Raw genomic sequence first — 53479 nt, 5'->3', positions numbered from 1 at the left:
TTCATGTTCCCCCTTCTTTTTCTAAAGTACTGCCAGTAACTTAAACCTGACACCCCACAGCTTATCCTAACAGTATCCTTAGAGTTTACGAAAAGAATAAATATTTATAGCAACATATCAAATTATGCATAATGTTAAACTGGAGGGAGTATTAATGGGAGAGTATATCCCTCCCATCGGAGAGGATCTTGGACACGGGCTTGGAAGTGTTGTAGTTGAAGTCGGTGGCCCAGGACCAATATTCACTCAGATTATGCCAGTCCTTTTCGTAGTTATTTGGTCCTTACCGTTAAAAGACAAAACCTCAGGAGGTGAAAGTGCATGAGCTATTTGCCTCCTGTTGGGGGTGATGTTGGTATTACTTCAGGAATTACCAAAGAAATAGCAATAAGCCATGCGTATGTATTAAATGTTGGCGGTACGGTTATGGCGGCTGCGGCAGTATGGGTTATTGCTGCAATGTATGTCGCAGTTGTTTGGGGAGTAGCAGCATGGATAGCAAAGTGGCTTTTACATGGCAATGCTTCCCTAATTAGAGATCCAAAGATACAGCATAGCACCTTGAGTAAAAACTTGACATAAAAGGTGAAGATAATGAGACTGGGTGTTGGCAGTCTATCAAATGAACTTCAAACGTTTTATTATTCTTTTTCGAATATTCTCAGCAGATTTATTCAAATGTCAACTGGTACAAATGTACCTTACAGGGCTGGGGAATTAAAAGAGATCCCAGAGATATTTAGCGAGCTTAGAAGTCTTTATCGTAAGTATCGCATCTGGCCGGAAAATCTAAAGGGCCCTGTTTCTGCAGCAATCGATGTTACATATCGATGTAACTACAATTGTCCCTATTGTTACATTGGTTGTTCTCCAGATGTAATTCGCAGAGAACTCAGCAGAGAGGAGATATTTAATGTCATAGACGAACTGGCGAAATTAAATGTTCTGGTCTTATGTTTATGTGGAGGTGAGCCAACACTTCGTAGGGATTTGTTTGATATTATACAATATGCTAACGAAAGGGGGATCGATGTTAACATGGTAACTAATGGCTCATTAATATCCGACAACTTTGCTTCAAAACTTGCTGAAAGTGGTATTGCCGCTGTCCAAGTATCTTTAGATGGCTCCAGACCTGAGATTATGGAAAAACTAAGACCTAAAGGTTCATACAACAGAGCTATCAACGCAATAAAGAATCTGATCGAATACAATATTCCAACAATTGTAAGTTTCTGTTCAACAAAACTAAATATAGATAACTTTCCAGAAACTGTTGAGTTATGTGACAAACTTGAGGTTTTATCTGTTCGCACAATGTATTTTGTTCCTGAAACCTTCGAACATGTGAAACTAATGCCGACTGATGATCAATACAGGAAATTAATAACGTGGATATTCGAACATAGTTTTGAGTATTCCACTAGAATTGAATTTGGCGATCCAACAGAGCATATCATAATAGGTCCATATGTCTCACTGATTTCCCTTTCAATAAGTGCAGAAGGTTATATTCTTCCCACTCCATATTTGAGTTTGGCTTACGGTCATGTTTCAGATGGAATAGAAAAACTATGGAAAGAAGGTTTGGAATATGCATGGAGAGATAACCCTGTGCTTTTATCAATATCCTCCTATCTAAAAACTGAGAGAGATATCCTCAAGTTGAAATCTCTCTTTATGACAAGGATAGGTTCAGATTACTTGGATATATTACAATTAAATGAAGAAGATTTGTCCATTCTAGCAAGAAATATTAGGGAGGTGTTATCAACATGATAACTAATAGCTTGATAACCAATATTGATAAGCATATTAACGGTTTGCTAACTGAAGTAAGCTCTGATAAATATATGATCAGCTTACTCAAAAATTTAAAATTTAGATTCGAGAGAGATGGGAGAGTTGTGGGATTTAATCCAATTACATGGAAAATCACCGTGATGAATCCAACCATGGGGGAGATCATAAAAATACTCCAGAAAAAAGGGAGTGTAAAATTTTCAGACCTTGTCACGCATCTGTGTCTTATCTATCCAGAAACCCCAAGGAGGATAATAAAAAATGACTTAAAAAACGCCATATTATGGTTATTTACCAACGAATTTATATATCTCCAGAAGCAGAATACCGATATCCACTTCGTAGATATACTGAGGGACATCATGCAAAACAACAACAAAGAGCGTGAGAATAATGGTGGATAATTCTATTTTGTTGTCCTTATTTATTACATTAGGAATAGTTGGGCTAGTCCTTGCACTCATAAAATATGGCTTTTTTGATGCATATGTGCCCCATGCAGTTATTATTCGACATGAGAACAACCAAGTAATTCTTGTAATAAAAACAAAAAGGAGAACAGTTCCAATTAGAGTTAGAGATTTCCAAGTTAAAGATTACCGAGATGTGCTTGTCTGGAGACTTGGGGGGCTAGAATTTGGCCGGTATAGAATTGGCAAATACAAAGGTAAATATGGAGAGGTAGTTTCCTATGCCAGTTCAGATTCTGGCTTGCTCATAGAGGCCACAGACGGGAAAAGATACTACCTAGCTTTTGATAATATTCATGAGGTTATAGATGCTATACTGGACGAAAGCATAAAAGAAAAAGTCATAGAGGTGAGAAAATAATGGGAATTAAGCCAGTACTCATGAAAGAGGTCTGGCAGTACTTTGCAAACAAACAGTTGGCTGGACTATTAGCAAATGCTGTAATTATACTTGTTATTGGAATGTTGTTGATTGTGAGTGGACCAAGGTACTTAACATCCTATTCAAAACAGCTTGCCATGGAGCAAATATCTGAGAGCCCTTTAGTGTTTGGACTTTCTGAAAATGAAGTAGCAAAAATGGGCGAAGATGCAATAACATTTGCCGCCCTGATATCCCAATTATCGGTAGTTGTAATATTAGTATCTGCCTTGAGTTCTTATGCTTCAATTGTCTCCTCTTTTTTCAATGAGAAATTAAATAAAACTATGGAAATCCTTTTTTCATCTCCTCTTTCAGAATCCGAGATACTCCTGGGGAAATTGTTATCGACAGTGTTCTTCAGTTTGCTCTCATGGGGCTTTGCTTTTGCATCTCTTTTCTTCCTCATCCAGTATCTACATCTAAAAGCACTAGGAAGTATATGGCATCCCACACTATACTTCATTATCATCACAGTGTTCGTTCCTTTTTCAATGATGATGTTCTCTATTAGCACAGGACTAGTAGTGAGTGTAAAAATAAAGAGCTCAGAGCTTATAAACCTAATGAGCTTGCCTTTAGTTTTGACGCCAATTATAATATCCTTTGCATCGGCAAAATTAGGGTTAAACAGAACATTCCAGATATATCTGCTCCTGGGGATTTGTTCTTTGGTAGCTTCACTAATAATAGCAATGTTGGGCAAGCGTGTCATCAATCGCTTGGCATTCATTACAAATTAAGGGGTGATTTCATGCTTGAGGTCGAAAATATCAGTGCAGGTTATGGTAACGGCGATGTTATAGAAAATCTAAGCTTTATCGCAATAAAAAAGGAAATTTATGTATTATTGGGAGCCAATGGTGCAGGTAAAACCACAACATTTAGAGCAATCACCGGTATTTTGCCGCTTTCCAGTGGTAGGGTCGTAGTTGATGGAATTGATCTTTGGGTGGAACCCGAAAACGCTAAAAGAAAGATGGGGTATCTGCCGGAGGGAGAGAGAGTTTATCCAGATCTAACGGTCTACAAGAATCTGCGATTTTTCGCCAAGATCTATGATGTTGAAGAAGAACGGATTAATGAACTTCTAAAAGAATTTAGACTTGAAAAATACAAAAATACAAAAGCCGGATATCTAAGTAGAGGCTTTAGAAAGAGGCTCGCTTTAGCGAGAGCATTGCTTCACAATCCAGACATTCTAGTTTTGGATGAACCGTTTAGCAATTTGGACATTCCAACAGCTTTAAGCTTAAGAGACAAAATTTTTGAGATGCTGAAAGAAGGCAAAATCATTCTGTTTTCGACCCACATTCTAAGCGAGCTCCAGAATTTTGAGGGGGTAAAATGCAGGGTTGCAATAATGAAGGAGGGAAAGCTCGTTTTGGAGGAAAGATTGGAGAATTTACTAAGTAAAGTTAGTAGCATTGAAGTGGTGTTTAAAGTTGATAAAAAAATAAGGGCAAAAGAACTCTTAGAGAAGTTTGGGTATAACGTTAACGTGGAAAACACGGGAATTTCTGTGATGGTTTCAAGGTATAATGATGAAGTTCCAGCGATCATGAAGATATTGCTCACCCAAGGGATTAATGTATATGAAGTGAAACCAAAAGAGACTCCTATAGAGAAAATATTCACCGGAATCCTAGAAAAATAGCAGGATTGGAATAGCTAGCAAACAGCCACTTAATAAACCCTAACAAGCTTTGTCTTCAAGAAAGTAGAAAAGAGGTAAAAATGTTTCAATACTTTGATAAGCCATATAAACAGCTGCATCCAACAGACCAAGAAGAAAGAGGGTGGAACTAAATGAAAACTCAAACTTCTCTAATTCTCCTTCTGCTTCAGGTAACGTAAAAGTTATTGCAAAGGTAATAAATCCAAAGAAAGAACACAAAATAAAAACAATCCAAAATCCTGCGAAATATATTAAGCTCCCTGCCAATAACGGAGCAATGGCTCTCCCCACGAGAGTTGCAGAACTTAAAATCCCCATAAAAGTACCTTTCTTTTCAGAATATAAGTCACTGATTAAAGCAAGGGAAACAGGAACAAATATAGCAGTTGCTATCCCATAGTAGGCCCTTACCAAAGCTAACGCTATAGCATTGTTAGCAAAGAAGTAAAGAAGGGGCGCAGAGAAGAATACAAAGCCGCTTATTTTAAGAAGCTTTTTTCGCCCATAGATATCGCTCAAAAGCCCTGAGACAAAGTTCATAAAAATACCCGTTATAGTTGATGCCGCCGCAACAATTCCAATCTCTCCCCTGCTTAACCCCAAACTTTGAGCATAGAGTGGCAAGGTTGGAGATTTACTCATGGTAGAGCCGAGTATTGCAAAAAATCCTGCTATTAGGATTGCGTAAAGTATCTTCTTCATGTTTACCCCACAGAAGTTTGACTCCAAGATATTAAATCGTTCTCATTAGATAAATACTTAAGCTTCAAGCTTCAAAGAGATAATATGCCGGAAATAGACCTTAATGGGAAGAAGATCCAGTACGAAGTCAGCGTGAGAAGGGTAAGATATGTGAGAATCTACGTAAGCCCGGAGGGCATGCTTTACGTTGTTTCTCCAACGAGAAGAGTTGAAAGGTTTCTAAAAGAAAAAGAAGACTGGATACTCTCAAAGTTGAAAAGGATAGAGGAAGCAAAAAAGATTCAAGGGTTTCCATATCTCGGAAAGTTTTATCCATCCAAAGATGGAAAAGTTTTCATTGGCAACGGAGTTCTAGACCTTTCAGACAAAAGAAAGCTTGAGGGAACTCTAAAAGACGAACTTAGGGCATTGATAATGCCTCTTATTGAAGAACGTGCCATAAGTCTGGGTGTTGAACCAAGAAAAGTCTTCATTAGAAAGCAGAAGACGAGATGGGGAAGCTGTTCCCCAAAGGGAAACCTGAGCTTCAATCTGGCAATGCTCACTCTTCCTCCTGAGCTCATTGACTATCTCGTAACACATGAAGTAGCCCACTTAGTTGAGATGAACCACTCCAAAAAGTTTTGGACGTTGGTTGAGGAATCCCATCCAGACTGGAGGAAAAAGAGGAAAGAACTTAAGGATTGGTGGATAATTGTTCATAACAACCCGGTATGGAGGGAAATTTTGGAGGGAGAAAAATGAGGGTTATCCTTCTGGGTTCCGGCTCATATAGCGGGACACCTAAAGCGTTGTGTAACTGCGAGAACTGCACAAGGGCGAGGAAGTTCCCGCAGTACAGAAGAACGAGGTTTTCTATGTACATTCCAAAGATAAGAGCTCTCATAGATCCCTCTCCAGACCTTTATTACCATCTAAAGCACCTAAATGAAAAAATCGAGAGGGTTTTTATAACTCATCCCCACTTTGACCACATTGCCGGGCTTCCCGAGCTACAGGTTTTTAAAGAGGTTATCTTTTACTCCCATGAGAAAACCCTTAGCATTGCGAAGCTCCTGCAGGAAACTTTTTTAGGGCAGAGAGAGTGGAGATACATCCCCTTAGAGTTCAACAAATGGTATGATTTTGGAAACTTCAAGGTAAATCACTTTCCAGTTGTTCACCAGCCCGGAGAAGTTGCCGGTGGATTCATCCTAGAGATAGGGGAGAAAAGGATCGCCATAACTGGAGACACGGGGCCAGAAATTTTGGGAGATGAGAAAACATTGGAAGAAATTCAAGGAGCTGATCTTCTCGTCGCAGAGATGACCCACAAGCATTCAATTCCCAGAACCCATCTCGGGGTGGATGATGCCGTTAAGCTCGCACAAAAAGTCAATGCAGTAAAAACGCTATTTGTGCATATAAGCCATTCAAACTACACCCATGAGGAGCTGGAAGAAAAGGTCGGAGAGGCAGGAATAGTTGGAAGGGACTTTATGCACTTGGGGATTTAAACGAGAAAGAGCTCCTCAAAAGCCCTTCTCCAAGGAAAAATCATTGGAACAGAATCATAAAAATGAGAAACCCAAGCGAGTTTTCACTCTCCCATTACCTGAACAACCACCTTTCTCCTTCTTGGTCTTACGTCAAGCTCCACAAAGAATATCTGCTGCCATATTCCCCTAACGACCTTCCCATCAACAACCGGAAGCACCAGTGAAGGGCCCAAAAGAGTAGCCCTTAGGTGGGAGTGGGCATTGTTGTCTATCAAATCATGCTTGTAGCCGGCACTTTTAGGCACGATCTCTTTCAGAATTCTTTTAAAATCTTCAAGAAGACCAGTTTCGTGTTCTATCGTCACCACAGCCCCAGTTGCTCCGGGAACAAACACAAGAACCTGGCCATTTGTGATTTCACTCCTTTCCACTATCTCCTCAACTTCAGAGGTTATATCTATCAAGTCGATTTCGCCTTTCGTGGAAAATCTAAGTTCTTCCGTTACCACTTTCATTCCACCACCTCCAGATTAAGTAACCCACTCCGAACCCTATTAGATTTGCGGCCATGTCCATAAAAGAAAAAGTTCTTCCCGGAATAAAGAGCTGTAGAGATTCAAAAACGACCGGAAAGACCATATAGGTCTTTTCACCCATCAGGCCAAGAGCGAAGAACTCCAAGAAATGGGCTATTTTGTCTCCTCCTGCTATTCCAGCAGAGGGGACTTTGGGAGAGAGATTAGCACAGGCCAAAAAGATAAGGTATAGATACCTCAAAAGCCTCATAGGAGACTCTCCAGCTTCTTAACCTTTTCAACAACCTCCACGGGGTTTTTACCAAAGATATAAACGCAGGGCTCTATCCCAAATCCACCCTTGTCTATTATAGCATCAAGAACGCCTTTTTTCTTGAATTCATCGAGGATCAGCTTAACTGTTTCCTCCTCACTCCTCTCGCTTTTTTCCACAGTACCGACCTTGAAGCCAGCTTTTCTAAGAGCGTCAGATATTTTCTCATCGTACCTTATGTTCAGAACGCTTCTAATCTCGGGGAAAATTTCAGACAACCCTATTAAAACCTCCGCCATGTGCTCACTTGCCCCAAACTCCGGAGGCAAAGCATAAACTTTTCCTTTTACTACCGTTATCCTTCCTGGAATTGCTGCGACATCATTCTTTTCTTTTGGATTTGGAAGAGAATAGGCAAAGTTGCTCCTAATTTCAGGTATGAGCTCTAAGAACTTCTCATCACGAAGCAGTTCATTTAAAGCCAAGGATAGCTCCTCTAAAATTTGGGTTCTTGAGGGTTCTTCAGTAAATATCTCCCCACATAACGACTCATCCGTACTTCCGACGTATTCTAAATAACCTTTGCAGAGAACGCCACTTTTAAACATTTCAAAGAACTTCCTGTTCAGAAACCTCACCACGTCCTCTTTCCTAGCCCCATACAAAATAAGCCCCGCAACTTCTTCAGAAACTTTTTCAATTTCTCTGCCGAGCTCACCACCCAACTTCTTATACTTCCCGGTTAGGTATTTGCTGACCATTGCCTGGGTAATTCCCAGATGTTCCGCTATTTTCATCTGGGTTAAGCCTTTGGAGTATAAAATCCGAGCAACATTCGCCCTAAGGTTGGGCATAACTTCCTCAGCCCAGAATTCACAGGGCGTCTTCATGACCTTCACCAGTTGTTCATTTTTAAAACTAAGTTATAAACCTTTCCAGAGATGGTAGCTTTGCAGAAAAATAAAAATAGGGCTCATTCAATGATATGCGGCAGAGCCCTAACAACCGGCAGAGAGACGAGAACACTAAGCACAACATCTACAACGCTCTGGATGGCATTTGGGATGCCTATCACCAGCCAGAAGGGAATATGGAACCACTCTTCAATAGTTGGAATTACTTGTTCTCTTGGAATGCCCAGCCACAGCGGTAGGGCATAGTAGTAGTTCATTGCAACCATTGCGGGGATCCTTATCGCAATTCCTATCAGATACGCCACAAGCACAAATATTACAAGGTCTCTCTCCTTCTTGTAGTTCTTGAAGTCAAACCTTGTGATCCTTTTAGCAATTTCAAGACCTATCAGCACCCCCAGGGTTGCAAAGAACTTCATACTGGCCCCCAACCAGGAAGCAGGGGATACCAAACTTAACCCCAAAAACAGCAAGAACAAAGCCGTTATACTGCTCCAGAAGCCCAACAAAATGTAGACAACCACTATAGGTACGGCTACAAAGTCAATACTCATTCCCCATTGAGTGGGAACTTTAAGCGGGGAAACTTCCAGCATCAAAGATAAGCTCAACAACAGCCCAATCAATCCTATCTCCCTAGCCTTCATTTAAACCACCACCCGTGCTTTTGTTCCAATCTTTATAAAATTTTGTTCCATAATCGGAATATTTGGGAGGACAAAAATGAGAAGCAAAGCATTTATATGTTCCATGAAAATAAATTCTACGGTGGTTGGCATGAGAATACCCGAAGATGTTCGGAAAGATATCCCTTTAACGCAGGAGGTCATATATTTTGACAACACCGCAACTTCTCTAACCCCCAAACCAGTTGTTGAGGCCATGGACGAGTATTATTTGAAATACAGGGCAAATGTCCACCGTGGAGTGCACAGGCTCTCTCAAAAGGCAACCCATGAGTATGAAAAGGCAAGGGAGATTACAGCAAAGTTTATCGGAGCTAAGTTTGAGGAGATTGTTTTCACAAAGAACACGAGTGAAAGCTTGAATTTGGCGGCTCTCGGACTGGAAGGAGTTTTCAAGAAAGGAGACAAGATAGTGACAACTCCCTATGAACACCACTCCGACTTGCTGCCCTGGCAGAGGCTGGCTAAAAAACTTGGATTGAAACTTGAGATAATTGAGGGAGACAACGAGGGCAACCTCGACCTAACAGATGCAGAGAAGAAAATCAAAGGTGCAAAGCTTGTAGCCATACAGCATGTTTCCAATGCCCTTGGAGTCATCCACGAAGTAGAAGAAATCGGAAAGATGGCAAAAGAAGAAGGAGCAATATTTGTTGTCGATGCAGCCCAAAGCGTCGGCCACATGGAGGTTAACGTTAACAAACTTCACGCAGACTTCTTGGCATTTTCGGGACACAAAGGGCCAATGGGCCCAACCGGAATAGGAGTTCTCTACATAAGAGAAGAGTTCTTTGATGTGTTCGAGCCTCCTCTGATAGGTGGAGGAACGATTGAAGATGTTGATATTTACGATTACAAGCTCACAAATCCACCAGAAAGATATGAAGCCGGAACACCCAACATAGGCGGAGCGATAGGTCTCGCTGCCGGAATAAAGTACATCGAAAAGATAGGCCTGGACAAAATCGAAAAGCAGGAGCACAAGCTCGTGACGAGGACAACTGAAGGCTTAACGGAGCTTGAAGTTCCGTGGTACGGGCCAAGAGACCTCAAAAAGCATGCGGGAGTTGTAAGCTTCAACGTTCCCCCGCTTCACCCACATGATGTCGCCGCAGTTCTGGATGAGCACAACATTATGGTGAGGAGCGGCCACCACTGTGCACTGCCGGCAATGAAGAAGTTGGGCATAAATGGAACAGTTAGGGCGTCTTTCCATGTGTATAACAGCATTGAAGAAGTTGAAACGTTCCTTGGAGTAATGGAGGAGCTTGTAAGAAGCTTAAAGTGATTTCTTTTTTCAACTTTTTGGGAATCGCCCGGGATTTTCTAAACCCTCTTGAGAGGCAATGTCCCCTGTTAGCACAATAGATTTATGAAGTACAGTTCATAAATTCAAGTTGGTGATTCTATGCTGGTGGCGAAGCCGTGTACAAGTATGAAAGCGATAAACGTTATTCCACAGGCAAAGTTTGATTTAGACCTCGAAGAGGTCTGTGAATGCTTAGCGGAGAAAGGCTACCAGATAAAGCGAGTAACCAAGTTCTTAGCCCTTGTTAGAAAAACCTATGACATAAGCATATTTCCAAGCGGAAAAATTATAGTCAAGGAGACCGACAACAAGGAGGAAGCTTTAAAAATTGCCCAGGAAATCTACGAGTGCATCAAGGCATACAGGGTGGGCTGATGTTTACGGCGGAAGCGATAGCAGAACGGGTCAATAAGATAAGAAAAGAAAACGGTTTTCCTCTGGTGCCGTTTGTGATAGATGAAATTAGGTACGATAGCGAGAACGACAAGCTGTTTATAATAGCACGAGACAGAAGCGACAAAAGCGCAATAATCGGAAACAGCTTTGTAATCGGGAAGCTCAGAGAAGAGCTCGGTGTGAAGCAGGTTACGGTATATTCAAAGCTGGACCTGCTTATAAAGCAGAAAAAGCTCAAGGAGAATCTAGAAAGAATTAAAGGGACTTTTCTGGAGTTCTTAACCCCAATAATCGAGGCAGAGCTCAGTTTTCCTCCTCGAAAGTGGCCCGAGCTAAAAGTAAATGAAAGAGCCCTTGTTTTTCTAAGCTTCAACGCAAAGGCAATGATAGGCTTTGCTGAAAAACTCGGGCTGGACGCTGAGAAAGTTGGCCTCAAGTACACATTTCCAAAAATAAGTTATGAACCAATAGAAGGCTCCCTTAGAGAGCTGTTTTACCCAGATGAGAAAAAGCTGAAGGATATTGCCACCGATAAAGGCATTGAGCTTGTCATCGCAGATTTTCCTTTCGATTTGAAGTTTATTGACGATGTTGTCCTCTTAAACCCCTTAAGATTCCTCCACATCGGATTCTTTGAGGCCAAATACTTTTTCGGCTTTGAGAAGCCCGTTCAGATTGACAAAGAGGCTATGATCAACTTCGTAGTGGATATGGTAGCTGAGGGACTCATGGAATCCACGGATGGGGCAAACTTAATATGGTGGGCATGGAAAAAGTAACCCGGTGGTATAATGATAATAGGAATTGTCGGTAAAATCGCAGCCGGGAAAACCACGGTCGCAAAGTTTTTTGAAGAGAGGGGGTTTTGCAGGGTTTCATGTAGTGACCCGCTAATTGACCTTCTAACCCACAACCTGAGCGAATACTCATGGATCCCAGAAGTCCCAGAAAAAGCCGAACCAACGAGGGATAAGCTCATCGAATACGGCAAATACCTGAAAGAGAAGTATGGAGACGACATCCTGATAAGACTTGCACTGGATAAGAAAAGAAACTGCGAAAATGTCGTCATCGATGGAGTCCGCTCAAGAGGAGAAATAGAAGCAATAAAAAAGCGGGGCGGGGTTATAATTTATGTTGAAGCAAGCCCAGAGAAAAGGTACGAACGCCTAAAAAAGAGAAACGCAGGGAAGGACAAAGTGATAAAAAGCTTCGAAGACTTTTTAAAAGCCGACGAAGCCGAGGAGAAGCTTTATCACACAAGCAAGCTCAAATATTTGGCTGACTTTCTAATCGTAAACGAGGGGACTCTGGAAGAACTGAAGGCAAAGGTCGAGGAAATCATAAGCGCTCTGAACTCGAAAAAAGTTTAAGGTTCGGGAGCGTTATTTTTGCTGGTGAGATTCATGATAATGATAGTCCTCGCTCCCTGTCTCCTCAGCCCTTTTTACGTTTATCGCGGCCCAAAAGAAAAGGAGTACAAGACAAGTGAAAAGCTTTTGAACTTTCTCTCAGAGCACAAGACGGAGATAAAAATCCTAACATATCCCTGCCCGGAATATGAGCTCATAGGCTGGCCAAGGCCTCCGATGAGCAGGGAAGTTTTTGAAAAGCTTGGAATGGGAGAAAAAGCCGAAAACATTGCGGACTTCGTTGGAAGGGTTTTAACGGAAGAAAAGCCAGAAAAGGTTATTTTTCTTGGAGTCAAGGGCTCGCCAACGTGTGGAGTGTTCAACACAACCTCCAGCAATCCAGAAAAGTTTCCCTATAAAGCCGTTCAGGAGTTCTTCTACCTTTCCAAGGGAGAAAGAATAAAGCGGTCAAAAGAGCTGATGAGAGAGCAGGGCTTTGAGATAGTTCCCGGAGAAGGGGTGTTATTTGAAATTCTAAAAAAGAGATTCCCTGATGCTGTTTACTTAGAATTTGACAAAGATAATATTGAAGAGAGCATTGAAAAATTGAAAAAAGTTGTGGAGGATGCAATATGAACGCTATCATCGTTTACGTCTCCATCCATCACGGAAACACTGAAAAGATAGCCAGAGCGATGGCAGAAGTTCTCAACGCGAAACTCGTTAAGCCGTGGGAAATCATGCCTGAAGAGCTCTTAAACTACGACCTCATAGGCTTTGGCTCCGGAATCTACTACTGGAAGCACCACAAAGCCCTCTTCGACCCCATAGAAAAGCTCCCGACGGTAAAAGGAAAGAAAACCTTCATTTTCTCAACGGCCGGGATAAATATCCCATTTATTAATCACCGGAAGCTAAGAAACGCTTTAAAAAGGAAAGGGTTTGAAATAGTTGGAGAGTTCTCCTGCAGGGGCTGGGACACGAACGGCTGGCTGGCGAAAATAGGCGGGCTGAACAAAGGGCATCCGGATGATAGGGACCTGGAAAGAGCAAGAAGGTTTGCAAAAAGGCTAGCCTCACTTCAACGAGACCAAAATGGCGCCGATAACTATTAATAAAGCCCCAATGAAAGCCCTCAAAGTTACCTCTTCTCCGAGCAAGAGCCATGCAAATGCTATTGCAAAGACCACGCTAGTCCTGTCTATAGCCACAACAGCCTTGACACTTCCCGTTTTTAGTGCCAAAAAGTAGAAAAGCCAAGAAAGCGCCCCAGCAATGCCAGACAGGACTATAAAGACAAATTGCCTTGAAGTTATTCCTCCCTTCAGCTTTCCTTGAAATGCTGAAACTAAAAGCAGAAACATGAACATGATAAACGCCCTAATCGTAGTGGCCAGAGTTGAATCTATCCCCTCAAGACCAATTTTTCCAAATATCGCAACCAGGGCTGCAAATATTGCCGATAGGAGAGCATAAAATATGTAGATGGGAATTTCCAAGTCTAAGCCTCCCTTATGGCCCTCTCCACGAGCTTCCTTGCCTTCTCCATAAGCTCCTTAGCTCTCTCCTCTGTGTGGGCCTCAAGGGTTATGCGCATTATAGGCTCCGTCCCGCTCGGGCGGAAGAGAATCCACCAGTCGTCGTTCTCAATCCTTACCCCGTCGATGTCTATTAGTCTCTTGTAATCAAAGCTCTCCAGAGCTTCCCTAGCTATGAGCTCCATCGCCTTTGCTTTCTTCTCGTTGGGGCAGGGGATTTTGGCTCTTAGCGTTACGTAGCGCGGGACTTCCTTCGCCAGTTCACTCAGAGGGCCAAGCTTGTCGATCATTTCAAGAACTAAGGCTCCAGCAAAGATTCCATCCGGAGTAAGGTTCCACTGCGGAATTATCCAAGTTCCAGAGGGCTCCCCTCCGAAGACGGCTTTTTCCCTCGCTATCCCCTCTGCAACCGCAACGTCTCCAACCTTCACCCTAACGACTTCTCCACCCAAGGGTCTAACGTAGTCATCCAGGGCAAAGCCAGCATCAACCGTGGTGACAATCTTTCCTTTTCCAAACTTTCTCAGCATGTAACCGCTTATGAGGGAAAGCATTACCTCGTACTCAACAAAGTTCCCCTGATCATCAACAACGCCAATTCTATCTGCATCTCCATCGTGTGCTATGCCGACATCAGCCCCAAGGGACTTCACCGTCTTCGAAAGAGCTGAAAGGCTCTTGGCGTTCGGCTCAAGCTCCCTTACAAAAAATCCAGATGGATGGGAGTTAAGTGAGACAACCTTATTTCCAAGCTCTCTCTGAAGATAGGGCGAAACTATGCTCCCGGCACCGTTTCCACAGTCAACAACAACCTTATAACTTTTTGAAAGCTCTATCATCTCAAGGGCTTTTTTTATGTACTCCTTTTTTGGGTCAGCTCTTGTTAGCTCGCCTATTCTATCCCAAGATGCCTGCTGGAACTTCTCCTTTTCAAGGATTCGTTCCAGTTCATTTTCCATCTCGCTTGTGTAGGCCATTCCGTTTGGCTGCCACACCTTTATGCCGTTGTACTCGGGTGGATTGTGCGAAGCTGTTATCGTTACGCCAGCATCGGCTTCATACAGCTTTATTGCAAAGCCCGTTAATGGAGTGGGAGAAAGGCCGATATCAATGACATCTATTCCGGTGCTTAAAAGACCAGAAATTAAGGCATTTTTAAGCATCTCACCGCTCGTCCTGGTGTCCATCCCCACAACTACCCTCCCATCACCAAGAAAAGTGCCCAAAGCCTTTCCGACTTTTAGAGCAAGGTCAGGGGTTAATTTCTCGTTGACGACTTCCCGTATACCGCTTGTCCCAAAGTACTTTCCCATGAGGATCACCTTTTATGAATGCTAAACGCTAGGGAGTACAAGGACAAGTTAAAAAGATTTTTTATTCTGCCTCCATCAAAATCTTCTCACATATGTTTTCTTTTCAACAACTCTACCCTCTTCGAGCTTATAAACATCAACTTTATCCATCCCCATCGTTTCGCGCTTATAAGCAATCAGATAATCCACAAAATCTTTGAGGGCGTATCTAAAGAGGGAATCCCTAAGATACTTGGGCTCGTATATGATAATAAGCTTGTCCCTATGTTCTGATATGAACGAATAATACCTAGCCCTCTCCGATTTTGGCCTGGAGAGGAGTGAATAGAGCAAATAGCCGTCAAATCCAACTCCCTCTTCAATGCTCCCTATAAACACATTTTCTGGATAGTCAATCTCAAAAGGTAGGTATTCCGCAAGAAAAACTTTGCCTTTAGAAAGCCACGAGTTAAGAAATATCTTTGCAAGCTTCCTAGCATCCCCCGTAAGTAAAACCACACCTTTTTCAAGGCTCGCTATCTCCTTAAGCATGTTCCCCCTCCACTTGGTAGAGCTAAACCCCTTAAAAACCTGAGGCTGTTATCCAAAAATGACCATAAAGTATATATTCCCTTATTCTCACCCCCATACGATAACCCCCTGGAGGTTGAACTAATGAAAAATAGAGGATTAACAGTGCTTTTAGTAGGAATTTTACTATTTAGCGTTGCTGCAAGCGGCTGTATAGGCGGAGAGACAACAAGCACGCCCCAATATGAAGGAAAAATCGCACTGGTTTATGACGTCGGTGGAAGAGGTGACTTAAGCTTCAACGATATGGCATACCTTGGAGCCTCAAAGGCCGCAAAGGACTTCAACCTTGAACTTAAAGAGGTACAAAGCAACAGTGAGTCCGATTACTTACCAAACCTTAGAAGTTTGGCCCAAAAGGGCGACTATGACCTCATTATCGCAGTTGGATTCATGATGGAGGATGCCGTAAAGCAGGTGGCAGAGGAGTTCCCCGACCAGAAGTTTGCCATCGTTGATGGGTATATCCCAGATAAGCCAAATGTCGTGAGCATTCTCTTCAAAGAAAACGAAGGTTCTGCTTTAATCGGAGCTTTGGCCGGGCTAATAGCTGCAAACGACGGTAAAGACAAAGTAGGTGCTGTTCTTGGTGTTGAAATCCCACCACTCTATAAATTCGAAGGCGGTTACATGTTCGGTGTTGCCTGGGCTGAAGATTACTACAAACAAAAAACTGGAAAGGACGTTGATATCAAGGTCTTATACACCTATACCGGTGCTTTTAACGACCCTGCAAAGGGTAAGACCGCTGCTCAAGCTCAGCTTGGACAGGGAGCATGGGTTATCTACCAGATAGCAGGTGCGACGGGATTAGGTGTATTTGATGCGGTCTATGAATACCTCCAGAGCCAAGGAAAAGACATGGGGCCACCATTTGCCGTTGGTGTCGACTCAGCGCAAGACTGGATTAAGCCGGGAGTTATAATTGCCTCAATGATGAAGAGAGTTGACGTCGGTGTCTACAAGGCTGTAGAAAGTGTCGTCAAAGGAACATGGAAAGGAGGAGTAATGGAGCTCGGACTAAAAGAGGATGGTGTTGGAGTAAGCAGCATTGATGATGTTAAGGAGATGTTCAACTCATTGCCAGAAGACGCCAAGGAGCAGAAACTTAAAGAGCTCGGCCTTAACAGCGAGGATGAACTCTTCGCCAAACTTGAAGAGACAAGAAACCAAGTTCCGGACTGGATTTGGCAAGCGGTGAGCGAGCTTGAAGAGAAGATCAAGAGCGGAGAAATAAAGGTTCCAATGGCAACCACAAAAGACCAGATAGAAGCCATAAGAAACGCCGAAACCTGGCAAGAGATGGAAGAATTAGCGAAAGAATGGGAAAGCAGCTGATTTTTCCTTTCTATATTTTAAATTTTACAGCTCCTTGGAGGTGCATTCATGGAAGAAGTTCCAATTATCGAAATGAAAGGAATCGTCAAGGTATACCCAGATGGTACAAAAGCATTGAAAGGTGTTGATTTTTCCGTAAAAAAAGGTGAGATTCACGGTTTATTGGGAGAGAATGGAGCTGGAAAAACAACCTTAATGAAAATCCTCTCCGGAATGCTCCATCCAACAGAGGGTAAAATCTTTGTTAATGGAAAAGAAGTGAGATTTAAGAGTCCTGCCGATGCCCTTGCAAATGGAATCGGCATGGTTCACCAGCATTTTACTCTTGTTGATGTTTTTGATGGACTTCACAATATCATACTCGGAATGGAAGGTCATGGTCTTTTCTCAAAGATAGATGTTGAGAAAGCGAAGGAGAAGTTGCAAAAACTCATGGATGAGTTAAATTTCCAAGTTCCTCTTGACGTGCCAGTTGAAAAACTCCCAGTCGGTGTCCAGCAGAGAATCGAAATACTAAAAACCCTCTATAGAGACGTCGATGTCCTCATACTTGATGAACCAACAGCAGTATTGACACCGATAGAGGTTAAAGAGCTCTTTGAGGTCCTCAGAAAGCTAAAGTCCCAGGGCAAAACGATAATATTCATAAGCCACAAGCTGAGGGAAGTCATGGAGATAACCGACAGGGTAACCGTTCTAAGAAAAGGAGAGCTAATCGGGACTGTCAATACAAGAGAAACAACTCCAAAAGAGCTCGCCAAAATGATGGTTGGGAGAGAGGTTGTTCTCAAAATAGAGAAGCCACCGAAAGAAGCTGGAAAGCCCGTGCTTGAAGTAAAAGACCTGTGGGTAAAGGGAGACAGAGGGGAAGACGCAGTAAAAGGGCTGACATTTGAAGTGAGAGCCGGAGAGATATTCGGTATAGCCGGTGTAGAGGGCAACGGGCAGACCGAGCTTATAGAAGCAATAAGCGGGTTGAGAAAAGTAGAAAAAGGCAAAGTAATTCTCAACGGGAAGGATATAACCGGCAGGCCACCGAGGGAGCTTTACGACCTTGGAATGGCACATATCCCAGAAGATAGAATTCACATGGGTCTTGTAATCGAAATGAGCGTGGCTGAAAATTCAATTCTTGGACTCCACTGGAGAAAGGCCTTTAGAGGGCCGTTGGGACTTATAAGGTGGGACAAAGTTAAAGAACATGCTGCAAAACTTGTGAGGGACTTCGAGGTTTCCGTCCCAAGTATAGAAGCCCCCGCAAAGAGTCTAAGTGGAGGAAACCAGCAAAAGCTCATAGTTGCAAGGGAGGTTAGCAAAGAGCCGGAATTTATAATTGCCTCTCAGCCAACGAGAGGTGTAGATGTTGCATCAACTGAGTACATAAGAAACTACCTCATAAAGCTCAGAAACGAAAACAAAGCAGTTCTTTTGGTTTCTGCAGACTTGGATGAGGTGCTGCAGCTCAGTGATAGAATGGCAATAATCTACGAGGGCAAATTCGTGGGTATAGTCAAGCCCGAAGAAGTTACTGAGGAGCAAATAGGACTGATGATGGGAGGTATCAAGAATGAGAGTTGATATCAAAGGGTTCACAAAGCCACTTGTAGAGAGCCTAGTAGCAATAGTTATTGGAATCTTAGTAGGTGCGATTATACTGGCATTCTCCGGATACAGCCCAGCTGAAGCATACATAGCACTTTTCAACGGAGCTTTAGGCTCAAAGTACGGATTAGCCATGACACTGAGCTCCGCAACTCCCATAATACTAACAGCTTTGACCTTTGGAATAGGAGCGAGAACAGGGCTTTTCAATATCGGTGGAGAAGGTACGGTGTATTTCGGAGCGATAATGGCAATCATACTAACAAATCTCTGGGGAAACGTTTTAATGGGCCTGTTTGGTGGAATACTAGCAGGAATGGCCTGGATGGCAATTCCAGCAATTCTAAAGGTTCTAAGAGGAGTAAACGAAGTTGTATCCACCATCATGCTTAACTGGATGGCATACTTCATAGCCCTTTACATCGTCCTGCAGAAAATACCTAACCCAGAAGACCCGAATAAGACACTGGCAGTTCCGGTGAGCGCAAGATTCCCAATAATAATGAAAGGAACCGAGCTTTCATGGGCATTTGCGATTTCCGTAATAGCGGCCCTCATAACGTACTACATCTTATGGCACACGGAACTGGGCTACGAGCTCAGAGTGAGCGGGTACAATGAGAGAGCAGCCCGCTATGGTGGAATAAATCCGAAGAAAGCAATTATATGGTCATTCTTACTTGGAGGTATCATGAGCGGCCTTGCTGGAGCAACAGAAGTCATGGGGAGGCCCCCAAGCTATGCAATAAGCCAGGGAATGGCGAACATATACGGCTATGGATTTGATGGAATAGGGGTTTCCCTCGTAGGAAGAAATCACCCGCTTGGAATAATATTCAGCGGCATCTTCTTTGGAATGCTTAGAGCTGGAGCAACAAGCATGCAGATTGAGGCAGGAGTGCCATTAGAGATGGTAAAAGTTGTCCAGGGAGTTATAGTTGTGACCATTGCAATTCCAGGACTTTTAGACCTTCTAAAGAAGGTGGTGAGAAGATGATCGAGGCAGTTATTTCAATACTTATTGGAGCACTGACGGCCATGGTTCCACTAGTGCTTACAAGCGTGGGGGCTACAGTGAGCGAGAGAGCAGGTGTAGTAAACATAGGATACGAGGGAATAATTCTCATGAGTGCCTTCTTCGGAGCAATATTCGCAGAAATCACAGGCAATCCCTGGATCGGTCTTATTGGTGGGGCTTTTGTGGGCATGCTCCTTGGAATGCTTCACGGATTTATCACAGTCTACCTGAAGGGAGACCATGTAATTCCCGGTATAGGTGTAAACCTCCTAGCACTGGGTGTAGTTGCCTTTGGAATTACAGCATACTGGGGAACTGCCGGTCAGCACCAAGTTCCAACGAACGTTAGAGTTGCGCCGATAATAAACACTCCATACGGAAGCCTAAGCCCAATGGTTCTCATAACAATTGCCATAGCAATCTTAACCCACTGGGTTCTTTTCAGAACTCCATTAGGGCTTAGAATAAGGGCAGTGGGTGAAAATCCTGAAGCAGCGGATGCTCTTGGTATAAACGTCGAACGCTACAGATTCCTAGCCACAGTCTACGGGGCAATGCTTGCAGGTCTTGGAGGAGCCTTCATGAGCGTTGACTGGCTTGGAACTGTCACAAAGCAGCTTTCAGCAGGTAGAGGATTTATCGCCCTAGCAAACATGGTGTTCAGCGGATGGAACCCATTAAGGGCTCTCCTTGGTGGATTCATCTTCGGATTCTTCGATAATCTCTCAGTGTGGGTAAGAACGAATCCAGAAATCCAGAGAATCGTCCCATGGCAGTTCGTTGCTACACTTCCATATCTAGTGACATTGATCATTGTGGCAGGAATAATAGGAAAAGTAAGGCCTCCAAAGGCCGATGGAAAGCCCTACAAGAGAGAGTGAGCTCTTTCATTTTTTTATTATTACTCCCACAGCTGTCCCAAGGGTAATGCCGACCACGAGGGCGAGGAGGATATACGTTGTGTTGAGGTTTGGTTGCTGAAATACCTGTCCTTGCTGCGGAGCACAGCTTCTAAATGCTGATGCTACGCTGGCCGAATTTTGAGTTAAAATATCAGTGTAGTCTTTTCCGCTCCACATGATCGAAACTTCGACCGCTGGAACCCCAGTTCTTTTTGAAAGCTCAAGGGCGGCACTCTTTAACGGTTCTGGGGACTCCTCTGAGTAAACTATTACATCAACCGTTTTTGCAACATCAAGGAGCTCATCCACACTCTTGGCCGGCACCTCTTCTTCAGGCAGGATAGAGCCGACCACCACAATTCCCATCCACTCCAGAGCATACTGTTGTGAGGGAAGCTCTACTAATGCCTTCTTTCCTTCCAGACCCAGTTTTTGGTAGGCTAAAACAACCCCCTCAACCTTTGCCTTAAATTCTAAAAACCGGCAATCATAAGCCGAGAATCCCAAGGCGTCTTCCACAGCCTTTGCTATGGCAAGGGCATTGTAAGGGTCAAGCCAAATGCCGTGTGGGTTGTGCTTGTTGTTATACCACCTCTCGGGGAGATAGCGGAAGCCATATTTTTGATAATCCCCTATCCCAAGAACTTTTCCTTTCAAGATGCCTTCCTGCTCGAGCTCCTCTATTTTCTCTTCAGCTGGCAGGTGGCCAAGTGTAACTATAACGTCTGCCCTTTGGATTCCCTCAATCTGCTCCGGTGTAAGCTGATATTGATGTGGATCCACGCCCGGAGGAACAAGATATTCCACCTGAACAGCGTCCCCAAAGGCTTCCCTGAGTATCTCTGCTATGGGCGCTATGCTTGTAACAACTAAAGGCTTTTCCTGGGCAACAGTTAATGGAGAAAGAAGGATAAGTGCAAACAGCATTGCCACTACCTTTTTCATTTTAGGTCACCCTAACAGAATTGATGCATTGTATTTTAAAGTTTTGCAGCGGGTTTAAATATACCAAGACTAAAAACAGCATGATGCTTATGAAAAGTAGGATACTTGCTTTCCTTCTTGTTCTGCTGTTGGCATTGAGCCTTAGTACATACCAGCGAGATAGCGTTTTAGTGAAAATAAATCCGAACGAGGAACTTCTGTCCATTGTTTACTACCTCGCATTTGGGCATGATGAGTTTGTAATCCACAGAGGGAAGTACATCAGCGATGTAGAGAAGTGGTTTGGAGCGTACAAAAACCACAGAGCGGTGGAGGTACTTAGGGAATACTTCAAAAATGCAAAAAGAATTCCCGAGAAGGACTATCTGTTATTTGTTCTTGATGCATATCTTCTGCAGTTCTCAGAGCCACCTGAAATGAAAAGAATCTACACAGAATGGCAGGATCAGGAGCTTGACAAAATAGTGGATGCTCTGAGGGAGTTTTCCAGGGATACAAACTTCATAGAATTTTTCAGGAAGCATGAAAACTACTACAGCGAAGACCTGGAAGTTTACACCTCTGCTATAGCCCTGCTTCCTCCAGATGAATTCATGAAGTCATATATGAACTCAACCAAAGTTCGGTTTGAGTTTCATTTTCCCTATCTGGTATGTATTCACGGGCACAGCTTCAGAGAAAAAATAAGCGAAACGGTAATCTACGGCTCCGGAGGAATGCATCCATTAGTCAGAAGAAACCCTCCCCAAACATACTGGGGCTTTCTTAGGGCAAAGGACACAGTTTTTGGGCTTCCACTAAATAGTGTTTACGTTAACAACTCAGAATTTGACAGAGTGTGGATTTTGGAGTTTATCTACCACGAACTTGGGCACGACTTAACCTCACCCAAGCTCGGCGAGTATTATGGATACAAGGTGAGACCCCTTAGGTACCTTGAAGACACCATAGAAGAGGATATGCCTTACTTGGCAACATACGACATCCACTTCTGGGGCGAAGCAACAATGATATACGAAAGTTTTGCAGATGGCTGGGCATACTTTGCCCTGAGTAGAATAAATAAGGACTATGCAGAACTCTCTCTGGAGATGCAGAAAGCATGGGGAGAATTTTGGATCGAAGAGGTTGTAGAGCTCTACGAAAAATACGCCAGAATTGCCGTTGAAAACAACAAGCCTCTAGACGAGTACATGCTTAACATTTTGACGGAGTTAGCCCAAAAAGTGCCTGAAGAGAAGGCAAAAGCCCTTTATAAGGAAAGAGTACCCGTGACTCCTTTGAGAGCCTTGGATGATGTGGTAAAGGAAGGAGAAGTGCTCATAGTCTACGGCACGCAAAATCCGGACAAAAGTGGTGTGGATTACGACAGGAAAACCGCGGAAATAGTTAGAGATTACCTCCAGAGGTTTTATTCCCAGTGGACAGGAGAGATAAAGGTAGAAGTTAAGAGCGACCTGGAAGTGACCGACGAGGATTTAAAGAAGGATCTGATTCTCATTGGAGGTCCAGCTAGTAACAAAGTCGTCGATCAGCTGGATGAAGGCTTTCCCTTGAGATTTGTGTTTTCAAACGGAACATGGATTCTGGAGAAAAATGCTGAATTCAAAAACGTCAGAACGTTTCTAATAACGGATCAAAATATAAAAGAAATCGAATTTACCAGCAAAACCTATAACTCACCCCTTACATCTCTAATAATGGCAATACAAAACCCATATCGGCAAGACAACTACATAATATGGATCGCCGGGACGGATAGATACGGAACAAGAAGGTATAAAAATCCAACCTACTACCTACTAAGCTACCAAATATATGATGGAAGAGTCATTGAGGACGGATTTTACTCCTGATCCTCGCTGTTCTTTCCATTCTTTATGTATGGCTTGCCTATTGCTATGCTGAAGCCTTTGAAGGAGTCATCCTTGCGGTGGAACTCTATAGCCAGCGGCAGATTGTTATCTTCATTTATCACTATTCTAACGATTCTGGCGCGCGAATGGTCGTTCAAATATTCTTCCTTAAGCTTGTCATAATGCTCCAGAGCTTCGTTTATAGCGTCCTCGTGCATGTTGTAGATTTCCCTGGAGTAGTTGCTGTGCTCCCTTATTGATTTTATCACATCCTCCTTATCCAAGGTATCACAACCTCAGGCTTTGCGCCAGGATTGCCCATCCCATTTAAATATTTTTCTCATCTGGGCAAATTTTAAAGCCTCTTCAAGCTTTTCCTTCGGAACCTCCATACCGTGGAGCTCTTTGAACAGCTCAACTATTTCATCTGCAGTGAGGGCTTCCTTTTCCTCAAACAGGTTGCCCACAAGGTTTATCATATCCTCAACAAAGTTCCATGGGAAGACTATCCATGCCCAGTCAATTTCTTCCCCAAAGTAATCTGGCTTAAACTTTGAGGTTTTTATCGTCAAAAGAGTTGCAACTTTTATTTCAGCTGGATTTTTGCTCTCAATGTAACTCTTTGCCAAGGTTAAGCTTTCTCCAGTGTCCGCTATGTCATCAACTATCAGAACTTTCTTACCTTCAAAATTGTATTGCGTGCCGTACTTAAGTTTGGCTTTCCCATCTGGAGTTGCCGTGACCCCCCAGTGCTCAACCTTAATGCTGACGAGGTCTTTAATGCCCAAATAGTCACAGTAAAGCCTCGCTGCAACCCAGCCGCCTCTTGCAAGGCCCACAACAACGTCTGGCATCCATCCTTCTTCAAGAATCCTGATAGCTCCTTCTTTGGCCCACTTCTCTATATCGTCCCAAGAAGCTAGGTATGCTGGAAACTTCTTCATGATTTCCCTTACTGGCGTTAATGAAAAGGGAGTATTTAAGCTTTTCCCGAAGAAGGCATACATCTATACTATCTCCAAGTGGAAGTGGAAGGTTGTCGAAGTTGTCACCCAGATAAAAGACTTCAAAGTAGCAAGGAGCTGATGGAAGATCCGGAGATGAAGAGGCACGGCAAAGACGTGAGCAAGCTCATACAGCGTCTCATCAAGGAGAGGGCCTTTGAGGTAAAGAGGATAAACGAGGAGAAAGCCTTAGAGGAGGCGAAGGACTTCATCGAGAAGGAGTTCGGCATCGAGATAATCATCAACCCCGAGGAGGACAAAGGAGGAAAGAAGAAGACGGCGATGCCGCTGAAGCCGGAGGTGTTTGTTGAGTGAGGGTCTCTTTTCTTTTTAGTTTGTTTTGTTAGCCTCCTGAAGCAACCGTTTGCACTTCCCGTTCATTTCATTCAGCCCGTTCACGATGTTCTCGTAGGTGGGTGGATAAACATAGGTAAAGTTCATGATCGCATCAATACCCCTATTGACGAGAGATACATCTTTGTTGGTCATGTTCCCGCTTTGGATGGACGAGTACACCACATCAAGAAGCTTCACGCAGTCCCCGCCAGAGGGAGCCAGAGTACCATCTTCGTATCCTAGCCAAGCCCCCAAGTAATCTACGTTCATCTCCAGCTTTGAAAGGGAGTATTTTGTGTTGTTTAGCTCAATAAGTAGGGCGAGTTCTGATTTATTATTTTGAGGACTGTCCATAAGCCTTTTCACGAGTTTTGCATGATGCCTGACCTCGAAAATTTCGTGAGTGAGCTGAGAAGTCACAAGAGTTTCCTTTATACTCTTCTGTTCTTCTCTCAAACGCTCGTTTTCGCGTGAGACCGACCAAAGCTGGGCAATCAAAAGAAAAATAATGAAAAGGTACAATGCATCCCTTACCCCAAGCCTCATAGTATCACCCATGTGTTACGTATATTGGTATATTAGTGTTTATAGTCCTCACCTTTGTGGCATAAATGTATTCCCAGTAAACGGGAACCTTATAAAATGCATAAACTGGCGCCATGCCCCCGTCCCCTTCTTGGTATTCTATTATGACACCCTCAACGTTTATCCTATCGCCCGCATCCGACAATTCAACATTGTCAAATATAAATCTAACGCTTTAAGTATTAGGTACAGATGTCCTTTCAAAAATTCCACTCCGAAACGAGCCGCCTTTGCCTCCCGACTGGTTGCATATTGAAATACTCGAACGCTTCCGTGTACTCAGGTTCGCGCCTCTAGAAGAGGGCATGAACGTCCTCGAAACCGGCTGTGGCGCCCATGCAATAACAACAGTTCCGCTCGCTTACCTCGTTGGTGAGACCAGCAGAGTAGTTGCCGTGGATAAAGCCCGCTGGCTAACGTCTGCAGCGGGGGCTGAAGCACAGGATACTCTCCATAAAACTCGACGCAAAAGAACTGCCCTTTCCATTCAAAACGTTTGATCTAGCCGTTATCGTCCACGGGGTCAGAAGCTTGAAAAACGAGGAAACCATCGTCAAAGTCATCTCAGAGATGCTCCGCGTTTCCGAGAGGATCTTCATAGCCGAGACCCTCCCAATAGCAAACAACGAACGCCAAAAGGCACACCTTGAACTGTACAACCTGAGGCAGGAGATATTCGAAGCCCTGTTCGGCGAGAAGGACGATCTGCACTACTTCCCGCTGGAAAAGCTGGAGGACTTCGTGGAGCGCGCCGGAGGAAGGATCGTTGAGAGTGGAACCTTTGAGCCCAACCTGCCGCACTACCTCGCATACATACCGCGGGAGTACGTAGCGCAGATAAAAGATGAGAAAAAGCGCTCTGAACTCCTGAAGCGGTGGGACAGGGCCTACAAAAAGTGGAAGAACGGGGCCGAACACCTGCCCGTGGGATGGCTGGTTGCCGAAAGGTAAACCAGCCGAAAATCTTAAAATTAATAACGTGATATTAAATATCATGATACTAAAATTCATTGATCGGGAAGAGGAGCTCCATGCACTTGAGGAGCTTTACGCCCAGGACAAGGCTCACCTCATCATCATCTACGGCAGGAGAAGGATTGGAAAGACCGAGCTCGTGAAGCAGTTCATAAATGGAAAGAAGGCCTTCTACTTCTTAGCTAAAAAAGAGCCTATGGAGCTTGAGCTTGAACGGCTCATAAAAGCGTTCAACAGGAAGTTCAACGTCTTCATCGAGGCAAGGAATCTTGAAGAGTTCTTTGAGAGAGTAAAAGAGTTCGGAAAGATAGCCTTCGTAATAGACGAGTTCCCCTACTGGGTTGAGGAAGATAAGGGGATTCCCTCGACGTTTCAGTACATCTGGGATGAGGTGCTGAAGGACTCAAAGGTTTTCCTCACTCTGCTCGGCTCTTCGATCTCGACGATGGAGAGCCTTATGAGTTACAAGAACCCGCTCTACGGCAGGAGGACGGCCCAGATAAAGCTCTGTCCTCTTGAATTCTTTCACCTGAAGGAGGCTTTCCCACGCTACAGCTGGGAGGAGCTCGTTAGGGTCTATGGAACTATAGACGGAATTCCAGCTTACTTCCAGTACTTCGATGACTCTCTTCCAGTGGAGAAAAACATCGAGAACAACTTCTACAATAAGGTGAGCGTCCTCTATGAAGACGCCGAGAGGTTGCTGAAAGACGAGCTGAGGGAACCGATTACGTACCTCAACATCCTGAAGGCCATAAACGACGGAAAGACGAAGCTCACGGAGATAGCTAATGAGACAAGGGTCGCTGTGACGAACCTCCCAAAGTATCTCAAAGTCCTCGAGACCCTCGACCTCGTGAAGAAGGAGTACCCGATAAACCAGAGAAAGCGCGGGCGCGGCGTTTACAGGGTGAAAGACTTTTACTACTGCTTCTGGCTCCGCTTTGTCTACCCCTACCGCGATGACATAGAGATCGGAGCAATAAGCTTCGAGGATTTCCAGAGCGACTTCAACCGCTACCTCGGCGAGGTCTTCGAGAGCGTTGCTGGACAGTTCCTAATAAGGATGAACCGTCTCGGAAAGCTGCCCTTCAGGTTTACAAAGCTCGGAAGATGGTGGCACAGGGGGGAGGAGATCGACTTAGTTGCCCTCAACAGCATCACCGGGGAAGCGGGGTTTTTCGAGGCCAAGTGGAAGAACTTGAGCGAAAGGGAAGCGAGGGGGATCCTGAAAGACCTTGAAAGAAAAGCGGAGCTCACGGGAATATCTGGGAGCCACTTCGGACTGATCGGGAAGAGAGTGGAAGGAAAGGAAAACCTGAGGGAAGAGGGCTACATCGTCTTTGACCTCGAGGATTTCAACGAAGTTAGAGAGAAAGGGCGCTGACTATCCTCTCAATAACCTCCTCGCCACCTCAGTGTAGAGTGCCGGCATCTTGCGGAGCGAGTCTATCTCAACGTACTCATTCGGCCCGTGAATGTTGCCCCCTTTCGGCCCAAAGTCTATCGCCTTCACCCCATAAGGCGTGAAGAACCTTGAATCCGCCGCCCCGGGCCCTTCTACGGGTTCGGCTTTCTCACCAAAGTTTTCAAGCGTTTCAAGCATTGCCCTCACTATCTCGTCCTCCGGGTGGGTAAAGAGATACCCGGCTTTCTCGTTATTGCTTACAGTAACTTCCGCTTCCGGTATATTGAAAGCCAAAACCTCCTTTATTGTGGTCTCGATGTCTTCATGAGAATGGCTCATTGCCCTTATATCGAGCCTCAAAACATGCTTACCGCCATTAAACGAATAGAGGTTGGGCGTTATCGATACTCCATAGTCGCTGTACTTTTCCGGCTTTATAGGCGCTCTCACCAGAGGCACTATCGCCTTTAAAAGCTTCGTTAAGCCAATATCTGCTTCAACTTCATCTCCTTCTCCCGGCTCAAGGTACTTGAGCGTTACCTCACTCGGCACAACGTTTCCTTTGAGGAACTTTCCTTCAAGAGAGACTGCCAAAACGTTTGAATTCCTCAAAAAGTGCGAGAGTGCTATCATCGGGTGAGTATCAACTCCAGGAAGGAAATAAGCAGCGTGCCTTGTCTCAATAACCGGGGTGCTTATCTTAAAGGTTCTCTCTTTTAGAAATCCCCTTACCCTGACTTTTTCAGAGGGTACGCTTATGGTGACGCCAAACCCCTTTCTCCTGCGTATTATGGGCTTCATGCCAATGCCGTCTGCATTGATCATATATTCCGGAAGTTTATTTTCGCTCTTCAGCTTTTCAGCAATGTGCATTGCAATTTTTCCACCAATTTCTTCATCCCCAGTAAAGGCAAACAGAATCTTCCCCTCAAACTCCATTTTTGAGAGCTCCTTCAGTGCGAACATTATCGCAGCCACGTTTCCCTTGTCATCGGCGCTTCCCCTCCCATATGCTCTGTTGCCTTTAATGGTTAGCTCAAACGGTTCGGTTTCCCACTCTTCTCTGTTTACGGGAACTACATCAAAGTGGGCCATGAAGAGGAGCTTTGGCTTTCCACTTCCGATTTCACCACAAACTGCATAATAGCCGCCCTTTTCTATCAGCTCAGCTTCAATGCCCCAGGAGGACAGTGTTTCCATTATAAACTTCGGGCAGTCCTTTGGGGGTTTTATACCTTTTGCCGGGTCGTTCGTTGTGTCAAATCGTACCAGTTCAGAAAGGAGTTCAACAACATCCATAGACAACACCATTAAGATATTCATCGAAATGATATTTAAGAATTTCCACACCAACTATAGCCGGTGGTGAAAATGAAGCCAAAACCAATGCTCTTTGAGGACATACCAAACGAGGTCATAGCGGCTGAAGAAGGAGATGAGGGAGTGGACGAAGAAACAACGGTAGAGCAGTTTTTTGCCGAGAGCAAGGGCAACACACTGTATTTCTCCTACGCAACCACAAACGCAAAGATAACCATAGGCATAACCCACGATAAGGCAAGCCTTGAAGAAATGGTAAAAGCAGCAAAAGAACTCCTGGCAGAGTTCAAAAAGAAAAAAGAGTAATCAAACGTTTATTCTTTTCCATATTGTCCCCTGAGGAGTATCTTCAAGCTGGATACCAAGCTCTCTGAGCTCGCTCCTTATTTTGTCTGCCAGCTCAAAGTTTTTCTGTTTTCTAAGTGCACTTCTCACTTCAACTAAGAGCTCTATTAGCTCTTCCTCTTTTGTTTCTTTAGCCTCTTTGAAGTAGTCCTCGAATATCCCGAAGACCTCACTTATCATCTTGAAGAACTCAAGGGCTTTTCTGAGAACGCTTTCCTTTGGCCTCTCAACCCTCTCCAGATACCTGTTTACGGCATTTGCCACCTCGAATATTGGCTTCATAGCTTCGGCTGTGTTGAAGTCGTCGTCCATTGCTTCGTAGAACTTCTTCCTTGCATCCCTCACCACTTCATAAAGCTCGAATTCCTCTTTGTCCCATCTGAACGGCGTTTCTGCCTTTTCAAGGGCTATTCTTATGTTTTCGAGTGTGTTGTAAAGCCTCTCAAGGTTGTTCTTCGCGTGCTGGATTCCCTCTTCCGTGTAATCCAACGGAGAGCGGTAGTGCTTCTGAAGGACAAAGAACCTGATGACCTCAGGCGAGTATCTCTGAAGGAGCTCCCTGATGGTAACAAAGTTTCCGAGGCTTTTGCTCATTTTCTCTCCTTTGACCATTACAAAGCCCGTGTGAAGCCAGTAGCGCACCCATTCTTTGCCCGTACATGCCTCTGTTTGAGCTATCTCGTTTTCGTGGTGCGGGAAGATTAGATCGTTGCCGCCACCATGAATGTCAAACTGCTCGCCGAGGTATTTGGTGCTCATTGTGGAGCACTCTATATGCCAGCCAGGCCTTCCCTCACCCCAGGGGCTTTCCCATTTGGGTTCCCCGGGCTTGGCTTTCTTCCAAAGCGCAAAATCTTCGGGGTTCTTCTTGCCCTCACCGGGTTCTACACGCGCGCCTTTGACAAGGTCATCGAGCTTTATCTTGCTGAGCTTTCCATAATCTTTGAACTTCCTTACCTCAAAATAGACCCCATCACTTCCCTCATAGGCATAGCCCTTTTCCTCAAGCTTCCTAACGAATTCAACTATATCCTGAATGTGCTCCGTTACCCTTGGATAAATGTCGGCAGGCTTTACCTTCAAAGCCCTCATGTCCTCAAGAAAGAGCTTCAAGAACTTTTCAGCCAGCTCTTTTGGGTCTTCCCCGGTTTCATTTGCCCTTCTAATAATCTTATCGTCTATATCGGTGAAGTTCATTACCATTAGAACGGTGTAGCCTTTATGCTCCAAGTATCTCCTGATAACGTCAAAAGCCACGTAAGTTCTCGCATGGCCGAGATGAGTGTAATCGTAAACAGTCGGCCCACACACGTACATTCTAACCTCGCCTTCTCTCAAAGGCTTAAACTCTTCCTTCTGCCCGGACATTGTGTTGTAAACCTTCACTCCAATCACCCAGAAAGAGTCCTTCGAAGTTTTTATTAGATTATCGCTTCCGGCAAGTGCAAAGCTTAAAAACCCCCTTCCATAATCTAAACCAGTTTTTGAAAAAAGGAAAGAGGAGGTTATGATTATGAAAGTTGCGAAGAAAGACGTGATAAGGCTCCACTACACCGGAAAGATAAAAGAAACAGGAGAGATATTCGATACCACTTATGAAGATGTTGCAAAGGAAGCCGGGATATACAACGAGAAGGGAATCTATGGACCGGTTCCAATTGCCGTCGGAGCTGGACACGTCATAAAGGGCCTCGATGAAGCTCTTGAAGGTCTGGAAGTTGGAAAGAAGCACACCATTGAGCTTCCACCGGAGAAGGCATTCGGAAAGAGGGATCCAAAGCTCATAAAGACCTTCACAATCGGCCAGTTCAGAAGGCAGGGCATCTACCCATTCCCCGGACTTGACGTGGAGATAGAGACCGACAGCGGAACAAAGCTCAAAGGAAGAATAATAAGCGTCTCAAGCGGTAGGGTTAGGGTTGACTTCAACCACCCATACGCAGGGAAAACCGTTATTTATGAAGTTGAGATACTTGAAAAGATAGACGACCCAATAGAGAAAGTGAAAGCCCTAATCGAGCTCAGAATCCCAAGGATAGACTTTGAGAAAGTGCAGATTGAAGTAGGTGAAAACGACGTCAAAATAGACTTCGGAGAGCAGGCAATAGACCCAAGAACCCTTGTCCTAGGAGAAATCCTTCTTGAGAGCGACCTCAAGTTCCTAGGATATGAGAAGATCGAGTTCAAGCCAAGTGTCGAAGAGCTCTTGAAGCCACCAGAAGCCAAAATGGAGGAAGAAATCGAGGAAGCCGAGGCCAAAGAAGAAGTAGAAGAGAAAACAGAAGAAAAAGCCGAAGAAACAAAAGAGGAAACCGAGGAGACAACAGAGACAGTAAAAGAAGAAAAAGCCGAAAAACAAGAGAAGAAAACAACCAAGAGAAGAACGAGAAGGACCTCCAAAGGACGCAAAAAGAAGAACGAGTGAGCCCTTTATCTTTTTTATTTGGTGAAGGCTTTGAGAAATGTTCTCCTCCTCTACGTTCTTGCCGGCTTTCTCATTGTGATCAACTATCGAGTAGGGGAAAACATCCACGAGTGGGCATTCTACGACGCCCTCTTCTATGTGGTTATACCCCTCATAGCCGCTTATCTGCTTGGTTTCAAGCCTCATAAATTAGGCTTTAAAATAGGACGAAGGGAAGGTTATATTTGGGCATTTGCTCTCTTTCTCCTCTCCTTCCCCATAAGCATTTATGCCTCTCATCTGGAAAGCTTCAGGGCTTATTACCCGATATTTGCCTACTCCTCCTGGAAGGACTTCCTCCTCAAGGAGCTCTTAATTGGCATCATCATGTTTGCCCATGAGGGGTTTTACAGAGGAATTCTCCTCTTTCCCGTGGCAGAGAAAAACGAGTGGGCTGGAATAATCGCCCAGAACATCCCTTATACCCTGGTTCACATAGGCAAACCACCGCTGGAAATTCCATACTCCTTCATAGCGGGGATAATCTTTGCGAAAATAGATTTAAAGAGCGGAAGCTTTCTGCCGAGCTTCCTTCTCCACTGGGCCGGGGCAGTTGTTTTTGACGTCCTCTGCACTATAGGGACTTGATAGTAATGGTACCGTTTACAGTAGAGAGCACAACCTCGTATTTACCGTTTCCAAGAACAGCGTTAAAAGATTTTGGACCATGGAACGGAGGCTTCGAAAGCTCTCCCGGAACTTCCGAATCTATTTTCCCATTGACAGCCGTGGCCTTAATTACGGCATCGGCATCTTTTGGAATGTAAGCTTCAATTCTTCCGTTAACCGTGGAAATCTTGATGTTATCGTTTATACGGGACAGCAGAGCTGTGATTGAACCGTTTACAGCAGATATTTTTTCGGCAGAAGTGTTTTCTATGGAAATGCTCCCATTTACAGTGCTAATTTTCCCTGCTTTTTCAACGTTCTTTATGGATATTGCGCCGTTAACGTTTCCAGCTTTTTCTATTTCAACTCCTTTCGGCACGCGGATATTGAAATTGACAGAACTCCCACCAATGCCAACACCAAAGGTCTTTTGCTGTTCAACTTTAATCGTAAACATATTTCCCTCTTTTTTGACCTTTATTTTTGGCTCAGCACCCAAAAGTCCCCATTTTTTCTCGGCTTTCAGCTGTATTGTTTCACCTTCGTAGCCTTCAATTCTTATGGCTCCGTTTATGTTTCCGATCTTTAGCTTTGTTCCTTCTCCCACTTTATATTCCCTCTCAACAACTTCAATCATATTCATCACCTCAATATAATATACTGTGGTCAAATAAGAAGAAAAATGTGGTCAAAACTGATCAGTTAGCTTTGCGGTTCCATAGCCCACAAAAAGAACTTTGTCCGGATCGAGGGCTTTGACTACTTCCGGCCTGTGGGTTATTATCAAAGCTGTTATGCCAGCTTCCCTTAGAATTTCACTCACCTTTTTGGCGACCCTCATGGCGGTGAGAGTGTCCAGATGAGCAGCAAATTCGTCCATTAGTAGAAGATTCGGCTTCTCCGCAAGTAAAGACGCTATCTTTGCCCTCTCCTTTTGGCCAGTGGAGAGCTCACTGAACTTTGCCCTATAAAGAACGGCATCACTCAATCCAGAACGGTTTAGAACTTCAACGGCTGCATTTAAATCCCCTATTTTTCTGTAAACGTGCTCCAAAATGCTTTCACTACCGAAGATAGGCTCCTGCTCTCCAGGCAGTAGGGCTGAGACCTTAACGTTCTCCGGCACCTTAATCTCTCCACTCGTAGGTCTGTATTTTTCTTCCCAATAGCCAAGTGCTGCACCAAGGAGAAGCCTAATGAGAGTCGTCTTCCCAGCTCCACTTGCCCCAACCACCGCAACTAACTCTCCGGGCTTGACTTCAAAGTTCAAGTTTCTCAAAACAGGTCTCTGTATTACCCTATGTCTAACTCCAAAGGCTTCCAGAAGGAACCTTATCTCCTCTGGAAGGCCCTTTATGTCCAGCTCGCTCTCAAACACCTTGCTGACGTTTTTAAACACTATCGACCCCTTCAAAGGCTCAACCTTTCCATAGCTCGGCCTCCACAGCCTTCCATCCTTAGGAGCATAGGGGTCTTCTTTGAGGAACCTTTCGATATATTCTTTTGCTTCCTCTGTTAGGGGATAGAAGAGCACGGGTCTTCCGCTTGCGGTTTCCCAGAGGAACTTAAACCCCACTTTCTCAAAAAACGGATTGAAGCGGGCCATCTGGGCTATAGTCTCGACAATGTGTTTTCTCTTTCTCATCTCGGGAATTCTTCTTTCGCTTATCCACTCGAGGGCAGCTTTAACGCTGAGCTGTCCAAGTCCATCGCTTCTGTAGTCGGGATGCACAACAACCCTCGCTATTCTGGCTCCAGCCGTGTTGCTTTCTCTTAAAGCCTGCCACTTAGCCTTCTCCCATAGCAAATGGCGTGCAATCTTTTTTGTATGCTTTTTCTTCAGTTCCTCATAGAGCTCCTTCATGATTCTCTCCGGCCAGAAAGAGGGTTTAAACCACTCCTCAGGAAAAACTTTCTCCCGTATGTTCTTCTCTATCCTCCCATCAGGCAAGCGACGGTGCATCAGTGGAATAGGTGGGTCAACTCTAACGTATGCCAATATTCTGGGCTCATATTCCTCCCGGTTTTCAAGCTCAAGGAGCAAAAACCGCGATGCTGGAGTGGAACCCTTAATCTCAAGGATATGAACGTCTTCACTTCCGCATACCGGGCAGGGTTGCTTCGTGTTTGCCTCGAAGATATGATTGTTCTCACACCTCCATAGGGCAACCTTCTCCTTTTGTGATGCGTAGTGATACTGCTCAAGCTCCGCTATTGCCTCAAAGTCTCTCTCATAAGTAGCTTCCCTCGCCCGGATTTTGTAAGTATAGAGAAGCTCTCCAGTCAGGGGAGAAAAGCGCTTTGCTTCGTACTCCTTTTCCCACAGGGGCCAGACCTTTATTTTGTCCCCTTCGTAAAACTTGTAGAGCTCATAATCATCAAAGTCAAGCACATTGTCTTTTTTGGGCTTGTTCTTGACGTGTATTTCCACTTCATCCCCCGTTACAAACCATTGAGCAATACCGCTCATGTAGAGCTTATATCTCTCCTCCGCTTCTACCTCAAGAATCCCAAACCACCTGTGCTTGAACCTAGGAACCTCACTGCCGACAACTTTTCCCCGGATTATCATTCAACCACCCAAGATATTTAGGCAATAGGATATTTAAGTGTTGAGCGAAACAATACGTTTAATAACGTTGAGGCATATATCTGAGCGGTGATGACTATGGAAGACCCATATATGTGGATGGAAAACTTAAACGATGAAAGAGTGATAGAATTCATAAGCGAAGAAAACGCCCGGTTTAGAGAATTTCTTGGAGACCTCCCGGATAAGTTAATTGAAGAGGTTAGGAACTACTATTACCTCCCGAACGTTGTAGAGGCACGCATAACAGATAGAGGAACGTTTGTGAGGGTAAACGAGAAGGGCAGGCAGATTATAAAAATTCTCGAAACAAACGAAGTTATAGTTGATTCCAAGAAGCTTGAAGAGGAGCTGAAGGATGAAATTCTCCTGCAGAGCTTCACTGTAGACAGAGAAGGAAAAAGATTAGCGTACAGCTTTTCAATAGGCGGAGCCGATGAGGGCATTACAAGGATAATTGACCTAGAGAAAGGCGAGGTAATTGAAGAGATAAAACCATCACTCTGGAACGTCGTTTTCCTCGATGATGGTTATTACTTCGCACGCTTCTATAGAAAGGGGAAGACACCAGATGGAGTTGATGCTCCTGCGGAGAGAATTTTCCTCAAAAAAGGCGGAGAAGAGAGAATGGTCTTTGGAGAAGGGTTAAGCTCAGGATACTTTATGAGCCTCCACAAGAGCAGCTGTGGTAACTATGCAATGATAACTCTCTCGTTTGGGTGGAACAGGGGCGAGATTTACTTTGGTCCCCTCGAGGAGCCGGAAAAGTGGAGAAAAGTGTATTCAAGCGAGGTTCCAGCATATCCAATTGACTACGTGGATGGAAAGCTCTACATCTACACAAGGGAAGGAAAGGGACTTGGCAAGGTAATTGCCATTGAAAACGGGAACGTAAAAGAGGTTATCCCGGAAGGTGACTTCCCACTGGAATGGGCAATAATCGTCGGAGACAAGATTCTCGCAGGTTATCTGGTGCACGCATCTTCACTGCTGAGGGTCTTCACACTCGACGGAGAGCTTATTGAGGAGATTAAATTTGACATGCCCGGGCAGGTTCACCCCCTCGACACCGACGGAGAAAAAGCGATATTGAGGTATGAGAGCTTTACAATTCCCTACCGCCTCTACCTCTTCAAGGAAAAACTCGAACTGATAGATGAGGTCAAAGTTGAGGGCAGCTTTAAGGTGGGCGAAGACTTTGCAACCTCAAAGGACGGAACAAAGGTGCACTACTTCACCGTAAAAGGAGAAAAGGATGAAAAGAAGGCATGGGTCTTCGGATACGGTGGCTTTAACATCGCTCTGAAGCCGAGGTTCTTCCCACATGCGATACCGTTCATAAAGCGGGGCGGAACTTTCGCGATGGCGAACCTTAGAGGAGGAAGTGAATACGGCGAGGAATGGCACAGGGCTGGAATGAGGGAAAACAAACAGAACGTCTTTGACGACTTTATTGCAGTCCTCGAGAAGCTCAAAAAAGAGGGCTATAAGGTCGCCGCCTGGGGAAGAAGCAATGGTGGGCTTCTGGTTTCGGCAGTTTTAGTCCAGAGACCGGACGTTATGGACGCTGCTTTAATAGGCTACCCCGTTATAGACATGCTTCGCTTCCATAAGCTCTACATCGGAAGTGTGTGGATTCCGGAGTATGGAAATCCAGATGATCCCAAGGACAGGGAATTCCTCCTCAAGTACTCTCCTTACTACAACGTCAAACCCCAAAAGTATCCGCCGACACTGATTTACACCGGGCTACATGATGACAGGGTTCACCCGGCACATGCGCTCAAGTTCGCAAAGAAGCTCAAAGACCTCGGGGCTCCAGTTTACCTCAGGGTGGAAACAAAGAGCGGACACATGGGGGCCTCGCCAGAGACGAGGATTAAAGAACTGACAGACCTGCTCGCTTTCGTTGTCAAGACATTAGGCACTAAAGTTTAGAGCCTAGGCGTTTTTGGACTCTTCTTTTATTTGTTTTTCACCTATCAGCTTCATAATCTTGCTGTGCAGCTGCTTGATTAGTTCTCGTCTATCCTCCATGAGGACAACGTCGCTCGCTCCGATTACCTCAAGGTTGAACGCAAATGGACTCGGAAGCTCGTTGTGTTCAATGATAATTTTTATCTTCCCCTCTTTCACCCAGCTCAAAAAGAGCTCCGCGTTTTCTATGTCCATTTTGTCTTCCATTATCTCGCGGTAGACCTCTCTGAGCAGAGGAAAATCAGGATAGTTCTTCTTGAGAAGCCTTAACAGGGTCTGCGCATTCAGCTGCTGCCGGCTCAGGCTCTTCTTCCTCCCCATGTACCTCCGGAGAATAAGCAATCCCCTGTTGGCAACGTGTCTAAACCTTCTCTTCAAAAGCTCCGTGTTGTCCAATGCCCTCTTTAAAGTCTCCCTCAAGTCCTCAACCTGAAACAGTCCCTTAATTTCCTCTTCGCTTAGAGACTTTTCCTTGGGGAGTATCAGCACGAATCCGTTGTCGCTTATTGCCATTCCCACGTTTGTTTTCTTCTTTTTGCTGATGAGGTATGCAAAGACCCTGCTAATGGCTTCATTAGCCCTCCTTCCTATCAGCGTGTGGAAAAAGTACTTAACCCTTTTCTCGTCAAAGACCTCTTCAACTAAAAGAACCTCATCATCTGGAATTATAGAATACTTCTCCTGCTCCCTAAAATACCCCAAAATTGCCTTTGCGGCTTTTTCATCGATTTGATACTTTTTCATGAGGAACCTCCTAGCCCTTCTGTTGTTTAAAAGTCCTTTAACTTCTCGTCTAAACCTCTGAACGTCCAAAGCTAAGTCAAAGCTTAGTGGCAGCATCTCAGAAAACCATGCCGGAATAGTGGGCTTTGCACCTTCTTTCGGCACAACGTATATTCTATTGCCCCGTGATTTCCTGAACTCATACGTCTTGCCAGCTAGAACAAATATATCACCGGGCATCAGCCTTTCGGCGAACTCTTCCTCAACGGTTCCTATGAACTTCTTATCAAGGGTGTACACTTCTATCTTTGCCTCATCCGGAATTGTTCCGGTGTTCATATAGTAGATCGCCCTCGTCATTTTGCCTCTTTTGCCGAACTTTCCTTCCTCCTCATCGAGCCAGATTTTTGCGTAAACATTCTTCTCCTCCAAGCCCGCATATTCTCCCGCAAGATAACGTAAAACGCTCATAAAGTCATCAAAACTCAGGTTGCGGTATGGATAAGCCCTTCTAACAAGGGAATATGCTTCCTTTATATCCCAGACCCTTTCAAGAGCCATGCCAAGAAGGTGCTGTGCAAGGACATCCAACGCGTTCTGGGGGATTTTTATTCTATCGAGCCTTCTATTCCTTGCGTTATGGGCTAAAACCGTACATTCCACCAAGTCATCCCTGTCCAGAACAAGGATAATTCCTTTGCTTACTTCATGCAATCGATGGCCTGCTCTGCCTATACGCTGCAGGGCCCTGTTTACGCTTTTTGGGGAACCTATTAGGACAACGAGGTCAATCGTTCCAATATCAATCCCCAACTCAAGTGATGTCGAGCTGACAACACATCGAAGCTCTCCTCTTTTCAGTTTCTCCTCCACCTCAAGCCTGACGTCTCTGGAGAGACTCGAATGGTGAGCTTCAATTAACTCGGCATATTTTGGAAACTTCTTCCTGAGATGGTATGTAACCCTTTCAGCACCGCTTCTTGTGTTTGTGAATATCAGTGTTGTTCTGTGCTGCTCTATAAGCTCGTCAAGCCTTTTATACAGGGCTTCACTGAGTTCATTTGCAGATGCGTAAACAAGGTCTTCAACAACGCTCTCAACCTTAATTTCAGTCTGCTTTGCAAAGCTAACATCAACTATAATGCCCGGCCTTGGACTTCCATCATCGTTGTAGCCAAAGACGAACTTGGCAACTTCCTCAAGGGGATGAATTGTAGCACTTAGTCCAATCCTAACAAAATCTCCGGCAAGGTTTTGAAGTCTCTCGAGGCTTAAGGCCAAATGAGTGCCCCTTTTGTTCTCAGCCAGAGCGTGGACTTCATCGACGATGACATATTTAACCGTCTTAAGTTTTTGACTGAACTTGGGAGCATTTAGGGCGATTGCCAGGCTTTCAGGGGTGGTTATTAAAATATGGGGCGGCTTTTTCACCATCTTCTGCTTTTCATAGCTTGAGGTATCGCTTGTTCTCACAGCCACTCTTATCTCTGGCAGCTCATATCCAAGTTCTCTATAAACTTCCCTTATCTCACTTAACGGCTCCTCAAGGTTCCTCCTTATATCGTTGTTCAAAGCCCTCAGCGGAGAAACGTAGAGAACGTAAATCTGATCTTCCAGCTTACCCTCTTTTCCAAGGAGGACAAGCTCGTTTATTGCGGCAAGAAAAGCCGATAGGGTTTTTCCACTACCTGTTGGGGAGGATATAAGAACATTTTCTCCCTTGTGAATTTCAACAACCGCGTATCTCTGAGGGGGAGTAAAAGTTCCAAACTTACGCCTAAACCACTCGCCGATAGGCCTGTCAAGGATTGCGTATATTTCCTCATCGCTGTATTCCCTGCTCGCAAACCTTATCATAGCCCTCGATAATCCTTTATAGCCGGACTTTAAAAGTTTTGATACGATTTTCGAACAGAATCATTTAAAGATCCAGAACTAAATTCCAACAGGGAGAGTCATGGAGAAGCTTAAAAAAGCCATTGAGGAATTTAACAGACTTCATGGAAGCGAAGCCCAGGCCAAGATAATAGAGATAAGAGACGATGAAGCGATAATTGAGTTTAAAGGCTATTTCTGCAAGACCTGTGGGCTTTTTGATTACTTTGAGGACATCAAATGGGAGGCTATGGAGTTTGAACTAAAAGTGGAGCCGGTTGAGGTCATTGAGGAGGAAGAAGATTTTGAAAAGGGAAGGTATGTGGTAAAATATAAAATTCACGCCAGAGAGGCGAGTGAATAAAGGAAGAGCACAAAGAAGACCAGCCCAGAGAAGTAAGCGACTGAGTGCGGAATGTTAAGGTGAAAGCTCCCATGCTGCCTCTTTGCCTTCAAATACATCGCTGTTGGCAGTATGCCTGCATAGAGAATTCCTCCAAAAGTTCCTGCCAGCCATAGGGCATTTACAAAGCTCTTAAGACCGGCAAAGTATATCAGCAAAGGTGGAAACACTGTTAATGCCCATGCATAAGACCTGTTCATCCGCAGGACATCTTTCATATTGTCCATCTCTGAGAGCGCCACACCTATATAGCTCGTGCATATTGCTGCAAGAGGCAATACAAGGCCCAGAATTCTGCCCAGACTTCCGTATAACCTCTCAAGTGCAGTTGTTGCGAGTTCAGGCGTATCTGCACCAAAGGCCCCTACAAATGAAAGAGCAAAGAAAGCGTAAAAAACCATTGGGACTAGGTAGCCTATAAATACTGCTTTTGTTGTTGTTTTCACATCTTCAAGTCCTTTAAGGAGCTCAGGGATTACCATGTGGCTGACATAAGCAAAAATCACAACTCCCAACCCATTTAAAGCTGCAGAGGTGTTGAAAGTAGATAAATTCTTCACATCAATTTTTCCGAAAACAAGACCTATCGACAGTGCAAGAACCAAAAGGAGGACTGCTGTTAGAGTTAGCTCCGCCTCGCCGGATACTTTAAGCCCCATATAGACTATCAAGCTCATTATGCCCCAGAAAGCTAAAGCAGCGAGTTCGGGTTTAACTCCAGTCAAGGAGGATAAAATATCGGCACTTCCTGCAATGTACGCTATGAGAGCCCCATAAGCCAGAGCGGAAATGCTGATAAACATTAAAGCTCCACCTATTTTTCCCAAGTGTTCTTCTGTGAGTTTTGAAAGGCTCTTTCCCGGAGTTTTGGACGAGACCTCAAGGACGAAGAGAGCCGTCAAAAGCGTCATTAGTCCTGCCAAAACCACGACCAAAACTCCAAGAATTCCCGCTTCCCTCAGTGCGTAAGGTAAGCCTAAAACACCCGCACCGATTTGAGTACCTATAAGTATTGCACTTGCCTCAGCGAGTGTCAGCCTCTTCATGTTCTCACCTGTTGTGAAAGGGATTTCATAGATATAAAAGACTTGCTATATGTAAAGAAAAGCTCTATAAAAGACAAATAAATACACTGGAGTATACTTACACGCATTAAAAGACATGAATTGCCGTTGCTTTAAAGCTCAGGTATACTTCGCTTCCCTCTTCAATCCCCATTTCCACAAGGGAAGAACGGGTGATAAAAGCCCTAAGCTCGATTCCACCAATACCAAGTGTTAACCTTACCAAAGACCCCAAATCTTCAACCGCCAGAACTTTAGCCTTGAATTCGTTTCTTGCAGAGGTTTTTATGGGTTCGCTGGATATGACAATATCCTCAGGCCTTATTCCAATTCTCAGCTTGCCTTTAAATTCTCCCGGCAGCTCTATTGAAATCCCGTTTGCCCTTAATACTCTCCCCTCCGCAATCCCTTCGATTATGTTCTCAAATCCAAGAAACCTTGCGACTTCCTCATTTTTGGGCTTGGAGAAAACTTCCCTGACTTCTCCGGTTTGGATTAACCTACCGTTCAGCATTACGCCAACCCTATCCCCAAGGCTAACAGCTTCCTCGAACGAATGCGTCACGTGTAAAGCTGTAAAGCTGAGCTCCTTTCTCCAGCGCTTCATTTCCTGAATTAACCTAGCCCTTGTTTGGACATCCAGATTCGCAAAGGGCTCGTCAAGGAGTATTAAACTCGGCTCCAGCACCAAAGCCCTGGCTATAGCCACTCTTTGGGCTTCACCGCCGCTTAATGTTTTTGGTTTTCTGTGCAAAAGGTGAGAAATTCCAAGGATTTCTGCTATCTCCTTAACCCTCTTTTCAATTTCATTTTTCGGGACTTTTTTAAGCTTTAGCCCGTAGGCTATGTTATCGTAAACCTTCATATGGGGAAAGAGAGCGTAGTTTTGGGGTATGTAGGCTAGGTTTCTCTTCTCCGGTGGAAGGAAGGTTACATCAACCCCCTCAACAAAGACTCTCCCTGAGTCAGGAATGAATATACCAGCAATAATTTCAAGGAGAAGGGTCTTTCCAGCGCCACTGGGTCCCAAAATTACGAAGTACTCCCCCTTCTTAACCTCAAAATTGGCATCTCTAATTCTGAACTCTTTCCAGTCTTTGCTAACGTTCTCAACCCTAAGCATTTCTCGACCTCCCTACAAGCCACCTTAGAACAACGAAGATGCCCAAGCTGAGCAGCACAAGGATAACAGAAATCGGCCTTGAAGCCCTCAAGCCATAGTTGTTAAAGTACTCCATGACCAGAACCTGCGCAGTTTTTGGGTAATATGCAACGATTAGGATTGCTCCCACTTCGCTTATCGCCCTCGCCCACGTCATTATGGCACCGCTCAGAATAGAGGGCATTGCAATTGGGAGGGAAACCGTGAGGAATGCCTTTAACTTACTCGCCCCCAAGGTTCTTGCCACATGCTCAAGCTTCTCATCTACCGCCAAAAACCCGTCTCTGGCAGCGTTGATTGTGAAAGGTGCAGAGACAAAAAGCATTGCCATTATTATTCCGAGATAGCTGTCCAGAATTTTGTTTGAAAATGTCACAAGAAGCATTATGCCAACAACGGAGTGTGGGATGACTATTGGGACGTCAACAACCGCCTGGACAAAACTCTTCCCCACAAAATCCTTCCTTGCGAGCACATAACCAAGGGGGACTCCAAAAAGGAGGGAAATCAGCATTGCAGCCGTGGAAGTTAGGAAAGAATTTTTAAGGGCTTCCAAAACAAGGCCATCGTGGAGCGTCTCTACTAGCATCTCCCAGTCGAAAAGTTGCTTCCCTATGATAACGGCTAACGGAAGGAGGATGTACAGAACAAGGAACGTGCCGAGCAGAGCGAAAAACCATGTTACGTAATCCCTCATACCCTCACCTCTGAAGAAAAAGATAAAAAGTTTAGCCCTCTACCTCCACTCCATCTTTGATCTCCTCTGGAATGTTTCCAAATCCAACAGGTGGCCATATGAAATCCTGATGGTTCTTCTCAAAGATTTCCCTGCCCTTCTCACTAAGCAAGAACTTCAGGTACTCGAGGGCAAGCTCCCTGTTGGGAGCATCTTTTAGAACTGTGACCCCATAAACAATCGGCTTTGCTTTGATGGTTTTCCCTGTTGAGCCCAGTGTTATTGAAACCTGCCCGTAGTGCTCTGCCAAGGCAAAATCCTTCAGATTGATTTCTTTGGGCAGTTCAACGAATCTCAAGTTATGCTGCATTGCAACGCTTTTGTAGATGAAATAGTAGTCCAGACTACCGCTCTCCACCAAGCCAGTTAAGTCCGTTTCCTTTGGCCTTATAACAACCTTGTCAGTCTTGATTTGAATCTCCTTTGGGGCAACTATGTGGTTTCCTTCGGCATATATGTTGGTGTTCCTCTCCACCAGAGTCTCAAAAATCGGCTTTCCATAATAGATATCGGCAAGCTTCATCACCATAAGGCTTCTGTAGCCACAGGGATCCTGATTGGGGTCGCTGAATCCAAAGGAAACCTCCTCTCTCGCCAGAATTTCGTACCAGTTGTTGGAGTTGATTTCATCAGCGTATCTGCTCTTATCGGTGAATGCTATGACTATCTCATTGGTCGCAAAAAGGACGTAAAAGTCCGTATAGTTGGGCACCAGCAACTGAGGGATTAGGGTATAATCCGCAAGGGCAACAATATCGGCTTTTTTCCCCAAGTCTGTGACCTTTCTAACGGCCATAACACTTCCACTAGCCTCTGCTTGAATTTCCACATCATAGCCAAGGGTTTTAGCATATTCCCTGAAAGCCTCGCTGACGTCTTTTAAGGGCTCACTCAGAGAGCCAGCATGGAAAATCTTCAAAGTTGATTTTTGGAGTTCCGTTTGTCCTGATGGAAGAGTAATGCTTTCCTTCGTTCCAGTGTCCTTAATTCCATTGTCCCCAATGCAGCCGCTGGCAATTATCGCAAAGAGGAGAACCCCCACAAGGATCAATGATGCTCGTTTCATCAAACCACCAGAAGAATACTCCACTTTAAACATTTAAACATTTTGGGCAAACAGATGTGTTAAAGTTAAGCCAGTTTGCTTACTCCAGAAGGATTTTATACTTAGCTATCCTAAACTTTTAAAGGTGAGAAAATGAGAATGGTGCTTATTGACGGGGAGCACTATCCAGATGTAACGGCTTGGGCTATTAAGCAGCTCAAGGACGTATGTTGTGCCGTGTTTTTGGGAGGTACGGAAAAGATAGGGGATATTAAGTCTCTTGAGAAAAAAATAGGTGTCAAGCTGTATTCTGGTGAGGACTATCTTATTGAGATAGAGCGAGCTATCAAAGAGAACAAAATTGAAGAAGTTATTGATTTGAGCGACGAACCAGTGGTGAACTATGAGGACAGGTTTAGAATAGCGGCAGTGCTCCTAAAGCATGGAATAAAATACAGGGGCGCTGATTTTGAGTTCTCCCCCAAGAAGATGTTAAAAATAAGCAAACCGAGCATAACAATACTCGGAACCGGCAAAAGAGTTGGAAAAACAGCGGTAAGTGGTTTTGTTGCAAGAACTCTAAAACAAATCGCAAAGCCCATAATAGTAACAATGGGCAGGGGAGGGCCGGAAGAGCCGGAGATAATTGAGGGAGATAAGATAGAGATAACTCCCGAGTTTCTGGTAAAAATTGCGGAGTCAGGCAAGCATGCTGCTTCTGACCATTTTGAAGACGCCCTAACCGCTAGAGTTTTAACCATTGGATGCAGAAGATGTGGGGGCGGAATGGCAGGCTTCAGCTTTTTTGACATAGTTGACAAGGGAGTAAAGCTTGCGGAAAAGCTTGAAGGGGATATCGTGATACTCGAGGGAAGCGGTGCAACTTTTCCCGCGGTTAAGGCAGACAAATACATAACCGTCGTCGGTGCAACTCAGAGGATTGAGTTCATAAGGAGCTATTTCGGTCCGTTTAGAGTGGGATTGGCGGACTTAATCGTGGTTACACTTGCCGATATGGTAAGCAAAGAGAAGCTTCAAGAGCTCCAGAGAGTTTTGAAATACATAAACCCAAAAGCAGATATACATCTAACGGCCTTCAAGCCGAGGCCTCTGGGAGATGTGAGGGGCAAAAAAGCCCTTCTTGTCATGACCGCACCTCCAGAAGGGCTTGAGAAGGCGGCAAAGCATCTTGAAGAAAACTATGGAGTGGAGATAGTTGGAAAAAGCCCGAACCTATCAAACAGAGCAAAACTGAGGGAGGATCTAAAGCGCTTTGATGATTACGATACGGTTATAGTGGAGCTTAAGGCAGCGGCTGTGGATGTGGTTACAAAGGAAGTCCTCCAGCGCGGAAAAGAAATAATTTACCTTGACAACGAGCCGGTGAATATGGACGGTAAGGACTTGAAGGAAGCGATTCTGAAAATCGGAAGAGAACTCAGAGGGGATGTCAGATGATAATCGTCGTTGACCCTGAGAAAAACACCAAGCTGCCCTTTTCAAGAGGCATCCTGACAAGGTCAATAACCTCAGCTGGTGTTGACGTTGGAGTTGCCTACTCAATAGCTGCGGAGATAGTAAAGGAACTCGAGAGAAAAAAGACAAAGATCATTACCAAAGAGGACATCCGAAAGATGACCTATAAGAAGCTCCTGGATCATGGACTAAAAGACGCCGCCAGAAGGTACCTTTTCTGGCATGAGCTCAGAAAGCTGAAGTACCCGATGATAATCCTCCTTGGAGGAGCAACAGGGGTTGGAAAATCCACGTTAGCAACAGAGCTGGCCTTTAGGCTTGGAGTAAGAACCATCATAGGGACTGATACCGTCAGAGAGGTAATGAGGAAGATAATAAGCAAAGACCTCTTGCCATCAATCCATACATCATCGTTTCTGGCATGGAAAGAGCTAAGAAATTTGCCAAAGGGAGTGGACCCCCTCCTATACGGGTTTGAGAACCAAGTGAGGTACGTAACAGTGGGAATTAACGCCGTTGTAGAGCGTTCTTATAGAGAGGGTTTCAACACGATAATAGAAGGAATCCACCTTGTTCCGGGTTATGTAAGCCTGAACGACAGAAGCTTTATGTATCTCATAACTGTAAAAAACCTTGAGGCACTTGAAGCAAGGTTCTATGAAAGGGCCCGTTACAGCCTCAGGCCGGCAGAATACTACGTGAAAAACATAGACAACATAATGCGCATCCAAGAGTATTTAATCGAAAAAGCAAAAGAACATGGAATTCCGATTATAGAGAACGTCGAGCTCGAACAGTCGGTAAATGCAATAATGAACAATCTCATGGAAGAGATACCAAAACGGCTTAAAGAAAGAGGTATTGAACTCTCAGTTTAAGGACAAAACTCTTTTATCTTTTGAGTCCAACTAATGTTGAGAGCTTTTGCGGTGATTCCCATGGATGAAAATGCACCTATTAAAGTTTATATGACAAAGAAACTCATAGGGGTGGGACCTGAGGATAGTGTCCAAGAGGCGTGCAAGGTAATGGTAGAGTTTGACATCGGTTCTCTTGTGGTTGTTGATGAAAACGACAGCGTAGTGGGCTTCTTTACAAAAAGCGATGTTATAAGAAGGGTAATCGTTCCCGGTCTGCCCTACACAACACCCGTGAAGGAGATTATGACAAAAGAACTCATCACTGTAGACGCCAACACTCCCCTAAAAGAAGTTTTGAAAATTATGGCGGCAAAGAGGATAAAACACATACTGATCAAAGAAGAAGGAAAAGTAGTGGGGATTTTTACGCTGAGCGATCTGCTTGAGGCAAGCAGAAGAAAGCTCGAAACGTCGATAGCGGCAGAGTGATGGAAATGAAAATAGCCCACATAAGCGACACCCACATAACCAGCGGTGAAGCCTACAAGGGGTACGCCTACGATTTAATAGCCAACGAAATCAACACGCTCGACTATGATATAGTTGTTCACACGGGGGACGTGACAAATGAAGGGTTGAAAGAAGAATACGAGAGGGCAAGTTATGAATTAAAAAAGATTCAGAAGCCCCTAATAGTTGTTCCCGGAAACCATGATGCAAGAAACGTCGGCTATGAGCTATTTGAGAAGTATATAGGGCCGCTAAATGGCGTTTATGAGAAGGACGACCTCGTCATTATATGGGTTGATTCCACGATACCGGACCTAAGCGATGGAAGGATAGGCGGATACAAGTTCCAGTGGCTTAAAGAAAAGCTGGAGGAGTATTCCCACAAAAAGTTCAAGATTGTTGCCTCCCACCACCATTTAGTCCCTCTACCAGACACGGGGAGGGAAAGGAACGTCTTGTTCAATGCTGGAGATGTTTTAGACTTGCTTTTAAAGCATGAAGTCAACCTCTATATCTGCGGCCACAAACACGTACCCAACATCTACAAAGTTGAAGGGCTCATAGTGGCAAACGCTGGTTGCACCTCCTGCAGAAAGACCAGAAAAGGCGACGTAAACAGCTACAACATAATTAAAATCAAGGAAGATGGAAAAATCTCGGTAAGCATAAAGCGAGTGACGGGAGAAATCGCAAGAAGGGAATTCAAAATCAAAAAGCAGAGGATTTTCGTTCCAAAGAAAAGAAGGCTGCTAAGAATCGTCCAGATGAGCGAGAGTAATGTATCAGACAGGGTTTATTTCAGGGAGAGAATTTTGAAAAACGCAATTAAAGCCATCAACGAAAAATATAAGCCCGACTTAGTTATCCACTGCGGAGACGTGGTAGATGTTGGAACAGAGCGTTATTATGCAAAGGCCTACGAGTTCTGGGAAAAAATTAAGCCGGAGAAGATTATAGTGCCGGGCCACAACGACATCACTTACCTCGGCTACGAGCTCTTCAGAGAATATTTTGGAGAACCAAAAATTCTGGAAATGGACAGTTTTGCCTTCATCCCGATAATCTCAGCCCAATATGAGACTCCTATAGGTGTGGTTGGAAGAATAGGTCAGAAGATTTTGAAGCAGCATCTGAGAGAGCACGAAGATAAGTTTAAGGTTGTTGTAATGCACCACAATATAATTCCGATACCCAGAAGCAGAGAGATAGGATTTCTGGAAGATGGTGGCAACGTTTTGAAAATACTGACAGAAGAAAAGGCAGAGTTAGTTTTAACCGGTCACGGTGGCAATACGCTTGGAATAAAAGTTGAGGAAACTCCAATAATAAACGCAGGCTCGATAAGCTGGGAGCTCCATAGAAACCCATTTGGAAACTCCTTCAACTTAATAGACATCTATGAAGACATGATAGCGGCATTTGAAATACAGGCGACTTGGGGCTCAAGAAAACTTCTCGGGATATGGAAAATAAAAACAAAAGTGCCGTGGGCTTAGCCGAAGAAGGCACCCATCATGTCCATCTGCTCTTCAGAGAAGCCCTTAACTTTGAACTCGGGCATTTTGGCAATAAGCTCTTTGTATTTTTTCTCGTCTATTTTTTTAACATCACTACCTTTCACATGAAACGCCCTTATTGTATCTTCTGACCTATAAGCAACAAGGAATTCCTCACTCTCTATGTTTTCGAAGTTCACGAATATGGCATTTCCACCGGTGTAGGGCTTCTTACACTTGAAGGGGAAGCTCGCAGAGTTCAACATTGCATCTCCAAGGGCAAAGTTAGCCTTTTTACCGTTTATTTCAGTCCAAAACGGCTTTCCCTCAAAGTCCCCTTCAACAACTACGAGAGTCTTCTGTCCATCAAACTCTATAACCGGTGCGCCCTTCTTTTCAAGTATGTCAAAGAGCTCCTCGATTGTTTCAGCGTTTTTTAAACTTGCAACAAATCCTTCAACTTTCATTTCAAATCCTCCATTTCTCCTTTCAAAAAGGAGTTTATAACTATTCCTCTTCTTCTATGAACTCTCCTTCCTCCCCTTTTTCATTGGAAAGCTCCCTCAGGCGATCAATTCCTGAACCTACAGCTATTAATATGTCCCCCTCTTCGATTTTCTCGTCCTTGGAGGGGTTATAAATGTATTTCCCTCCCCGCTTTATCGCTATCACTCTCACACCCACTTTAGTCGGAAGCTTGAGCTGTTTGAGGGATTGTCCTATTAGTATTGATCCCCTGTTAACCTTTATGCGCCCTATTTCTTCATCAACATCGTGCATTATTTTCCTTATTATGGGGTGTGGCTCAACGTCCCTGAGAACAAGATCGGCTATTTCATAGGCAGAATCGCTTATCTGCTCGTTTATTGTGGCCATCTCAATTATACTTAAGAGTGTCTCGGGATTTTCTTCATGCTTAGCGGCCCTCAAAGCAAGCTTTTTCACCTTTAACGTAAGCTCGTCCATTTTTTCTTCTAGGATATAAACCTCATCAGCTATGTCCTCGCTGTCGTACATGACGGCGGAAAAAGCAAGGTCAACCATTAGCGAAGAGAGGTTTTTCATCTCTATTAAACAGCCTCTTATCTCCTCAAGCTCTTTCATCGCCAACCACCCTAATAACTCCCCTCGCAATCTCTTTGAGGTGCTCAACCGACGTATGCGTTCCCCTCCCTATCAAAATGTCCCCGGGCTTTATCTTGAAGTCCTTGTCGGGGGCAAAAATCCACCTTTTGCCTCTCTTTACCGCTATTACCCAGACACCGGTGTTGGTGGCAAGATTAAGTTCTCCGAGTGTTTTTCCAACAATAACAGAATCCCCGGAGACAGGGATTTTTGCTATTACTTCCTCGCTTTCCATAATCGCCTCAGTAATCACCGGATGAAGCTCAACACCCTCAAGAACCATCTTTGCCAGGTCTCCAGCAGCGTTTGAGATGTCTTCTATTGAATTCGCCATCTGCAGGACGGAGGTTATCTGCTCGGCCTCTCTTGGGTTCCTAGCCGCTAAAACTGCATGCGTCATGAGGTGGTAATTAAGGAGATCCATTCTCTCCTCGAGGTCAAGCACTTCCTCAGCTATTTCTCTATCTTTAAAGAGAATTGCGGTATAAGCGAGATCAATCATGAGCTCAACAATATTTTTCATTTCTATGAAAATTTCCTTAACACTTTTAGGCTTATACTCAAACTCCTCAAACTCTTCCATCCTCTTATCCTCCCGTTTTTATCTCATATCCCCTTTCTTTTAAGGTTTTCTCAAACTTAAACAATCAAATAAGCAACTCCTACAGTGAATAGAGTTGAAAATATATCCGCTAAAGTCGTTATAGTTGGAACAGTGGCATTATCCGGATCCAACCCAAGCCTATCAAAGATTATTGCAAAGAAGTACCCTATAAACATGTTAAACAAGACCAAGAATGGATAAAGAATGATAAACGGGAAAACCAACCCCACATTCTTCCCCAAGCTCACCTTTACAACCCCTATTGCCACTACGTTCATCAAAATCGCGATGAAAAAGCTTGTCACAAAGTATACGAAAATGTCCAAGAGAGAATCTCTGTTAAGAACACTCTCGATTTCTCCAAGGTGAAGCTTCGTTGAAGTTTTTGCCCCAATAATGGATCCATAATTCCCGGCAGTATCAAGAATTGCGGGATACATAACACTGAACACCACTGATGCGTAGATAACCTCACTGTAAGATTCGAGTAGCCCTCCCGAAATGCTTGAGAAAAGTGCTAAAACCCCAATAATCCCCAGAATTTCCCCAACCATGCGCTTTTCTTCACTTTCAAATTTTGTTCTGAAACCCATAACCAGCAAAAGAAAAACTGCCAGAAGCACTAGAATATCAAAAAGACGCGGGAGATCTTCATGGAGAAGAATAAAGAGTACCAAAAAAGGTATCGTAACAAGATCACCAGCAGAAGTTACCAGCGGAGCTGCAACAGTATCGGGGTCAATACCTCTCTTAAAAGGTAATACCGTGGCAATAGCAGTAGCATAACCCATTATCAAGCTAACAAAAATTGTAGAAGTCAGCACGATTAAAAGAACAATTACTCCTGATGCAACATTCCCGACCTTAATGACTCCCACAATCCAAAGCACAACAACAGGGAGCACTGACAGAAGAATACCCAAGAAGATGTTTTTTACAACATTCTTATCTCTAAGCTTTGGTTCCATCTCACCAAGGTGGAGCATGGTAGTAAAACGAGAAGCCATTGCACCGAAAATGTTGCCCCTCAATCCCATAAGACCCGGGAGAATTACAAATATAACCGGATAGCTCAGCATAATCTTTTCAAAAAACCTACCCAAGAATGCTCCAGCAAAGAAGTCCAGAATAAGACAAACTATTAGCGCCGGAAGTGCTATCAATGCCTCTCTGAACTTCTCTGAAAGCTCCCTCCAGAGCACTACTTGGAGGTTTTTCATATTCCTCCCCCCTCATTTCGCTCCCTCCATGCTATTTTCTCCTACCTTACCGAGTAAATCTTCAAAAAATTATATAAAAAGATTTTGGTGACCCCAGCTAAAGAAAAAAGAATGGAGATAGGGTTCCTTGCATATGCTAACTCTTTTCTAACTGGAATGGAGATATGTAGTCCCCATACTTCTCCTTAGCCTTAAGAAGTCTTTCTCTTTCCTTCTCCAAGACCTTAAAGAGCTCTTCCGGGATATTGCCAACATCCCTATAAATCTTCTCAATCCTCTCTATCTTGGCAAGGAACTCTGGAACCCTTATGGTGAACTGCTTTTCGTAGTCCTCCCTGCTGTAATCTTTGTTAAGAACTTCCTTAAAGAGCCTCTTCAGGTCTTCATATTTTGGAATGTACCCAACGGGAGTCTCTATTGCATCAACATCCCCGTGAACCCTCAGCTCCATCCACTTGAGCCACACGGCTTTGTCTAGCTTGTGGTTCAGCCAGTTGCCGTCTTTATCCCTCAGGAAGTAGTTAACGGCAAATATCTTTGGCTTTATTCTCAGCTTCTTCTCAAATTCAAGGTAGTTTCTGAGGTAGTCTCCAATGTGAACGCTGAGGAAATCTAAAATCGCCATTGGGTTGAATGCCCTTACCCCTTCCTTTCCAAGAGTAGCTGCAGTGGTCTCGCTTTCCAGTGCTGCACCCATGGTAACTACTCCGTGTGCCCAGTCAAAGGCCTCTCTCACAGGAGGCCAAGTATCTGCATCTCTGCCACCGAATATCATTCCCCCAATCCTAACCCCGCATGGAGCTTCAAGGGCTTCCAGGTCAGCGTTTGGGAAAGCTTCAAGGCTAACGGTAAAGCGAGCATTTTTGTGGCTCGGCGGGATTTCGTTACCCTCAGCATCTTTCTTCCCTTTCCACCATTTTCCGCTGTGGTTTTCTCCCTCTTCTGGAATTGGGATCCCCATGTCATTCCAGTAGGGCTTCCCGTCTTTAACGAGCACGTTTGAGAATATTATCTCATTCGGTGAATGCAGCACTTCCCAAATTATCGGGTCATCCTCTTGGTTGACTCCCTGAATTATTCCAAAAACTCCCTTCTCGACGTTGGCCCCTCTGGCTTCTCCCTTCATGTCAACGATGAACGTCAAGTCATCCCCTACTATGTTCTCCCACGAAATCATTGCTGTTGAGGTTTTACCGCACATTGAGGGATAGGCTCCGGTGAAGTAAGTCTTTCTACCATTGGGACCGTTCACGCGCATAAGAAACATGTGCTCGCTCAACCAGCCCTCTTGAACGGCTCTTCTAATTGTAAGCCTAAAAGCAAGCTTTTTGAGCCCTATTGTGTTGCCACCGTACTGGGTGTTTGCCGAATAAACGGTCTCCCCTTCAAGGTCAATGTAAATCCTCCTCTTGTCTATGTTCTTGCTGGTCTTCCTTTCGTCAAGTTCTCCAGCAGAGTGTACAAATTTCAAAAACTTTGCTTCTCTTCCCAGGCGCTTAAACTCCTCGTAACCCTTTCTGTAGAGGATAAACTCACTGTGAGCAACATAGGCCGAATCCGTAAGCTGAACAGCAGGGATTGTGAAAATAGAGTTCTTGGGTCCGAGAACAAAGAAGCATACAAAAAGCTCTTTACCCTTTGCAATATCCTTCATGATTTCGTGAATCTCCTTAAGCCCTTCTTCCCTGTCCATAGTATTTACGAACGGAATCTCCACACCCTTAGGAACCAAGATTTTAGTCCTGGCCTTGTCCCGAGCTTGATCATAATAGCCATCGTAGTGGACGGTGTGTCCGTCCATTGCGAGGGGTTTCTCCTCCCCGTATTCAATGGCCTTTCTTCTTACATACTCTTCATCTTCCTTTGAATCGGTGCAAACAAAAACCTTTGCGGGATTCAAAAGATCGATATATTTTGCCAGAAATTCATGAAGTTCAGGGTTGTCGATTGCCTTAATTTTCTCAAACTGTTCTGGGTCAAGCCTATTTTTAAGGTATTCCAGAGGTCCCATTTACATCACCGTAAAACATTGCTCAACGATGGATTAAAAAGCTTTTCAACGAACACCATAAATTATATTAACTGAAAAATTCCTAAACACTATGGTGGCAACTATATGCAAGCGGTGATTCTAGCGGGCGGAAAGGGAACAAGATTGCTTCCTCTAACAGTCTACCGCCCCAAGCCAATGATTCCATTTTTCAACAAACCCATGATGGAGTACATGGTCAACGCCCTAGTAAACGCGGGAGTAGAGGAAATATTTGTATTAGTCGGGTACCTCAAAGAGAGGATTATGGAGTACTTTGGAGACGGAAGTGAGTTTGGTGTTCAAATACACTACTCAAATGGGGACAACATAAAGCTCGGAACCGCAGGAGCTACAAAAAAAGTCGTTGATAAAATAGAAGGGGCGTGTTTAGTTTCACCCCCTGTTATTTAAACAGTATTTGACTCTGAGGAGGATTTTCAGACCATAACACATTA

59 protein-coding genes and 2 pseudogenes are annotated in these 53479 nt (G+C 44.4%); 34 read left to right on the top strand and 27 right to left on the bottom strand.

Going from position 1 to position 53479, the window contains the following annotated elements:
* Positions 1–154 precede the first annotated feature (154 nt).
* The 7 genes from GBV73_RS11085 to GBV73_RS01190 are packed head-to-tail and all read left to right on the top strand — an operon-like array spanning position 155 to position 4351.
* Positions 155–325: a hypothetical protein gene (locus tag GBV73_RS11085; protein WP_020953642.1), complete on the top strand. Its 171-nt coding sequence runs from the start codon at positions 155–157 to the stop codon at positions 323–325.
* Positions 322–582, top strand: a complete 261-nt coding sequence (locus tag GBV73_RS01215) for a hypothetical protein (RefSeq protein ID WP_004069765.1) — start codon at positions 322–324, stop codon at positions 580–582. Before GBV73_RS11085 ends, GBV73_RS01215 begins: the two co-directional genes overlap by 4 nt.
* A gap of 12 nt (positions 583–594) precedes the next feature.
* The gene (locus GBV73_RS01210) at positions 595–1779 is read left to right on the top strand and encodes a radical SAM protein (protein WP_004069763.1); all 1185 of its coding nucleotides are present in this window, start codon (positions 595–597) and stop codon (positions 1777–1779) included.
* A complete protein-coding gene (locus GBV73_RS01205; RefSeq protein ID WP_004069760.1) occupies positions 1776–2207 on the top strand; it encodes a hypothetical protein in 432 nt (143 codons plus the stop codon). Before GBV73_RS01210 ends, GBV73_RS01205 begins: the two co-directional genes overlap by 4 nt.
* Positions 2188–2634 carry a hypothetical protein gene (locus GBV73_RS01200; protein WP_143592314.1) on the top strand — a complete coding sequence of 149 codons (447 nt, stop codon included), beginning with the start codon at positions 2188–2190 and terminating at the stop codon, positions 2632–2634. The genes GBV73_RS01205 and GBV73_RS01200 overlap by 20 nt, the downstream gene beginning before the upstream one ends.
* On the top strand, positions 2634–3437 hold the full coding sequence (locus tag GBV73_RS01195; protein WP_004069756.1) for an ABC transporter permease: 804 nt from the start codon (positions 2634–2636) through the stop codon (positions 3435–3437). Before GBV73_RS01200 ends, GBV73_RS01195 begins: the two co-directional genes overlap by 1 nt.
* An 11-nt stretch (positions 3438–3448) precedes the next feature.
* Entirely contained in the window at positions 3449–4351 is a 903-nt protein-coding gene (locus tag GBV73_RS01190; RefSeq protein ID WP_004069754.1) for an ABC transporter ATP-binding protein, read from the top strand.
* A gap of 39 nt (positions 4352–4390) precedes the next feature.
* Here the strand turns inward: GBV73_RS01190 and GBV73_RS01185 are convergent, their stop codons facing one another.
* Entirely contained in the window at positions 4391–5074 is a 684-nt protein-coding gene (locus GBV73_RS01185; protein WP_004069752.1) for an MFS transporter, read from the bottom strand.
* A gap of 84 nt (positions 5075–5158) precedes the next feature.
* On the opposite strand from GBV73_RS01185, the gene GBV73_RS01180 reads away from it, so the two are divergent.
* Together GBV73_RS01180 and GBV73_RS01175 are read left to right on the top strand one after the other, a co-directional pair.
* Entirely contained in the window at positions 5159–5818 is a 660-nt protein-coding gene (locus GBV73_RS01180; protein WP_152878788.1) for a M48 family metallopeptidase, read from the top strand.
* Positions 5815–6570: an MBL fold metallo-hydrolase gene (locus tag GBV73_RS01175; protein ID WP_152878787.1), complete on the top strand. Its 756-nt coding sequence runs from the start codon at positions 5815–5817 to the stop codon at positions 6568–6570. The genes GBV73_RS01180 and GBV73_RS01175 overlap by 4 nt, the downstream gene beginning before the upstream one ends.
* 83 nt (positions 6571–6653) lie before the next feature.
* Here GBV73_RS01175 and GBV73_RS01170 read toward each other — a convergent pair whose 3' ends face one another.
* The 4 genes from GBV73_RS01170 to GBV73_RS01155 all read right to left on the bottom strand — a co-directional run bounded on the left by GBV73_RS01170 (position 6654) and on the right by GBV73_RS01155 (position 8902).
* Positions 6654–7067 carry a secondary thiamine-phosphate synthase enzyme YjbQ gene (locus GBV73_RS01170; protein ID WP_152878786.1) on the bottom strand — a complete coding sequence of 138 codons (414 nt, stop codon included), beginning with the start codon at positions 7065–7067 and terminating at the stop codon, positions 6654–6656.
* A complete protein-coding gene (locus GBV73_RS01165) occupies positions 7042–7338 on the bottom strand; it encodes a VanZ family protein (protein WP_042699041.1) in 297 nt (98 codons plus the stop codon). The genes GBV73_RS01170 and GBV73_RS01165 overlap by 26 nt, the downstream gene beginning before the upstream one ends.
* Positions 7335–8231: a thiamine-phosphate synthase family protein gene (locus GBV73_RS01160; protein ID WP_042699039.1), complete on the bottom strand. Its 897-nt coding sequence runs from the start codon at positions 8229–8231 to the stop codon at positions 7335–7337. Before GBV73_RS01160 ends, GBV73_RS01165 begins: the two co-directional genes overlap by 4 nt.
* Before the next feature lie 83 nt (positions 8232–8314).
* Positions 8315–8902 (bottom strand): membrane protein, encoded by a 588-nt coding sequence (locus GBV73_RS01155; protein ID WP_042699036.1) that lies wholly within the window; start codon positions 8900–8902, stop codon positions 8315–8317.
* A gap of 130 nt (positions 8903–9032) precedes the next feature.
* Here GBV73_RS01155 and GBV73_RS01150 point away from each other — a divergent pair, with 130 nt between their 5' ends.
* The 6 genes from GBV73_RS01150 (at position 9033) to GBV73_RS01125 (ending at position 13113) form a co-directional block, all read left to right on the top strand.
* Positions 9033–10229 (top strand): cysteine desulfurase, encoded by a 1197-nt coding sequence (locus GBV73_RS01150; RefSeq protein ID WP_152878794.1) that lies wholly within the window; start codon positions 9033–9035, stop codon positions 10227–10229.
* A gap of 120 nt (positions 10230–10349) precedes the next feature.
* Positions 10350–10625: a hypothetical protein gene (locus tag GBV73_RS01145; protein ID WP_042699028.1), complete on the top strand. Its 276-nt coding sequence runs from the start codon at positions 10350–10352 to the stop codon at positions 10623–10625.
* Positions 10625–11425, top strand: coding sequence for a hypothetical protein (locus GBV73_RS01140; protein WP_042699025.1), 801 nt, complete (start codon positions 10625–10627; stop codon positions 11423–11425). Before GBV73_RS01145 ends, GBV73_RS01140 begins: the two co-directional genes overlap by 1 nt.
* 12 nt (positions 11426–11437) lie before the next feature.
* Positions 11438–12019, top strand: coding sequence for an AAA family ATPase (locus tag GBV73_RS01135; RefSeq protein ID WP_152878785.1), 582 nt, complete (start codon positions 11438–11440; stop codon positions 12017–12019).
* 33 nt (positions 12020–12052) lie between these two features.
* A complete protein-coding gene (locus GBV73_RS01130; protein ID WP_152878793.1) occupies positions 12053–12634 on the top strand; it encodes a DUF523 domain-containing protein in 582 nt (193 codons plus the stop codon).
* Positions 12631–13113 (top strand): flavodoxin family protein, encoded by a 483-nt coding sequence (locus tag GBV73_RS01125; protein ID WP_042699017.1) that lies wholly within the window; start codon positions 12631–12633, stop codon positions 13111–13113. The genes GBV73_RS01130 and GBV73_RS01125 overlap by 4 nt, the downstream gene beginning before the upstream one ends.
* On the opposite strand, the gene GBV73_RS01120 is transcribed toward GBV73_RS01125, so the two are convergent.
* From GBV73_RS01120 to GBV73_RS01110, 3 genes are all read right to left on the bottom strand, one after another.
* Entirely contained in the window at positions 13075–13497 is a 423-nt protein-coding gene (locus GBV73_RS01120; protein ID WP_083965035.1) for an EamA family transporter, read from the bottom strand. The two genes, GBV73_RS01125 and GBV73_RS01120, sit on opposite strands and share 39 nt — an antisense overlap.
* A gap of 2 nt (positions 13498–13499) precedes the next feature.
* Positions 13500–14849 (bottom strand): phosphoglucosamine mutase, encoded by a 1350-nt coding sequence (gene glmM / locus GBV73_RS01115; RefSeq protein WP_152878784.1) that lies wholly within the window; start codon positions 14847–14849, stop codon positions 13500–13502.
* A gap of 75 nt (positions 14850–14924) precedes the next feature.
* Complete coding sequence (locus GBV73_RS01110) at positions 14925–15380, bottom strand: hypothetical protein (protein ID WP_152878783.1); 456 nt, start codon at positions 15378–15380, stop codon at positions 14925–14927.
* A 123-nt stretch (positions 15381–15503) separates the two neighbouring features.
* Between GBV73_RS01110 and GBV73_RS01105 the strand changes: the two genes are divergently transcribed.
* The 4 genes from GBV73_RS01105 to GBV73_RS01090 are packed head-to-tail and all read left to right on the top strand — an operon-like array spanning position 15504 to position 20258.
* Entirely contained in the window at positions 15504–16757 is a 1254-nt protein-coding gene (locus GBV73_RS01105; protein WP_152878782.1) for a BMP family protein, read from the top strand.
* Between the two features lie 48 nt (positions 16758–16805).
* Complete coding sequence (locus GBV73_RS01100; RefSeq protein ID WP_152878781.1) at positions 16806–18335, top strand: ABC transporter ATP-binding protein; 1530 nt, start codon at positions 16806–16808, stop codon at positions 18333–18335.
* Positions 18325–19356, top strand: coding sequence for an ABC transporter permease (locus GBV73_RS01095; protein ID WP_042699002.1), 1032 nt, complete (start codon positions 18325–18327; stop codon positions 19354–19356). The genes GBV73_RS01100 and GBV73_RS01095 overlap by 11 nt, the downstream gene beginning before the upstream one ends.
* Entirely contained in the window at positions 19353–20258 is a 906-nt protein-coding gene (locus tag GBV73_RS01090) for an ABC transporter permease (RefSeq protein WP_042698999.1), read from the top strand. The genes GBV73_RS01095 and GBV73_RS01090 overlap by 4 nt, the downstream gene beginning before the upstream one ends.
* Positions 20259–20264: 6 nt before the next feature.
* Here the strand turns inward: GBV73_RS01090 and GBV73_RS01085 are convergent, their stop codons facing one another.
* Positions 20265–21224, bottom strand: a complete 960-nt coding sequence (locus GBV73_RS01085) for a metal ABC transporter solute-binding protein, Zn/Mn family (RefSeq protein ID WP_152878780.1) — start codon at positions 21222–21224, stop codon at positions 20265–20267.
* A gap of 80 nt (positions 21225–21304) precedes the next feature.
* Here GBV73_RS01085 and GBV73_RS01080 point away from each other — a divergent pair, with 80 nt between their 5' ends.
* Positions 21305–23080, top strand: a complete 1776-nt coding sequence (locus GBV73_RS01080; protein ID WP_253910272.1) for a DUF4932 domain-containing protein — start codon at positions 21305–21307, stop codon at positions 23078–23080.
* On the opposite strand, the gene GBV73_RS01075 is transcribed toward GBV73_RS01080, so the two are convergent.
* Together GBV73_RS01075 and GBV73_RS01070 are read right to left on the bottom strand one after the other, a co-directional pair.
* The gene (locus GBV73_RS01075) at positions 23071–23364 is read right to left on the bottom strand and encodes a hypothetical protein (protein WP_042698993.1); all 294 of its coding nucleotides are present in this window, start codon (positions 23362–23364) and stop codon (positions 23071–23073) included. The genes GBV73_RS01080 and GBV73_RS01075 overlap by 10 nt on opposite strands.
* A gap of 12 nt (positions 23365–23376) precedes the next feature.
* On the bottom strand, positions 23377–24024 hold the full coding sequence (locus GBV73_RS01070; protein WP_042698990.1) for a phosphoribosyltransferase: 648 nt from the start codon (positions 24022–24024) through the stop codon (positions 23377–23379).
* Between the two features lie 46 nt (positions 24025–24070).
* Here GBV73_RS01070 and leuS point away from each other — a divergent pair.
* Positions 24071–24399 (top strand): annotated as a pseudogene (gene leuS / locus GBV73_RS01065) (leucine--tRNA ligase); the annotation flags it as partial.
* A 15-nt stretch (positions 24400–24414) separates the two neighbouring features.
* Here the strand turns inward: leuS and GBV73_RS01060 are convergent.
* Both GBV73_RS01060 and GBV73_RS01055 read right to left on the bottom strand, forming a co-directional pair.
* Complete coding sequence (locus tag GBV73_RS01060; protein WP_087035799.1) at positions 24415–24966, bottom strand: hypothetical protein; 552 nt, start codon at positions 24964–24966, stop codon at positions 24415–24417.
* A 4-nt stretch (positions 24967–24970) separates the two neighbouring features.
* A complete protein-coding gene (locus GBV73_RS01055; protein ID WP_042698979.1) occupies positions 24971–25150 on the bottom strand; it encodes a hypothetical protein in 180 nt (59 codons plus the stop codon).
* A 160-nt stretch (positions 25151–25310) separates the two neighbouring features.
* On the opposite strand from GBV73_RS01055, the gene GBV73_RS11255 reads away from it, so the two are divergent.
* From GBV73_RS11255 to GBV73_RS01045, 3 genes are read left to right on the top strand one after another with little or no spacing between them, the layout of a single operon-like run.
* On the top strand, positions 25311–25505 hold the full coding sequence (locus tag GBV73_RS11255) for a hypothetical protein (protein WP_232194538.1): 195 nt from the start codon (positions 25311–25313) through the stop codon (positions 25503–25505).
* 31 nt (positions 25506–25536) lie between these two features.
* Positions 25537–25956, top strand: a complete 420-nt coding sequence (locus tag GBV73_RS11250; RefSeq protein ID WP_232194537.1) for a hypothetical protein — start codon at positions 25537–25539, stop codon at positions 25954–25956.
* 43 nt (positions 25957–25999) lie between these two features.
* Positions 26000–27367: an ATP-binding protein gene (locus tag GBV73_RS01045; RefSeq protein ID WP_152878779.1), complete on the top strand. Its 1368-nt coding sequence runs from the start codon at positions 26000–26002 to the stop codon at positions 27365–27367.
* Here GBV73_RS01045 and GBV73_RS01040 read toward each other — a convergent pair whose 3' ends face one another.
* On the bottom strand, positions 27368–28711 hold the full coding sequence (locus GBV73_RS01040) for a M20/M25/M40 family metallo-hydrolase (protein ID WP_152878778.1): 1344 nt from the start codon (positions 28709–28711) through the stop codon (positions 27368–27370).
* Between the two features lie 48 nt (positions 28712–28759).
* Here GBV73_RS01040 and GBV73_RS01035 point away from each other — a divergent pair, with 48 nt between their 5' ends.
* Positions 28760–29014: a hypothetical protein gene (locus tag GBV73_RS01035; RefSeq protein ID WP_152878777.1), complete on the top strand. Its 255-nt coding sequence runs from the start codon at positions 28760–28762 to the stop codon at positions 29012–29014.
* Here the strand turns inward: GBV73_RS01035 and cysS are convergent, their stop codons facing one another.
* Positions 29015–30445: a cysteine--tRNA ligase gene (gene cysS, locus GBV73_RS01030; protein ID WP_198011305.1), complete on the bottom strand. Its 1431-nt coding sequence runs from the start codon at positions 30443–30445 to the stop codon at positions 29015–29017. It lies immediately after the preceding gene.
* Between the two features lie 118 nt (positions 30446–30563).
* Here cysS and GBV73_RS01025 point away from each other — a divergent pair, with 118 nt between their 5' ends.
* Together GBV73_RS01025 and mrtA are read left to right on the top strand one after the other, a co-directional pair.
* Positions 30564–31478, top strand: a complete 915-nt coding sequence (locus tag GBV73_RS01025) for a peptidylprolyl isomerase (protein WP_225807111.1) — start codon at positions 30564–30566, stop codon at positions 31476–31478.
* A gap of 21 nt (positions 31479–31499) precedes the next feature.
* Positions 31500–32105 carry a CPBP family archaeomyxosortase MrtA gene (gene mrtA / locus GBV73_RS01020; RefSeq protein WP_042700581.1) on the top strand — a complete coding sequence of 202 codons (606 nt, stop codon included), beginning with the start codon at positions 31500–31502 and terminating at the stop codon, positions 32103–32105.
* Here mrtA and GBV73_RS01015 read toward each other — a convergent pair.
* Positions 32092–32763 carry a DUF4097 family beta strand repeat-containing protein gene (locus tag GBV73_RS01015; RefSeq protein WP_042698965.1) on the bottom strand — a complete coding sequence of 224 codons (672 nt, stop codon included), beginning with the start codon at positions 32761–32763 and terminating at the stop codon, positions 32092–32094. The genes mrtA and GBV73_RS01015 overlap by 14 nt on opposite strands.
* A 51-nt stretch (positions 32764–32814) precedes the next feature.
* A complete protein-coding gene (locus tag GBV73_RS01010; protein WP_152878775.1) occupies positions 32815–34698 on the bottom strand; it encodes an ATP-binding cassette domain-containing protein in 1884 nt (627 codons plus the stop codon).
* A gap of 96 nt (positions 34699–34794) precedes the next feature.
* Here GBV73_RS01010 and GBV73_RS01005 point away from each other — a divergent pair, with 96 nt between their 5' ends.
* Complete coding sequence (locus GBV73_RS01005) at positions 34795–36654, top strand: prolyl oligopeptidase family serine peptidase (protein ID WP_152878790.1); 1860 nt, start codon at positions 34795–34797, stop codon at positions 36652–36654.
* Between the two features lie 3 nt (positions 36655–36657).
* Here GBV73_RS01005 and GBV73_RS01000 read toward each other — a convergent pair whose 3' ends face one another.
* A complete protein-coding gene (locus GBV73_RS01000) occupies positions 36658–39273 on the bottom strand; it encodes an ATP-dependent helicase (protein ID WP_152878774.1) in 2616 nt (871 codons plus the stop codon).
* 100 nt (positions 39274–39373) lie between these two features.
* Here GBV73_RS01000 and GBV73_RS00995 point away from each other — a divergent pair, with 100 nt between their 5' ends.
* Positions 39374–39655 (top strand): hypothetical protein, encoded by a 282-nt coding sequence (locus tag GBV73_RS00995; protein ID WP_042698954.1) that lies wholly within the window; start codon positions 39374–39376, stop codon positions 39653–39655.
* Here GBV73_RS00995 and GBV73_RS00990 read toward each other — a convergent pair.
* The 4 genes from GBV73_RS00990 to wtpA form a co-directional block, all read right to left on the bottom strand.
* Entirely contained in the window at positions 39631–40740 is a 1110-nt protein-coding gene (locus tag GBV73_RS00990) for an aromatic amino acid transport family protein (RefSeq protein WP_152878773.1), read from the bottom strand. The two genes, GBV73_RS00995 and GBV73_RS00990, sit on opposite strands and share 25 nt — an antisense overlap.
* Positions 40741–40846: 106 nt before the next feature.
* Entirely contained in the window at positions 40847–41881 is a 1035-nt protein-coding gene (gene wtpC, locus GBV73_RS00985; RefSeq protein ID WP_152878772.1) for a tungstate ABC transporter ATP-binding protein WtpC, read from the bottom strand.
* A complete protein-coding gene (gene wtpB / locus GBV73_RS00980; protein WP_152878771.1) occupies positions 41874–42617 on the bottom strand; it encodes a tungstate ABC transporter permease WtpB in 744 nt (247 codons plus the stop codon). The genes wtpC and wtpB overlap by 8 nt, the downstream gene beginning before the upstream one ends.
* Positions 42618–42648: 31 nt before the next feature.
* Positions 42649–43722 (bottom strand): tungstate ABC transporter substrate-binding protein WtpA, encoded by a 1074-nt coding sequence (gene wtpA, locus GBV73_RS00975; RefSeq protein WP_152878770.1) that lies wholly within the window; start codon positions 43720–43722, stop codon positions 42649–42651.
* 132 nt (positions 43723–43854) lie between these two features.
* On the opposite strand from wtpA, the gene GBV73_RS00970 reads away from it, so the two are divergent.
* Genes GBV73_RS00970 through GBV73_RS00955 form a run of 4 tightly spaced genes read left to right on the top strand, consistent with a single transcriptional unit; the run spans position 43855 to position 48043 of the window.
* Positions 43855–45159: a 2,3-phosphoglycerate synthetase gene (locus GBV73_RS00970; protein WP_042698939.1), complete on the top strand. Its 1305-nt coding sequence runs from the start codon at positions 43855–43857 to the stop codon at positions 45157–45159.
* Positions 45156–46055 (top strand): 2-phosphoglycerate kinase, encoded by a 900-nt coding sequence (locus GBV73_RS00965; protein ID WP_152878769.1) that lies wholly within the window; start codon positions 45156–45158, stop codon positions 46053–46055. The genes GBV73_RS00970 and GBV73_RS00965 overlap by 4 nt, the downstream gene beginning before the upstream one ends.
* 60 nt (positions 46056–46115) lie before the next feature.
* A complete protein-coding gene (locus tag GBV73_RS00960; RefSeq protein WP_152878768.1) occupies positions 46116–46526 on the top strand; it encodes a cyclic nucleotide-binding/CBS domain-containing protein in 411 nt (136 codons plus the stop codon).
* A 5-nt stretch (positions 46527–46531) separates the two neighbouring features.
* The gene (locus GBV73_RS00955; RefSeq protein ID WP_152878789.1) at positions 46532–48043 is read left to right on the top strand and encodes a metallophosphoesterase; all 1512 of its coding nucleotides are present in this window, start codon (positions 46532–46534) and stop codon (positions 48041–48043) included.
* Here the strand turns inward: GBV73_RS00955 and GBV73_RS00950 are convergent.
* The 5 genes from GBV73_RS00950 to GBV73_RS00930 form a co-directional block, all read right to left on the bottom strand.
* Positions 48040–48510, bottom strand: a complete 471-nt coding sequence (locus GBV73_RS00950) for a hypothetical protein (protein WP_152878767.1) — start codon at positions 48508–48510, stop codon at positions 48040–48042. The genes GBV73_RS00955 and GBV73_RS00950 overlap by 4 nt on opposite strands.
* Positions 48511–48550: 40 nt before the next feature.
* Positions 48551–49147, bottom strand: coding sequence for a potassium channel family protein (locus GBV73_RS00945; protein ID WP_152878766.1), 597 nt, complete (start codon positions 49145–49147; stop codon positions 48551–48553).
* Entirely contained in the window at positions 49134–49751 is a 618-nt protein-coding gene (locus GBV73_RS00940) for a potassium channel family protein (RefSeq protein ID WP_152878765.1), read from the bottom strand. Before GBV73_RS00940 ends, GBV73_RS00945 begins: the two co-directional genes overlap by 14 nt.
* Positions 49752–49807: 56 nt before the next feature.
* A complete protein-coding gene (locus GBV73_RS00935; RefSeq protein WP_152878764.1) occupies positions 49808–50992 on the bottom strand; it encodes a magnesium transporter in 1185 nt (394 codons plus the stop codon).
* A gap of 136 nt (positions 50993–51128) precedes the next feature.
* Complete coding sequence (locus GBV73_RS00930) at positions 51129–53003, bottom strand: phosphoenolpyruvate carboxykinase (GTP) (protein WP_152878763.1); 1875 nt, start codon at positions 53001–53003, stop codon at positions 51129–51131.
* Positions 53004–53108: 105 nt separating this feature from the next.
* On the opposite strand from GBV73_RS00930, the pseudogene GBV73_RS00925 reads away from it, so the two are divergent.
* Positions 53109–53420 (top strand): annotated as a pseudogene (locus tag GBV73_RS00925) (NDP-sugar synthase); the annotation flags it as partial.
* Between the last annotated feature and the right edge of the window lie 59 nt (positions 53421–53479).

It is taken from the genome of Thermococcus sp. 101 C5 (genome assembly GCF_009372125.1).
GTDB lineage: Archaea > Methanobacteriota_B > Thermococci > Thermococcales > Thermococcaceae > Thermococcus_A > Thermococcus_A bergensis.
This window is presented reverse-complemented; position numbering and strand designations above follow the sequence as displayed.

Bases quoted from the DNA above. Each gene is read 5' to 3' on its own strand.
- GBV73_RS00930 (WP_152878763.1), bottom strand. From the start codon at position 53,003: ATGGGACCTCTGGAATACCTTAAAAATAGGCTTGACCCAGAACAGTTT.
- GBV73_RS01205 (WP_004069760.1), top strand. From the start codon at position 1,776: ATGATAACTAATAGCTTGATAACCAATATTGATAAGCATATTAACGGT.
- GBV73_RS01185 (WP_004069752.1), bottom strand. From the start codon at position 5,074: ATGAAGAAGATACTTTACGCAATCCTAATAGCAGGATTTTTTGCAATA.
- GBV73_RS00995 (WP_042698954.1), top strand. From the start codon at position 39,374: ATGGAGAAGCTTAAAAAAGCCATTGAGGAATTTAACAGACTTCATGGA.
- GBV73_RS01040 (WP_152878778.1), bottom strand. From the start codon at position 28,711: ATGAATATCTTAATGGTGTTGTCTATGGATGTTGTTGAACTCCTTTCT.
- GBV73_RS01035 (WP_152878777.1), top strand. From the start codon at position 28,760: ATGAAGCCAAAACCAATGCTCTTTGAGGACATACCAAACGAGGTCATA.
- GBV73_RS01095 (WP_042699002.1), top strand. From the start codon at position 18,325: ATGAGAGTTGATATCAAAGGGTTCACAAAGCCACTTGTAGAGAGCCTA.
- GBV73_RS01000 (WP_152878774.1), bottom strand. From the start codon at position 39,273: ATGATAAGGTTTGCGAGCAGGGAATACAGCGATGAGGAAATATACGCA.
- GBV73_RS01170 (WP_152878786.1), bottom strand. From the start codon at position 7,067: ATGAAAGTGGTAACGGAAGAACTTAGATTTTCCACGAAAGGCGAAATC.
- GBV73_RS00935 (WP_152878764.1), bottom strand. From the start codon at position 50,992: ATGAAAAACCTCCAAGTAGTGCTCTGGAGGGAGCTTTCAGAGAAGTTC.
- GBV73_RS11255 (WP_232194538.1), top strand. From the start codon at position 25,311: ATGAACGTCCTCGAAACCGGCTGTGGCGCCCATGCAATAACAACAGTT.
- GBV73_RS01165 (WP_042699041.1), bottom strand. From the start codon at position 7,338: ATGAGGCTTTTGAGGTATCTATACCTTATCTTTTTGGCCTGTGCTAAT.
- GBV73_RS01210 (WP_004069763.1), top strand. From the start codon at position 595: ATGAGACTGGGTGTTGGCAGTCTATCAAATGAACTTCAAACGTTTTAT.
- GBV73_RS00990 (WP_152878773.1), bottom strand. From the start codon at position 40,740: ATGAAGAGGCTGACACTCGCTGAGGCAAGTGCAATACTTATAGGTACT.
- GBV73_RS01195 (WP_004069756.1), top strand. From the start codon at position 2,634: ATGGGAATTAAGCCAGTACTCATGAAAGAGGTCTGGCAGTACTTTGCA.
- GBV73_RS01140 (WP_042699025.1), top strand. From the start codon at position 10,625: ATGTTTACGGCGGAAGCGATAGCAGAACGGGTCAATAAGATAAGAAAA.
- GBV73_RS01090 (WP_042698999.1), top strand. From the start codon at position 19,353: ATGATCGAGGCAGTTATTTCAATACTTATTGGAGCACTGACGGCCATG.
- GBV73_RS01015 (WP_042698965.1), bottom strand. From the start codon at position 32,763: ATGATTGAAGTTGTTGAGAGGGAATATAAAGTGGGAGAAGGAACAAAG.
- GBV73_RS00950 (WP_152878767.1), bottom strand. From the start codon at position 48,510: ATGAAAGTTGAAGGATTTGTTGCAAGTTTAAAAAACGCTGAAACAATC.
- GBV73_RS01045 (WP_152878779.1), top strand. From the start codon at position 26,000: ATGATACTAAAATTCATTGATCGGGAAGAGGAGCTCCATGCACTTGAG.
- GBV73_RS00940 (WP_152878765.1), bottom strand. From the start codon at position 49,751: ATGGAAGAGTTTGAGGAGTTTGAGTATAAGCCTAAAAGTGTTAAGGAA.
- GBV73_RS00945 (WP_152878766.1), bottom strand. From the start codon at position 49,147: ATGAAAGAGCTTGAGGAGATAAGAGGCTGTTTAATAGAGATGAAAAAC.
- GBV73_RS01175 (WP_152878787.1), top strand. From the start codon at position 5,815: ATGAGGGTTATCCTTCTGGGTTCCGGCTCATATAGCGGGACACCTAAA.
- GBV73_RS01085 (WP_152878780.1), bottom strand. From the start codon at position 21,224: ATGAAAAAGGTAGTGGCAATGCTGTTTGCACTTATCCTTCTTTCTCCA.
- GBV73_RS01180 (WP_152878788.1), top strand. From the start codon at position 5,159: ATGCCGGAAATAGACCTTAATGGGAAGAAGATCCAGTACGAAGTCAGC.
- GBV73_RS01070 (WP_042698990.1), bottom strand. From the start codon at position 24,024: ATGAAGAAGTTTCCAGCATACCTAGCTTCTTGGGACGATATAGAGAAG.
- GBV73_RS01145 (WP_042699028.1), top strand. From the start codon at position 10,350: ATGCTGGTGGCGAAGCCGTGTACAAGTATGAAAGCGATAAACGTTATT.
- wtpC (WP_152878772.1), bottom strand. From the start codon at position 41,881: ATGCTTAGGGTTGAGAACGTTAGCAAAGACTGGAAAGAGTTCAGAATT.
- GBV73_RS01155 (WP_042699036.1), bottom strand. From the start codon at position 8,902: ATGAAGGCTAGGGAGATAGGATTGATTGGGCTGTTGTTGAGCTTATCT.
- GBV73_RS01080 (WP_253910272.1), top strand. From the start codon at position 21,305: ATGATGCTTATGAAAAGTAGGATACTTGCTTTCCTTCTTGTTCTGCTG.
- GBV73_RS01110 (WP_152878783.1), bottom strand. From the start codon at position 15,380: ATGCTTAAGGAGATAGCGAGCCTTGAAAAAGGTGTGGTTTTACTTACG.
- GBV73_RS01130 (WP_152878793.1), top strand. From the start codon at position 12,053: ATGATAATGATAGTCCTCGCTCCCTGTCTCCTCAGCCCTTTTTACGTT.
- GBV73_RS01010 (WP_152878775.1), bottom strand. From the start codon at position 34,698: ATGATAATCCGGGGAAAAGTTGTCGGCAGTGAGGTTCCTAGGTTCAAG.
- GBV73_RS00960 (WP_152878768.1), top strand. From the start codon at position 46,116: ATGGATGAAAATGCACCTATTAAAGTTTATATGACAAAGAAACTCATA.
- GBV73_RS01125 (WP_042699017.1), top strand. From the start codon at position 12,631: ATGAACGCTATCATCGTTTACGTCTCCATCCATCACGGAAACACTGAA.
- GBV73_RS00965 (WP_152878769.1), top strand. From the start codon at position 45,156: ATGATAATCGTCGTTGACCCTGAGAAAAACACCAAGCTGCCCTTTTCA.
- glmM (WP_152878784.1), bottom strand. From the start codon at position 14,849: ATGGGAAAGTACTTTGGGACAAGCGGTATACGGGAAGTCGTCAACGAG.
- GBV73_RS01150 (WP_152878794.1), top strand. From the start codon at position 9,033: ATGAGAATACCCGAAGATGTTCGGAAAGATATCCCTTTAACGCAGGAG.
- GBV73_RS01100 (WP_152878781.1), top strand. From the start codon at position 16,806: ATGGAAGAAGTTCCAATTATCGAAATGAAAGGAATCGTCAAGGTATAC.
- GBV73_RS01005 (WP_152878790.1), top strand. From the start codon at position 34,795: ATGGAAGACCCATATATGTGGATGGAAAACTTAAACGATGAAAGAGTG.
- wtpB (WP_152878771.1), bottom strand. From the start codon at position 42,617: ATGAGGGATTACGTAACATGGTTTTTCGCTCTGCTCGGCACGTTCCTT.
- GBV73_RS01160 (WP_042699039.1), bottom strand. From the start codon at position 8,231: ATGAAGACGCCCTGTGAATTCTGGGCTGAGGAAGTTATGCCCAACCTT.
- GBV73_RS01060 (WP_087035799.1), bottom strand. From the start codon at position 24,966: ATGAGGCTTGGGGTAAGGGATGCATTGTACCTTTTCATTATTTTTCTT.
- wtpA (WP_152878770.1), bottom strand. From the start codon at position 43,722: ATGAAACGAGCATCATTGATCCTTGTGGGGGTTCTCCTCTTTGCGATA.
- GBV73_RS01190 (WP_004069754.1), top strand. From the start codon at position 3,449: ATGCTTGAGGTCGAAAATATCAGTGCAGGTTATGGTAACGGCGATGTT.
- GBV73_RS11085 (WP_020953642.1), top strand. From the start codon at position 155: ATGGGAGAGTATATCCCTCCCATCGGAGAGGATCTTGGACACGGGCTT.
- GBV73_RS01105 (WP_152878782.1), top strand. From the start codon at position 15,504: ATGAAAAATAGAGGATTAACAGTGCTTTTAGTAGGAATTTTACTATTT.
- GBV73_RS00955 (WP_152878789.1), top strand. From the start codon at position 46,532: ATGAAAATAGCCCACATAAGCGACACCCACATAACCAGCGGTGAAGCC.
- GBV73_RS01215 (WP_004069765.1), top strand. From the start codon at position 322: ATGAGCTATTTGCCTCCTGTTGGGGGTGATGTTGGTATTACTTCAGGA.
- GBV73_RS00970 (WP_042698939.1), top strand. From the start codon at position 43,855: ATGAGAATGGTGCTTATTGACGGGGAGCACTATCCAGATGTAACGGCT.
- GBV73_RS01135 (WP_152878785.1), top strand. From the start codon at position 11,438: ATGATAATAGGAATTGTCGGTAAAATCGCAGCCGGGAAAACCACGGTC.